The sequence below is a fragment of the Ignavibacteriota bacterium genome, assembly GCA_016708125.1.
Taxonomy (GTDB): Bacteria; Bacteroidota; Ignavibacteria; order Ignavibacteriales; family Melioribacteraceae.
Genome location: JADJGF010000001.1, coordinates 1,272,059 through 1,329,729 on the forward strand (window position 1 = coordinate 1,272,059; position 57,671 = coordinate 1,329,729).

Consider the following 57,671-nt stretch of genomic DNA (forward strand, 5'->3'; position numbering starts at 1 on the left):
AATCAATATTCAAATTGTTCAATATAGATATAGGTTTGCTGGTTTTCATAATTTAATTTTCACTTGGAAGCTATTTATGAATAAAAATTTATTAACATTTTATTTACTTTTTTTCTTCCTAATTTCTTCATCTAATTTTTCTCAAGAAAATACCTTCTTATTATCAACTGGAAAAACAGAAACTTATTATCCGACTTACATCGGTAACGGACATTTCAGCATATCCTCTTCTCAGCTTGGCACAAAACCAACAGAATCTTATATGATAAATTTATATGACGAAGGTGAAAATGATATCCCGAGAATTGCCGCTCTTCCGGAGTGGAATGAAATTAATTATTTTGATGGAAAAAATTGGTTAAATGATTCTGATATAAACTCCGAAAATATTTCTAACTATAATCAAACTTTAGATATGCAAAACGGATTACTGCATACCAGTTATAGTTGGAATTCATCATCAAATAAAATTACAGAATTTGATATTGTTGCATTTGTCTCAAGAAGTAATAAAAATCTTGCCGTTATAAAATTTGAATTTATTGCAAATTTTTCAGAAGAGATAAAAATAATATTCCCGATAAAACAAAGACAAAAACCACAAAGAGAAGATCTTGCAACAATCGATAAATACGAAAAACTAAAACCAACTCCGGATGGTGAATGGCCAAATTTTTGGTATCCGGGTTTTGTTAAAGTAACAGAAATTGACGGCATAAAAAATAATTACGGTGCAAAACTTTGGGCTTTGGTTCAAAGTGAAGGCAGAAATACAAAAGTGGGGATTGCTTCAGAAATATTTTCTAAGAATTTTGAAGATGTTAATTATCAAACAGAAATTTTAAAAACTTCAACCTCAGTTTCAACAGAATTTAAATTTAAAACTGAAGTCGGAAAAAAATATACTTTTTACAAACTTGTCTCGCTTGTTCCGGAATTTGAAACAGATAATAATTTGATTCATGAAGCTATTAATATTCTTGATAATTCAAGAGAATTTGGATACGAAAAATTATTTGTAAATCACAAATCAGAATGGAATAATTTATGGCAAACAGATATTGTAATTGAAGGCGACAACGATCTTCAGAAAATTATCCACTCAATGATATTCTATTTGCTTTGCAGCGCAGAGGCAAATACAAATTTCGGAATACCGGCAATGGGTTTATCTACTTCGGGTTATTTCGGACATATTTTTTGGGATTCTGATATTTATATGTTTCCCCCAATTTTGTTAATGCATCCCGAAATTGCAAAGTCACTTGTTGCTTTTAGATATCGCACACTTCAAAACGCAATTGAAAATGCAAAAATCAATAATTACAAAGGAGCAATGTATCCTTGGGAATCCGATGAAATCGGAAAAGAAACAACTCCTTTTTTTGCTTATCAAAATGCAGTTAAAGAAAATCATATAGTTGGAGATGTTGCTTTTGCACAATGGCAGTATTTTTGTGCAACAAAAGATACAAGTTACATCAGTAATTTCGGTGCTGAAATTATTAGACAAACTGCTGATTTTTGGTTATCCAGAGTTACTTTCAATGCTGATAAAGATCGATATGAAATTCATAATATTATATCTGTGAGCGAATCTGAAAAAGATGTTAATAATGAAACTTACACGAATTCAATTGCAAAAATAAATCTAGATTTAGCCGTTAAGATTTCTGAACTTCTGAATTTGCAAATAAATCCGGAATGGAAAAAAGTAAGTGATAAAATGTTTATCCCTTTCGATTCAGAAAAAGAGTTTCACCCAATGTATGAAAATGCTAATGCCGGAGAAGGCACATCAAAATTGTGGTCAAGCGTTGTAAACCTATTGGATTATCCTTTGCGAATTCCAATGACGGAAAATACTAAGCGAAATGATTTAGTGCATGCAGTAAAAAGTTTAGAAGTTAATGGTGCCGGTGCAATGATGGGAATTAATTTTCTTTCAATTATTGCTGCTGAGCTGGGAAATGATTCACTGCTTAATTTAACAATTAATAAAACTTTAAAAGGATATTTAAAACCTCCATTCAATGTTCTTTCAGAAACACATCAAAATAAATCCGTAAACTTTTTGACCGGCGCCGGTTCATTTCTTCAACAAGTAATTTTTGGATATACCGGATTAAGAATTACAGATGAAGGAATTGTGGAAAAATATAAACCTATGCTTCCTGAAAAAGTTAAAAAACTTACACTGAAAAATTTTACAATTAATAATCAAAAATGTGATATCGTAATTGAAAAAAATAAATTAGAAAAAATTGTTCGTTAAAGTTTATAACAAAATTTTTTAGCAAATTTTTACAAAATAATTTTTATGAAACTAACTTTTAACATTGTTGAAACAATAAATCGACTTATTGCACAAGAAGATACGGATCATGATAATAAAATTACAATTGAGGATAAAGGTCCAAAATTATTTAATGCAATTTCAATTGATGGTAAAAGTGTTGAAATAAAAGGAGCTTATTTTCTTTCAAATTTTTTACAAGAACTTATTTTAGCAAAAGAATTAGGAAATGCAAATTCTGAAATAAATTTTGAAAATGTTTTTGAAGAACCGGTGAAAAGATTGAACAGAATGATAAAGGATTATTATTGGAACGGCTTAACGAGAAAAATTGATGCAGATGGTTTGAAAGAAATTTTAGTTGATTCAAAATCAAAAACGAAAAAGTTTAATTTATATATACCCCATAACGATAAAACAGCATTTGAATATTTTACAAAAGTCGCTGCCGAAATCAAGAATTTTGAAATTACCGTTTTACAACTCCCCCTCCATGTAACTCCCGAATATGTTTATTCAATAAATAGTAATTCGGGAGTTCTTGGTTTAGCATTAAAAAAAAATTATGAAAATAAATTAGTAGGAGTTCCTTTTGTTGTTCCGGGCGGAAGATTTAACGAAATGTATGGATGGGATAGTTACTTCGAATCGTTGGGATTAGTGATTGATGGAAGAATTGATTTAGCAAAATCAATGGCAGAAAATTTTGTTTATGAAATTGAACATTATGGAAAAATATTAAACGCAAACAGAACATATTATCTCACAAGATCGCAGCCGCCGTTTCTAACGTCGTTAACTTTGCTTGTTTATAATTCAATGCCAAAAACTTCTGAAAATAATTTGTGGCTTGAAAAATTGTTAAATGCATGTATTAAAGAATACCAAACCGTTTGGATGAATGAACCCAAAATTACATCAACAAAATTAAGTCGTTATTTTGGAGCCGGAATTGGATTAGTTCCCGAAGCAGAACTCAATCATTTTGACGCAATGCTGAAACCTTATGCAGAGCAAGCTAAAATGACAGTTAGAGAATATCATTCAAAATATTTAAATCGAGAAATAATTAATCCGGAAATTGAAGAATATATTAAACACGATCGAAGCATAAGAGAATCTGGTCATGATACTTCTTACAGACTTGATAAAATTTGTGCTAACTTAAATACTGTTGATTTAAATTCACTGCTTTACAAATATGAAATTGATATTGCAGAAATAATTAAAAATGAGTTTAGTAATTACTTTGTTTCTTATGATGGGAAAATTGAATTAAGTGGAACATGGTTTAAAAAAGCAGAGGAACGAAAAAACATTATAAATAATTTAATGTGGAATAATGAAAAAGGGTTTTTCTTTGATTACAATTTTGTGAAGAACGAACAAACAAATTTTGAAAGTGCGACAACGTTTTATCCGCTTTGGGCAAAATTAGCAACTCAAGATCAAGCTGATCAAATTGTAAAAAAAGCCTTACCGGTATTGGAGTTTGCCGGAGGAATTGCCGGAACATCTAAAAATTCTGTTGGAACTATAAATGATGAAAGACCACAAAAGCAATGGGATTATCCCAACGGTTGGGCTCCTCATCAAATATTAATTTGGGAAGGATTAATAAATTACGGTTATGATAAAGTTGCTGAACGTCTTGCATATAAATGGCTTTATATGATTTTAAAAAATGCAGTTGATTATAATGGAACTGTTCCCGAAAAATATGATGTTGTTTCACGAACTCATAAAGTTTTTGCTGAATACGGAAATGTGGGAACCGATTTTGATTATATTACAAAAGAAGGTTTTGGCTGGATGAATGCTTCATTTAAAGTTGGACAAAAATATTTGAGTGAAAATTTAATTAATAAATTAAATAATCTGATTCCACCTGAAGAATTATTCTAAATTTCAGAAATAACTTTTTTAAATAAAAATTCCGCAAACATTATTCAAACGGTTGTCTAATTATTGTCTTCCACTTTTCCGGAGTTGCTTTTCGGATATCACTTAAATAAATTTCACGATGTTTGCCGGAAAGTTTATAACCGTTTTCTTCAATAAATTTATGCAATTTTATAATTGTTGTACCTTCTTCAGAAAATGGTCCAACATGTAAAACTTGAGCTGATTTCCCCTCACAAAATTTTGCAAATTTAATTTTATTAATTGCCGACAAATCCTTTTTCTTTTTCACTTCTTCAATTCCTTTTTGAACAATTTTTGAAGAAACAAATTCCGGCTGCATAATCATAGCTTTCCATTTCCATTCATCTTTTCTATCAATGCTGAAATTTTTCATATCATCGACCCACCACAATCCTTCGAGCGGCATTACTCCATAATCAATTTGTTGATTTTTTTTAATCATAAATTTTATTGTGTACGATAAACTAAAAAGTGCTTCAACTGCATTTTTATAATCTTCGGAAGTATTAGGATTTCCTTTTCCATCAATTGTTAAAAATAGCATTTCGGGAACATCAATAATTTCCTCTGTTAGTTTTGCGTTGTATAAATTCTTTAAAGTTTTTTTGAAATCTATTTTATCCATCTTATTTGTTCCTATTTTCACTTTTGGTTTTTACTTTTCTAGCATAATCTGTATTTCGGTTAAATAATTATTTGGGTTACCGTTAAAAATCATTCCCGGACCTTTCAAATAAACTTCGCGACTTGGCAGCATAGATTTATAGTTGTTTTCATTAATGTACATAAAAATTTTTTTGTAAGAATCAGATAAACTTTCGTAATTACCTTTATGAACAAGACTAACACACTTACCTCCTTTTAGCTCGCGGACGGAAATCTTTTCTGCTTCCTTGCCTTTTCTAATAGGCACGCAGGCTTCAAAATCAGCATCATTTTCTTTGTATTCGTTTTCATGATAAAGTGTTAAAGGTTTTCCATTTATTTTGCTTCCAAAATGTTTCCCTAAAATTTTGAACCCTTCACCAACATCGGAATATTTTCCTTTCATTCTGTAACCGGCAATCAGAATTGTATCAAGTTCTTTTTCTTCAACTTCAAAAATATTTTCTGTTTTCATTTTTTCCTCTTTCTCATTTTGAATTATATTTGCAATCGATTGAGATATTTCTTTATATCTTTTTACTTTGTTCTGAATTTCGGAAAGTTTGATTTTTAATTGCTCAATTAAATCAGTTTCCGAATTACAACTTTCTAAAATTTCTTTAATCTCTTGAATTGAAAAATCATATTCACGCAAAATCTTAATTGATTTCGCCCTTTCGTAATCGGCTTCCGAGTAATATCTGTAATTTGTAAACTCTTCAATTTCTGATGGAACAAGAATTTCCTTTTCATGATAAAACCGCAAAGATTTAATAGAAAGCTGAGTTATTTTTGAAAACTCACCAATTGAAAATTTCATATTTACCTTAAGTTGATCAACTTACATTTCAAATATAAACACTACACTTGGTGGAGAGTCAAGGAAATATTTAAATTGGAGCAGAGTAAATTTTACACTTGTATTTGTAACGAGGGCGTATTTTTATTATTTTTACCTTCGTTAAGAAAACGAAAGTAAAGTACGCCCTCATAAAGAAGGAGATAAGAATGCAATTTAATGTGGAAAAACCATTTAATAATCTACCTTTACTACCCCCAAATGTTGATATTGAAAACTCTGCTATTTTAAAAAAAACAATTTCTGCAAGTCGTGCGCTTTCTGAATTAAAAGGAGCCATAACTAATTTGCCCAATCCTATGTTGTTTATAGATACAATTAATTTGCAAGAAGCTCAAGCAAGTTCGGAAATCGAGAATATTATAACAACCCAAGATGAACTTTTTAAATATTCAATAACTGAAAAAAAAATAGAAAATCCAATTATAAAAGAAGTGCTACATTACAAAGAAGCATTGTGGTATGGTGTTGAAAAAATTAAATCAAGACCATTTATATCGACAAATCTTTTGATAGAATTGGTTCAAATAATTAAAAAAAATACTGCTGGAATTAGAAACATTCCCGGCACAAAACTAAAAAATCCATTAACAAATAAAATAATTTATACCCCTCCAGAAGGTGAAAAGATTATTGGGGAAAAATTAAAAAACTTAGAAAATTTTATTAACGCTTCAGATGAAATTGATCCATTAGTAAAATTGGCAATCATCCATTACCAGTTTGAAGCAATTCATCCTTTCTTTGATGGAAATGGTAGAGTTGGAAGAATAATTCTTCTACTTTATTTAAAATTAACAAGTTTATTAGATTTGCCATCATTATATCTAAGTAGATACATTATTGAAAATAAATCAAAATATTACAAATTGCTAAGAATAGTTACCGAAACAAATAACTGGCAAGAATGGATAATCTTTATGTTAGATATGATAGAAAAAACATCAATATTCGATAGAAAAAAAATATCAGATATTGAAAAGTTAATGGGCAGTTTAGGAGAATCAATTCAAAATAAACTTCCTAAAATATATTCAAAAGATTTAGTTGAAATATTATTCAAGCTTCCTTATTTGAAAAGGGAAAGTTTGGTTAAAGCAAATTTAGGAAATATTAAAACAGCCGGAAATTACTTAAAACAATTAGAAGAAAAAGGATTTTTAAAAAGTGAACAAGTCGGAAAGGAAAAATTGTATCTAAATATTAGTTTAATGGAATTACTTAAAAACAAAGTTTGATTATGAAAGAAAAATCCCCGCATATAATTTCTATTTTTCAAGCATTACTTGTTACTTTTCTTTGGTCAACTTCTTTCATTTTAATTAAATGGGGTTTAGCAGAAATTCCGCCAATTACTTATGCGGGTTTACGTTATTCATTGGCTTTCATGTGTTTTCTACCATTCATTTTATTTAAGAAAAAATATTCTGATGAAATTAAAAATCTTAATTCTTCACAATGGAAAAAATTGATTTTGCTCGGATTAGTTTTCTACACTTTTACGCAAGGCACACAATTTTTAGGATTGTCTTTGCTTCCATCTGTGACCGTAAGTTTAATGCTGAATTTTACACCAATAATTGTTGCTGTATTGGGAATTTTTTGGCTGAATGAAAATCCTACAAAACTACAATGGATTGGCGCAATTTTATTTATTGTAGGAATTTTGACTTACTTTTTCCCAATAAATTTTTTACAAAATGAAATACTCGGAATTGGAGTAATGTTTATCGGGGTTTTAGCAAATTCCGGTTCGGCAATTCTTGGGAGAAATATTAATAGAAATAAAGATATTAGTCCGGTTGTAATTACATTTATTAGCATGGGAATTGGAGCAATTATAATGTTGATTATCGGTTTATTAAAAGATGGAATTCCAACAATAAGTTCGAATAATCTTTACTATTTAATTTGGTTGGCTGTTGTAAATACTGCATTTGCTTTTACATTGTGGAATTTAACTTTACAACATTTATCGGCAATGGAATCAAGTATAATAAACGGAACTATGTTAATTCAAATTGGAATTTTAGCATGGATTTTTCTTGGTGAGACAATAACATTTCAAGAAGGAATTGGAATGTTGATTTCCGCAATTGGTGCTTTGTTTGTTCAATTAAAGAAAATAAATATGAATGGAATTCTTAAAAGACAATCCTAATTATTCCAAATCTTTTCAATTTCTTCAAGAGGTTTATTTTTAGTTTCCGGAACATATTTCCACGTAACCCAAATTGCCGGAAAACTTGTTAAAGCAAAAATCCAAAATGTTCCGTGAGCTTTTACTGTTTCCAATAAAAATGGTGTGAACTGACCAACAATCCAATTAGCAACCCACAAAGATAATGTAGCTATTGCCATTGCTCTTCCGCGAATTCTGGTGGGATAAATTTCTGCTAAAATTACCCAAACAACTGGTCCAAACGAAAATGCAAAACATGCAATGAAAAGTAAAATAAAAATCAACAGTAATAAACTAGAGGATATATTCATTGCAAATAAAATTCCTACAATGATTAAAGAAATAACAGCTCCGGAAACTCCCCAAATTAATAAGGGTTTTCTGCCAAATTTATCTATTGTATAAATTGCCACAATTGTGAAAATTACATTTACAATTCCAATTGTAACTTGCGACCAAAAAGCATCGTTTGCGCCTAAACCCGCTTCACCAAGAATTTTAATTCCATAATACATAATTGCATTTATTCCGCTGAACTGAGAAAACATTGCTAGAGAAATTCCTATTAAAAGTGGTTTCAACATTTTTTTATGAAATAAATCGTTAAATGAAACCGAAGTAATTTCAAAACTTTTTACAATTTCGGAAATTTCCGTTTCAACATTTATTTCGCCAATTATTTTAGAAAGAATATTGTGAGCTTTTTTAACATCGTTTTTCATCAATAAATATCGGGGTGATTCCGGAACAATGAATAAAAGTGCTAAAAATATAAATGCCGGTAAAATTTCAACTCCAAACATTCCACGCCAAATTTCTTTATTTAAAATCCAGTTTAAAAAAGTTCCTTCCTCTAAAAATGAAGTTGAGGAATTTTCTAAAATAAAATAATTGGAAACATACGCAGCAAGAATTCCAATTGTAATTGCAAGCTGATATAATGTAATAAGTTTTCCGCGCATAGTTGGAATTGAAATTTCCGAAATGTACATTGGCGAAATTATTGATGCAACGCCAATTCCTATTCCGCCGACTAATCTGAAAATAATTAATTCCATATAATTTCCGCTAACTGCACAGCCGATTGCAGAAACCGAAAATAAAATTGCAGATAGAGTTAAAACTAATTTTCTACCGAATTTATCGCTTAAATATCCAGCAATTATAACACCAAAAATACATCCAAGTAAAGCAACGCTAACAAACCAGCCTTCGGATAAAGCATCAAGCAAGAATTGATTTTTAACAAAACCAATGGTTCCCGAAATTACTGCAGTATCAAATCCAAATAAAAAGCCTCCCAATGCTGCAATGAATGCCAAAACAGAAAGATAAAATTTATTTTCATTTTCATGATAAATTTCTTTGCTCATAATTTTCCTTATTTCAAAAATGCTTTCACAACTTTAGCTTCATTTTCACTTTCGTTAAATAATTTATAAGATTTTGCCGCCGCCGGAATTACAAAAGTTTCCGCATAATTAAATCTTGTTTTCATTCCGTTTTCTGTTTCTAAAATTATTGATTCGCCTTCAACAAGCATACAAACATTGCAGCGATAATTTGTTTCAACATTTATATTTGAGAAAAACTCCAATCTTTCAACATCGTAAATATGTTCTTTGTGTGTTTGAAGATGAACAATTTTCCAATCAATTCCTTCCGAAATTATTTTAGGTTTTGCAATTAATTCATCTTTTACAATTTTACCTTTTCTTTCAAAATATAAATTGTTGAATGCGTGATCAATATTTATCGGTCGTGGTTTTCCGTTTAAATCCAAGCGAACCCAATCATACATTTTAAAAGTGAAAATATATGGAGTGTTGGAAATCTCTAATACCAGATTGTCTTTCCCCGATCCATGAATTGTTCCATTCGGAATTAAAAGCAAATCATGTTTTTTCACTTCATGAGTTTGAACATATTTTTCAATATTAATTGGGTTAGAATCTTTAAAGCTTTTTTCAAGTTCTGTTCTAAATTCTGTGGAATTAATATTTTCTTGAAAACCCAAATAAACTTTCGCATTATTTTTCATATCAAGAATATAATATGATTCATCTTGTGTAATAATTTCGCCAAAATTATTTTTAATATATTCTATGCGGGGATGACACTGAACGGATAAATTCCCACCATCAAAAGTATCAAGAAAATCAAATCGAATTGGAAATTCTTCATTGTAAATTTCCGAATGCTTACCCAAAATATTTTTTGATTCTTGAAACATGAGAAAATCAAAAGAAAACTCTAACAATTTTTTATCGCTTTCAATTATAATTCCATTTTCCGGAACAATTAACTCAAACGACCATGCATAATTCGGTACATCTTTAGCAAGCCCATGAATATTATCTTTTATCCAACTTCCGCCCCAAACTCCGGGTTCAAACCAAGGTCTAACTCTAAAATAATTTTTACTCATTTCGTTTAGTGCGTTTCTGAAATCTTCTCCGCCCAAGGTTAGAAGCTGGTTTGGTCTTTGTGCATCAATTATAAAATCAATTTTGGAAAGAATATTTTTTTTGTGTTCGTTCAAAACAATCCAATCAATAAAATAAAATCTTTTATACATTTGCTGAGAATCGAACGGAGAATTTACGCCTAAGTTTGTAATACTTTGTGCTCTCATTCTAAATTGAAGTTCATTTTTAGGAAGATCGAGATATAATAAAATTCCTTCCCAATTTGCCAACTTTGATCCACAGCCATAAATTATATTTACATCAAAATTATTTGAAGGAACAATTTTGCTGATTTTTTCTTTGTCAAAAAAATCCATCAATTTTAAATTTGTGCGTTTTCCAAAAATTGAATCTGATTTTCCCAAATCATTTTTAATCATTACATTAATTTCATTTTCATCTTTCATCGCACTTTTTACATCAAAAAATCCAACTGAAATATTTCTTTTTGTAAATTCAGATAAAAGTTTTGCGGTTAAAATTTCCCAGAAAACACCAATGTAGCCATCAATTGTAATTAATTTAAGTTTAGAAATTTCATCAACTAATTCAGAAATTCCGTTTACTATTTTTCCATCATCAATTTTAAAAGAGGGATAAATATCATACTTTCCTTTTGGCGTTTCTATTTTTTCAACGGGAATTAAATACTGTTGAGTTTTTCTCCAGTTTGTGTTTTGCAATTTTCCATCAATATGATTTTCATCATCTGGAATTTCTATTTGTAATGTCTTATTATTTTGCATAAAAATTTAGGATTGGAAAATGAATTTGGGAAAGTTATGAAATTTATTTGGGTGAAAAAAAAGATTTATAAAATTAAATTTCTACAGCGTTCGTATTTTCCTAATTGTCTTTTCTTTCAACTGTTCTAAAGTTTCTTCACTTAACATTTTGTAAGCGTCGTCTCTAATTTTTCCCCATTTATCATGCACGGGGCACGGATGTTCGCTGCTGCAATTTGGAAAACCCAAAACGCAGCTTTTAAAAACAGAATCTCCATCAATTGCGTGAACAATTTCAATCAATTTTATTTGACTTGGTCTTCGGGCTAAATAAAATCCCCCGTTCTTTCCTTTTTTTGAACCGATAATTCCGCTTTCTGTTAAAGTTTGCAGCATTTTAGAAACAAATTCTTTCGGTACTTTTAATTCATCGGAAATATCTTTTGCATTAAAAATTAACTGATCTTTTTTTATCGAGAGAAATAAAACTGCTTGAAGTGCAAGTTCACATTTTTTTGAGAAGATTACGGTCATAATTCAGTCACAAATTTCTTTTTATATAATTAAGTTTACAATAAATTAAAAATAACATTTTTATTTTTAATTCTTTATTTAAACTTATAGTATTTGAGAAAAACTTTTTGTTAATACGAATGAGATAAAAATTTATGAACAAATCTAAAAAACTTACAAGAAAAATTGGACTTCCGCCCGGTGAAATAATTTACATCGGAAATGTTGATCCCCAAAAAACAAAAATAAAATTATATAAATATGATAAAATTGACTTTTCCGAAAATGATTTAACTAAACTTGAAAATATAGATTCGATTAAAGATCAAACAAAAATAAATTGGTTAAATATTACCGGATTTGAAAAAATTGAGCACATAAGAGATTTAAGCAAAATTATAAATGTAAATGAAATGCTTCTTGAAGACGCACTTCACACTGATCACATTCCAAAGTTTGAAGTAGGAAATGATTATCTGGCATTTATTATTAAAAGTTTTGATGAGAAAAGTAACGATGCAAGTCATAATTGTATAATTCTAAAAGACGGACTTATAATTTCTCTGATGGAAAATCCGAATAATATTCTTCAAACAAAAATTGAAAGAATTAAAAATGGAACTGCTCGTGCGCGAAATAAAAAAGCAGATTACCTTTTCTATACTTTGCTTGATTCTTGTATTGATTCTTACTACAGATATTTTGAAAATATTAGAGAAGAACTTTTCGATTTGGAAAATTTAATTATTCACAAACGTTCCGAAAATCATATTGATAAAATTTACGAATTGAATTCAAAATTTAAAACTATACGAAGAAATCTTTTCCTTTAAAAACAGCAATTCTTGATTTAATTGAAAGTGAAAATATTTTGCTGGAAAAAAATAATTATCATTTTTTTAATGATTGTAAAGATCATGTTAATGAACTTATTGAATACTACAATTCGTTTTCGGATAATATTCAGAGTTTGATAAATCTTAATGAAAACAACATTGTAAACAGCACAAACAAAGTGATAAAAATTCTCACAATTATTGCTACAATATTTATTCCTCTTACATTTATTGCGGGAATTTACGGAATGAATTTTAAGAATATGCCGGAACTTGAATGGAAGTACGGATATTATTATTCGCTTGGTTTAATGTTTTTGGTTGGATTTGGAATTTATGTTTTTATTAAAAAGAAAAATTGGTTGTGATATTTTTAGAGAATCTTAAAAAACAAAAAAGGCATGTAAAAACATGCCTTTAATTTTTTAAATCAAAATAAAACTAGAATGATTTATTGTCTTTAACTTTATTGTAAATCCACTTTACAACCACAGAGGCAAAAACACCAGGTTGTCCGCCATTTTCCTGAGTAATTTGAAATTTGGAATAATTACCATCTTGATCATAAAGAAATACATAGTTCCTTTCAGCAACACTTATACTTTTTACCCAAGTATTATCTTTTGTTGGTGAATCAACACCATCATTTAAATTTGTTGAAGTTCCTATTTTAAAATAGGTTTCTCTTGTCATACTATTTCTACCTTTTGAGCTAACAACAATAAAACCATCTGAATTATAATATACATCGTTATAAATAGAACTATCATTAGATGCACTTATACTGAATGCTTTTCCTAATTTTAAACTTAATCCACTTGGGTGTGTTGCACTAGGATCTAAAGATTCCCAGAATTCAACAGGTCCAAAAACAGAATAAGTTGGTTTTAGTGTAACATTTAAAGTTGCGGTTTGACTAGTCACTACTTGAGCGTTAATTGTTGTATCTGCATAACTACTTAATTTTAGAGTAACGGAATAAGTTCCAACTGCTTTTTCTGCAAATGTATATGGAGTTAAAAATCCTGAATCGGTTCCATCTAAAAATATTTTTGCGCCGGATGGAGTTGAATTAACTATTAAATTTCCCTTTTCTTCTTCAATCGGATCTGTAGTACTGTCATCACAAGAAATGAACGAAATACTAAAAATTACAAATAGTGCTAATAATAAAATCTTTTTCATTTATTCTCCTTATAATTATTTTTTAACTAAATTAAAACTGACTGAATTTTTATCAACTAAAGTTGTAAAAGTTCCCGAATATGTTTTTCCATCTTCAGAAAGTTTACCGGCATATTTTCCTTTAAATCTGCTGTGTATTTGATCAGCCATTGTTAAAGCTTTTGTTTCCGGATTTAAAGTTCCTTTTACTTCTTGATTTATAGGATTGCGATAATTTATTGTAATTTTTCCGGAAAAATTATTTCCTTCCTGCGAAGTAATTGAAAGAATTGTTAATCTGCTATCCAATTTTCCCTGCCAAACACCCAATAAAGGTTTTTCCGTAACAACATTTTCTACTTTTTCTGCAGCTTTTTCAACTGTTGTTGCAAGCGTATCAACAACCTTTTCTGTTGTCTCTTCAACTTTTTCAACGGCTTCTTTTGTTACTTCACCTGCTTTATCTGCAGTTTCTTCAACTGTTTTTTGTGCGTCATCCATTGTTTCTTTTGCTTTATCACAACTTACAAGCAACATGGCTGCAATAACAATTAAAGATAAAAACAAAATCTTATTACCTTTATTTGTTAATCTTCCTTTTAACATTTAGTTTCCTCCTGTTAGTTTATTTGTTTTTTATTTGATCCAAAAATAAGCTTAAAATTAGAAAAATCATAAATAATTTAAGTAATTCTTAGTTAGATGTTGAGGTCTTTTAGATAAATATTTATTACTGATTATTCTTCATTTTCTTTAAGATTAGGTGGGTTCCAGCCAACAATTGAACCTTCTTTTATTGTTGAAAAATATGGAGAAAGAGTTGTGCCCGGTAAAGTTCTAACATTGTCTTCAATTTTAATTGGTCCCATTCCGGTACCGGCTCCAAGTTTACAATTATTTCCAATTTCTATAATTCCGTATCTGAATTTCCCGGAGCCTTCATAAGCGTGAACGGTTAATCTGGTAAACGCTCCCATTAACGTATTTTCGCCGATAAAAATTAATTCCGGTCTAAAATGATCTAACCAAACTAACTGCATAATTTCCGAACCTTTGCCGACGTGAATTCCCATCCATCTGTATAATTTATTTTTCAGCGTTGTTCCTTTCATAAAAAAAGAAATTGCAACTTGAAATACCAATAAAGTTCTTCTTCCAAAAGGCAGATTTAAAACTCTCCAATTAATAGATTTTTTTTCTTCCGGTGATCCAAGTCCGGAAAAAGTATAATGTCTTCTTATCGGAGTTAAAAATTTTTCTAAGTTTACTTTTCCTTCTTCGGTTTTGGGATTTAAAGAATTTACACTTACACCTTTTCCGCCGGAAGTTTTAGAAATATAAATTTCTATTCCCTTTTTATTTCCCAATTTTATCGAGCGTTCAATAATTTCTAAAGTAACTAATTTTATTACTTCTTCGGGAGTTTTATCTTTATACTTTTTCAAATCATTTCTCTAAAAAGTCTAATATCCAATTGCCAAGCCGCCGCGGCGCGGATCAGCGGCTCCGTAAATTTTTTCATTTTCAATTAAGATAGATTGAGCTGAACCAAGAACTCTAAAAGTATTATTTCTATCGCCAAATTTGTAACCCATATTTTCTAAATTCAATTTTACATCTTTGCTTATTGCAAATTCTTCAAGATAAATTATATCCGGCATCCATTGATGATGAATTCGTGGCGCATTTACCGCTTCTTGAATATTCATTCCAAAATCAATTACGTTTAAAATTACTTGAAGAACAACTGTAATTATTGTTGAGCCTCCGGGCGAACCGGTGATTATAAAAGGTTTGTTATTTTTTAAAACAATTGTTGGACTCATCGCACTCAGCATTCTTTTTTCCGGCTCAATAGAATTTGCCTTTCCGCCTAAAAGTCCGAACTGGTTTGGTTCTCCGGATTTAGAACTGAAATCATCCATTTCATTATTTAGTAAAAATCCCGCACCCTCTACAATAATTTTTGAGCCAAATCCGGAGTTAATTGTTGTAGTAACACTCACCGCATTTCCATCTTTATCATAAACAGAATAATGTGTTGTTTCTGTACTTTCATTAATTTCTGTTGGAATTTGCGTAGTAATATTTTCTGATGGAACCGCAAATGTTTTCAATTTTTCAAAAATACTTTTAGCATATTCTTTGGAAGTTAATTTCTCTTTCGGAACCGGATAAAAATCTTCATCACCAAGATGATAAGTTCTATCCGCATAAACATACTTCATAGTTTCAACAAGTTTATTTATGTAAGAACTGCTGTTCCATTCATCTTTTTGGAACGAAAAATTTTCCAAAATATTTAGAAGTTCAACAATGGCAATTCCGCCGGAGCTTGGCGGCCCCATTGAAATTATTTTATGATCTCTGTAACTTCCTTCAATTGGAATTCTTTCAATCGGTTTATAATTTTTAAGATCTTCGTGAGTAATATATCCATTCATTTTTCTAACTTGATCAATAAATAGATCCGCAACTTCTCCGGAATAAAATCCATCAACACCATTTTGCTTAATTTTTTCTAAAGTATTTGCTAAATCTATTTGGGTGAAAAGTTCACCTTCCAAATATGGTTCACCGTTTTTAGAAAATATTTTATACGATGACGGATATTTTTTAAATTCATCCAAATGATATTTAAAAGAATTCGCATCGGATTCATCTAACGTAAATCCGTTTTTTGCTAAATCAATTGCGGGTTGAATTACTTCTTCCAAACTTAAAGTTCCATAATTTTCTAAAGCATAAATTAACCCAGCAACACTTCCGGGAATGCCGACAGAAGTTATTCCTTCTTGACTTAATTCCGGCTTGAAATTACCAGCTATATCCAAATACATATTTTTATGTGCTGATTTTGGAGCTTTTTCTCTAAAATCTATCGAAGTGTTTTTTCCATCTTTTAAATGTAAAACCATAAAACCGCCGCCCCCAATATTTCCTGCATAAGGATAAGTAACCGCAAGTGCAAATCCAACCGCTACAGAAGCATCAATTGCGTTTCCGCCTTTTTTCAAAATTTCTAAGCCAACTTCGGATGCATACGAACTTGCCGAAACAACCATTCCATTTTTTGCTTTTACTGGGCGAGCAATTTGGGAATGTAATTCAATTTGGAAAAGCGTAATTATTATTAGAATATAATTTATCGATTTGGTAATCAATTTATTTTTCACTGTTTTTTATTTAATGTTTTTGAATATGTTAGATATATTAACATAAGAAAATAATTTTTATTTTGCAGAATTGTTAAAGGAGAAAAAATGGCATTTAATTTAAGAAACAGAAACTTTTTAAAACTTTTGGATTTTACAAAGGAAGAGTTAAACTTTTTATTAGAACTTTCAAAAAATTTAAAGGCAGCAAAGTATGGCGGATATGAAGAACAAAAATTAAAAGGGAAAAACATCGCTTTAATTTTTGAGAAATCATCTACAAGAACAAGATGCGCATTTGAAGTTGCCGCATTTGATCAAGGTGCAAATGTAACTTATTTGGGTCCAAGCGGCTCGCAGATTGGTCACAAAGAATCTATGAAAGATACCGCAAGAGTTTTGGGAAGAATGTATGATGGAATTGAATATCGAGGATTTGGACAAAGCATTGTTGAAGAATTGGGAAAATATGCTGGTGTTCCGGTTTGGAATGGATTAACTGATGAATTTCACCCGACTCAAGTTCTTGCAGATTTTTTAACGATGTTAGAACATTCAAACAAACCGCTTTCGGAAATTTCTTATTGTTATTTGGGCGATGCAAGAAATAATATGGGGAATTCGCTTTTGGTCGGCGGAGCAATTATGGGAATGGATGTAAGACTTTGTGCACCAAAAGAAAATTTACCCGATAAAAAACTTGTCGATCAATGCAAAGAAATTGCAAAAAAATCCGGAGCTAAAATTACTTTAACAAGTGATGTTAAAGTTGGAGTTAAGGGAGTTGATTTTCTTTATACAGATGTTTGGGTTTCAATGGGTGAACCGAAAGAAGTTTGGGAAGAAAGAATTAAACTTCTCAAACCATATCAAATAAATATGAAAACATTAAAAGCAACCGGAAATCCAAATGTAAAATTTATGCATTGTCTTCCGGCATTTCATAATAGAGAAACAAAAATGGGCGAAGAAATTTTTCAAAAATTTGGATTAGACGGAATGGAAGTTACAGAGGATGTTTTTGAATCGGAACACTCAATTGTTTTTGATGAAGCAGAAAACAGACTTCACACAATTAAAGCAATTATGGTAGCAACTTTAGGATCATAAATACATACCATCATCTTATTTGAATTACCCTTACAAATAAAAATATCTGTAAGGGTTTTTTGTATAAATATTCCAAGAAAATGTTTTACCCGATAAAATTTTTATTGTACTAAAAAAATAATTTTGTATTTTGTAATTCATTCTTCTCTAGTAAAACACCTTTCCTCCGATTTATAATTAATGAATTTAAAACCATTTTAGGAGAACTGCATGTCTCAAAAAAACTTAAAAGAGTATTGGCAGAAAAATATTAGAATTGTATTGATTCTATTAAGTGTATGGTTTTTAGTTTCTTATGTATTAAGCATTTTCATTGTTGATGTTTTAAACAGTTTCAGTATCGGCGGAGCTAAACTTGGCTTCTGGTTTGCCCAGCAAGGATCTATTTATGTATTTATTGTTTTAATTTTTTATTACGTGCAGTATATGAATAAGCTTGATAAAAAATATGATGTGCATGAATAATTAACAATTTTTACTTATCAAAATTTTCAACTGGAGAAAATTTATGAGTGTTCAAATATGGACTTTTATTATTGTTGGATTATCTTTTGCAATTTATATTGGAATTGCATTTTGGTCGAGAGCCGGCTCTACAAAAGATTTTTACGTTGCTGGAAGAGGTGTTCATCCAATTGTGAACGGAATGGCAACGGCGGCAGATTGGATGTCGGCCGCTTCATTTATTTCAATGGCTGGTTTAATTTCATTTATGGGTTATGATGGTTCGGTTTATCTTATGGGCTGGACCGGAGGATACGTTCTTCTCGCATTATTGCTTGCACCATATTTAAGAAAATTTGGAAAGTTTACAGTCCCGGATTTTATTGGTGATAGATATTATTCAAATATTGCAAGAACAGTTGCAATTATTGCAGCAATTGTGGTTTCCTTTACTTATGTGGCCGGACAAATGCGCGGAGTTGGTGTTGTATTTGCAAGATTTTTGGAAGTTCCAATAAACACCGGTGTTTACATTGGAATGGCAATAGTTTTCATTTATGCCGTAATTGGAGGAATGAAGGGAATTACATATACGCAAGTTGCACAATATTGTGTATTAATTTTTGCTTACATGGTTCCGGCAATTTTTATTTCTTTAACCTTAACCGGAAATGTAATACCGCAATTTGGTTTACTCGGAACAGAAAGTTCATCCGGTACTTTTCTTCTGCAAAAATTAGATATGCTCCAACGGGATTTGGGTTTTCATGAATATACAACCGGTACAAAACCAATGATAGATGTTTTTGCAATAACATTTGCACTTATGGTTGGTACTGCCGGATTGCCGCATGTAATTGTTAGATTTTTTACTGTGCCGAAAGTATCAGATGCAAGAAAATCAGCCGGCTGGGCACTTTTATTTATTGCAATTCTTTATACAACAGCTCCGGCAATTGCTGCATTTGCCAGAACAAATTTAATAAATACCGTAAGTGAAAAAAATTATACCGAAATGCCGCAATGGTTTAAAAGCTGGGAAGGAACCGGATTAATAAAATTTGAAGATAAAAACAGTGACGGTAAAATTCAATACGTTGCAAATAAAGATGCAAATGAATTAAATATCGATGCGGATATTATGGTACTTGCAAATCCCGAAATTGCAAATCTTCCGCCATGGGTAATTGCACTTGTTGCAGCCGGAGGTTTAGCCGCAGCTTTATCCACAGCCGCCGGATTGCTTTTGGTAATTTCAACATCAATTTCACATGATCTGATTAAAAAACAATTAAAGCCAAGTATAACTGAAAAACAAGAATTAATGTGGGCAAGAATTGGAGCCGTATTTGCAGTTATTGTTGCCGGATATTTTGGTATAAATCCTCCCGGATTTGTTGCCGCAACAGTTGCATTGGCATTTGGTTTTGCTGCCGCATCATTTTTCCCAGCAATAATTTTGGGAATTTTCGATAAAAGAATGAATAAAGAAGGAGCAATTACGGGAATGGTTGTAGGATTAATTTTAATGTTCTTTTACATGTCGGTTTATAAATTAGGATGGTTTGTTGAAGCAATTCCTCCGGCAAGCGAATGGTGGTTTGATATTTCTCCCGAAGGTTTTGGAACCGTTGCAATGTTTGTAAATTTAATTATTTCCCTTGTGGTTTCCAGATTAACATCTCCTCCGCCAATTGAAGTTCAGCAAATTGTTGAAGATATTAGAATTCCGCGCGGTGCTGGTTCTGCACAGAGTCATTAATTTTTGTATAAAGAGATGTATTCGTTTGCTAACGGATACATCTCCATAATTATATCAAAATAAAGTTCTCTTATTTTTTAATAAACTTTCTAAGTCAGTAACACCTCTTTTCTTCAATTTAGAAATTAATTTCATAAATAAAATTGCGGTTATTATTGCGTCACCGGCGGCATTGTGTCTATCGCTTTTTGTAATTTTAAATTCTTCGGAAAGTGTATCTAAAGAAACGGAACTATCAATTTTGTAATCTTCACCTTTTATTCTTTTATAAAGATTAATTGTGTCAATAGATTTATTTAAAAGTTTATTTCCACCGTTTCGTTTTATTGTTTCGTTAATAATTGAAATATCAAAATAAATGCTGTGTCCAACAATTATATCGTTTTTAATAAATTTTAAAAATTTAATAATTCCATCTTGCTCAGATATTTTTTCTGAATTACTTTTCTTTAATATTCCGTGAACCAAAGCTGCATCGGGATTAAACTCATCTTGCTCTAAATAAATTTCAAAAGTGTTTGAAACATCAATTTGATTATTTTTTATTTTCACTCCGCCGATTGATAAAATTTTATCTTTCTTAAAATCCAATCCGGTTGATTCAACATCAATAATTACAAAGTCAGCTTGAGAAATTGGGATTTTATATTTCTGTTTTTCTTCGAAAAGTGAAATATAGTTTTTCCAGAATTCCGGATATTCTTTTGAAGTTTTATTTTTAAAGAAATTAAAAATCATCTGAACATTTTTAAATTAAATCTAATAGTTAAAATTTGCTGAAGTTCTTTAATTGGTCTAAAACAATTGCGCAGCATTAGTCTCTGCATTTTATTTAATTCATCCGGACTAAAATATCTTCCCGAGTTATTGTGTTTCAAACCTTGCATGGTTCTAAAACGAATAATTATTTCATAAGCATCAGCAAGCTGTTCAAATAATTCTTTATTCTCAGGTTCAATTTCTGCTAATTTATTAAATCTTTTTATTGTGCTGTTAATTCCTTCTAATCGTGCAGATAAAGTTAAAACTCTTGCACCGTCAACAAGCGGCATCATTGCACGGGCTTTTATATCAAACTCATTCTTATGTTCTCCGTTATTTTCTACCATAAAATCTCTAAAGAAACTTAATGGAGGGGGGTTTTCCAGAGCATTTTTTGCTAAGAATGATAAAAAACTTTCTTGGTTATTTAATGTTTGATAAATATTATCTGCCATTTTTTCGGAAAGTTCAAAGTTTCCGTAAATCGGTTGAAAATCAAAAAATATTGTGGAGTACATTACTTCTTTATTTCCGGGAGTGTAAATCCAATTTTCAAATTGATTGTTCCACTCACCTAAAGACAAACACCATTTGGGGTTGCTTGCCATTACGTTTGCCGGACAATAATCAAATCCGCAATCTTTTAAAATATCATTTACACCTTTTGCCAATTGAAGAAAATAATTTTTGTTTTTTTCGTATTCACTTTTTTCAGCATCTTCAAACACCAAAGCATTATCTTGATCGGAACGCAAAAGCTGTTCTTCTCTTCCTTGACTTCCCAATGCGAGCCAACACCATTTTACATTTGGTAAATCATTACCAGTTTTTGATAATTCAGAAATTGTTAATTCAATAGCTTTAATATTTATTGCGTTATTAATTTCGGTAATAATTCTTGTTATATATGTTATGGATATTTCTTGCTGAAGATATTTTTTTAACAGTTGTTCCGTGCTAATTCTAATTAGATTTAATTGATTTGAATTTTGCGCTCGCTTAATTTCTCTAATAAATACCGAAGGATTATTTCCATGCAAAACCAAAATATCATGTTCGGAAATCATTCCAATCATTCTTGAATTTATTGTTCCATCTTCCGTAATACAAATATGATGAATATTATTTTTGATCATCAAAATTTGTAAATCAGCAACTGTTGCATTTGAATCTGAAGTTATAACGGGACTGCTCATTATATTTTCAATTTTACAATCTGAACAAAAATCTCCGGCAACAACTTTATTTCTTAAATCGCGATCTGTTATAATTCCAATTGGTTTTTGGTTTTCATCAACAATTACAATTGAGCCGACTTTATTTTCCTTCATTATTAATGCGGCATTTTTAATTGATGTTTCAATACTGCAAGTTATTGGTTTACTGCTAATTGGAATTGTTTGAATTTCAGAAAAATTGAAATTATCATTTATCGAAATTTGTGAATCCAAAAATACTTTTTGTTTGCTGTATTTTGAATATGGATTTCTAATTCCACCCGTAAATGATGAAGTGAAATAATTTTCAACATTTTTGTTCACTTTCATAATTTCTAAAAATAATTCGGCGGGAATTTTATAAATTAAGGCTTCTTCGGAAACTATTGCGGTTAAAGTATAAGGCTGATCGGCGGAAATTAACGGTCTTATTCCAAAAATATCTCCTTCATCGCAAACATCAATTAAAATTTTTTCATCTTTAAATTCATTAAAAAGTTTAACGGCTCCTTCTCTTACAACGTAAAAATAGCTCGGCGGTTTTTCACCTTGTTGAAAAATTACATCATTGTTTTCGGAATATATGATAATTATTTTCTGAGAAATTTTTAATAATTCTTCTTTAGAAATAAAACTAAATGGCGGATGTTCTTTAAGAAAGTCATAAATTCTGTGGGGAATTGTATTGCTCATTTTTCTATTTAATTATAGTTTGAACAAGTGAATTTATTTTGATCGAAAACAATATATAATTTTTGCAAGAAATTAATAATCTAAATTGCAAAATTAAATTTTATAGAGTAAATTAAATTTTCATATCCGTCACTTTCTGTTTAATTAAAACTATCAATTCATATTGAAAAAAATAGGAGATTACTTATGGGGAAAAAGACTGAAAAAACCATTAAAGATCCTAATGTGTTTTACCCAAGTGATTCAATAGTTTCAAACGCAAACGTAAAAGAATATGATAAACTTTATAAGAAATCTATAAAAGACAGAGAAGGATTTTGGGCTGAACAAGCCGAGAATTTAGAATGGTACAAAAAATGGGATAAAGTTCTTGATGAAAGTGAAAAACCTTTTTACAAATGGTTTGTCGGCGGCAAAACTAATATTGTTCAAAATGCAATTGATAGGCATTTAAAAACTTGGCGAAAGAATAAAATTGCAATTGTCTGGGAAGGTGAACCTGGTGATTTGCGTGTTTTTTCATATCATGCACTAAATAGGGAAGTTACAAAATTTGCAAACATTTTAAAAAGTATGGGCGCAAAAAAGGGTGATATTATAACTATTTATATGCCGCAAATTCCAGAACTTGTTTTTGCAATGTTAGCTTGTGCAAAAATTGGAGCAGCTCACAGCGTTGTATATGGCGGATTTAGCGTTGAAGCTTTGGCGGAAAGAATTGCCGATGCACAAAGCAGAATTTTAGTTACTGCAGATGGCGGCTGGAGAAGAGGAAAAGTTAATGATTTAAAGGGAATTGTAAATGAAGCAATCGGCAGATCTCCAACCATTGAAGCTTGTATAACGATTAAGCGAACGGGACACGAAGTTTATATGGAAAGTGATCGTGATTTTTGGTTTCACGATTTAGCATCTCTGCCAATCTCAAATAATAAATGTGAAACTGAAGTTATGGATGCGGAAGATATGTTGTTCATTCTTTATACATCCGGAACAACGGGCAAACCAAAAGGATTGGTTCACACTCACGGCGGTTATTCTGTTTATACAGCAACTACGCATAAAATGGTTTTTGATATTAAAGATGAAGACAGATGGTGGTGTGCGGCCGATCCGGGATGGATTACTGGTCACAGTTATATTGTTTACGGTCCGCTTATTAACGGCACAACAATTATGATGTATGAAGGAGCTCCAAATCATCCGTATCCAAACAGATGGTGGCAGATGATTGAAAAATATGGAATTACAATTCTTTACACTTCACCAACTGCCATTAGAGGATTGATGAGATTTGGAAATCAATGGTCAAAACGTCATGATCTTAGTTCATTACGTTTACTTGGTTCCGTTGGTGAACCAATAAATCCCGAGGCTTGGAAATGGTATCACAATAATATTGGAAATGATAAATGTCCTATTATGGATACTTGGTGGCAGACAGAAACCGGCGGATTTATGATAACTCCATTGCCAATTACTCCATTAAAACCGGGCTCTGCAACAAAACCATTTTTCGGAAATGAAATTGCAGTTGTTGATGAAAATGGAAAGTCTGTAAAAACCGGAGAAGAAGGAAAACTTGTAATTAAAAATCCTTGGCCCGGAATGGCAAGAACCGTTATGGGTGATCCGGAAAGATTTATAAATACATATTGGAAAGATTACGAAAAACAAGGCTGGTATAAAGCCGGAGATTCCGCAAGAATTGATGAAGACGGATATGTTTGGATAATCGGAAGAATTGACGATGTAATAAAAGTAAGCGGATATCGTTTGGGAACGGCAGAAATTGAAAGCGCACTTGTAAGCCATCCAAAAGTTGCTGAAGCCGCCGCAATTGCTTTGCCGCATGAACTAAAAGGAAATGCTATTCATGCTTATGTAATTTTGAAAGCAAATTTAAAAGGTGATGCCGAACTTGAAAAAAGTTTGAAGGATCACGTTGGGCATGAAATGGGACCAATTGCAAAACCGGATTCAGTTACATTTGTTGATTCACTTCCTAAAACACGAAGCGGAAAAATAATGCGTAGAGTTTTAAAAGCACGTGCTCAAGGCTTGCCGGAAGGTGATTTAACAACAATTGAAGAGTAAATTTATATTTATTGAAAATATTTTAATCTCTCCCGAAAATTTAATCGGGAGAAATAATAATGCGGTTCAATTTCAAATATGAAAAAAGTTATCCATATAATATTTATTTTTTATTTTTTTGCCGGATGCCACACTTTCGAAAATTCCATTTCTGAAAAAATAGTTGATCCACAATTTGATTATAAAATTTACAATCCTCAGCCAAATGATAAAATTATTTCTCGATCTGAATACTTAGATAAATTATACGGATTTTGGCTTGGTCAATCAATTGCAAATTGGACCGGATTAACAACCGAAATGGATAAAATTGGAAATATCGGTGAAATAAAAACCGGTGCGTTTTATACAAGAGAGGATTGGGAAAAACCGGATTTACCAAATATTTGGAATGATTATATGGACACAAATTCATCAAAATTAATTGATTTTGTTTTTGAGGATGAAAATGGAATTTGGGGTTCGGATGATGATACTGATATTGAATATATGTATCAATATTTGCTGCACAAAAATGAAACTGGAATTCTAACCGGAGAACAAATCAGAGATGGCTGGTTGAATCATATAAAATCCGAAGAAGAAAATTTTTTGTGGGTCTCAAATCAAAAAGCATTTGATTTAATGAGAGCTGGTTTTATTCCGCCGCAGACTGGAGATCCAATTAATAATTCAGATTTTGAAATGATTGATGCTCAGCTTACAACAGAAATTATTGGATTGTTTGCGCCATCAAATCCGGAAATTGCGTTGAACATTGCTCATCTTCCAATTCAAACTACAGCAAGAAAAAATTCTGAATGGATTTCTGAATTTTATGTAATTATGCACTCGCTTGCAATTTTATATGACAAAAATAAATCACCAAAAGAAAATATTTTGTGGATGGCTGATCTTGCAAGAAAACGCCTTCCAAATAATTCTTATTCCGCAAAAATGTATGATTATGTTAAAAGCAGATATTCGGAAAACATTCCTTGGGAAAAAGTTAGAGATGAAATTTATCAGCGTTATCAAGTTGATCAATTGGATGAATATGATATCACATCGAAAAATCTTACATGTAACGGATGTTTTGCGGCGGGAATAAATTTTGCATCGAGTATAATTAGCTTGCTTTACGGCGAAGGCAATTATAAGGAGACAATAAAAATTGGAACTCTTGCCGGCTGGGATTCGGATAATCCAACATCAACTTGGGGCGGACTTTTAGGATTTATTCTCGGCAAAGATGAAATTGAGAAAACATTTAATCGCAAATTTTCTGAAAAATATAATATTCATAGAACCAGACAAAATTTTCCAAACAACGGAATTGATACTTTTTCTAATATGGCAAAAGTTGGAGTTTTTATTGTTGATAGAGTTGTTCAAGAACAAATGAACGGCGGAATAGATTTAGAAAATAATGTTTGGTACATTCCCCAAAAAGAAATTAAAATAATTCCCGCTGAATGATTTGATTTAAAGTACTTAAAAATTGACCTAAAATTATTTTAAACTTTCCAAAAGAAGATTTTGTCCAAAGATTAAATTATTGGGAATATTATAATGTGTAAAATCATTATAAAAATTTTTGTTCTATTTATTTTTGTTCTAACTTTTACAAATTGCAATGAAACGGAAAATCCAACCGAGACAAGTGATTCCGATATAACAAATAATTCCGATAGCGGAAACACAATTGTAGAAATAACCAGCGAAAACAAAGAACCACACGAAGATCCAAACGATTATATTTGGGAAGATACAAGTGTTACAAAAATTCAACTAAACGGAAATTCAATAAGTAGTGAAACAACAGCCGGAATTTCAATAAACGGAAGTATTTTAACAATTTCCGCATTGGGAAATTACGAATTAAGTGGAACGTTAAATAACGGTCAAATTAAAATTGATATTGATGAAACTGATTTAACATCGGTTGAAAATTTGGGGAAATCTTCTTCATCAACAAGTGATGAAATTTTGAGATTAATTCTTAACAATGTTGAAATTACAAATTCTTCAAGTGCACCAATTTATATTGCAAATTCACCAAAAACATTAATTGTTTTATCAGATAATTCCACAAATACTTTAGTCGATGGCACAACCTACATTTTTGAAAATGCAGAAATCGAAGAACCAAATTCAACAATTTTTTGTAACGATGATTTAACAATTTGCGGAAACGGAAATTTAATTATTGATGCAAATTATAATGATGCAATTACAAGCGAGGACGGCTTAATTTTAAAAAGTGGAAATATTAATCTAACTTCGGTCGATGATGGAATTAGAGGAAAAGATTATTTAATTGTTAAAGATGGTAATATAGAAATATCTTCAACCGGAGATGGATTTAAGTCTGATAATACCGAAGACGTAACTTGCGGATATGTTTCAATAGAAAATGGAACTATCGATATAACATCTTTCGGCGATGCAATTTCTGCAATAACCGATGTATTAATTTCAAACGGAACAATCAATATTAAAACTACGGGAACAAATACAACAGCAACATCTTCCAAAGCAATTAAAGGTTTGGTAAGTGTTGTTATTGATGATGGAAATTTTATAATTAATTCTAACGATGATGCAATTCACTCAAATAGCTCGGTAACGATAAATAACGGAACTTTTACAATTTCGGCAAAGGATGACGGACTTCACTCTGATAACACGGTTGCGATAAACGGCGGAACAATAAATATTACAAGTTCGGTTGAAGGCATCGAAGGAAAATACATTTATATAAATGATGGAAATATTTATGTTGCTTCAACCGATGACAGTTTTAATTCATCAGCCGGTTCACGAACTGAAAATGATGATAACAGCTGCACATATATTCATGGCGGATTTATTGTTTTAGTTCCAACCAACGGAGATGGATTAGACAGCAACGGCGATTTGGAAATGACAGCCGGAACTGTAATTATTCATGGTCCATCGAGTCAGCCGGAAGTGATGATAGATTACAACGGAACTTTTAATATTTCGGGAGGATTTTTAACATCCTCCGGAAGTTCATCAAATATGACTCAAGCGCCAAGTTCAAGTTCATCACAATATTGCGTTAAGATAATGTTTAATTCATCAATTTCTGCTTCTACAATTGTTCACATTCAAGACAGCGATGGAAATAATGTTTTAACTTTTCAACCACAGCATAAATATCAATCGGTTGTGTTTTCTTCATCAGATTTACAAAAAAGTAAAACATATTCTATTTACAAAGGCGGAAGTTCAACCGGAACAAATAAAAATGGCTTAATTGAAGGCGGAACGTATTCCGGAGGAACTGTTTATAAAAATTTCACAATTTCGAATACTGTTACAAACGTTAATTAAATTTTCATTGAAAAATATAATTTGTGCTGATTTACAAAATCAGTATGAGTTATATTACTTTTCAAATCCTACACTTTTTTTGTAGTTTAATCCTCAAGAAAATAAATTACAATTTTTATGAAAGAAAATTATTTTGAAGGAAAAGAGTTTAAGAATATTAATTTTTCTAAAAGTAAATTTGAAATTGCAGAATATGAAAACTGTTCTTTTATTGGCTGCAATTTTTCGAAAGTTAACTTAAGTAATTCGTCTTTTACTGATTGTAAATTTAAAAATTGTGATTTCAGTATGGTGAAAAATGCCAATGTGGCATTCAGAAAAACAGATTTTACGGAATGCAAACTTTTAGGCTTTCACTTTGAAAATTGCAATGAATTTTTGCTTTCTTTCTCATTTACAAATTGCCAATTAAACTTTTCTTCATTCCACAAAATGAAATTGCACAATACAAAATTCATAAATTGTAAACTGCAAGAAGTCGATTTTACAGAAGCTGATTTTACAAATTCCAATTTTGAAAATTGTGATTTTACGGATGCAATTTTTAATCGCTCAACTTTAGATAAATGCGATTTTTCAACTTCGTATAATTTTATTATTGATCCCGAAAACAATAAACTGGCAAAAGCTAAATTTTCATCTGCAAATGTTTTGGGATTGCTAGCAAAGTATAATATTGAAATTGAATGAGATTTTAAATCATCATGATTATTCTGTGATTCAGTATTCTTAATTTGCAATCATTCTTTTATAATTAAAATTTTGATTAATTTTAACTCACCCGAATAACTTTAAAGAATTATGACTTTTGAAAACTTTAAACTCAGACTTTCTCAAGCAAAAACTGAAGAAACAGTTAAATCAATTTATGCCGAATATTTTAAAATAAAATATGACACATCTGATAAACATGATTTATACACATCAAAAGTTTTGTTTGAATTTAAGCTTGATAAAAACTTTATTAATCTTAAAGCACTTGCATCAATATTAGCTCAAACTCTTTATTATGTTAGAAGACTAAAATATGAAGAAATAGAAAAGAAAATTCCGTATTATATTTGCCTTGCCGATAAAAACGAAGCGGTAATTTCAGAAACAAATAAATGGATAAATTATTATTCAAATGATTCTTACGATTGGGAAAGACCGCCAAGCAAACCCGATCCAAAATTGGTTGATCATATTGTTAAAGAACCCGAAACTCAAAAACTTCACATTTACAAAGTTTCAAACAAAAACGAACACACTGTTTTTTATAAACTTTTAAAGACTTGCTTAAATCCTCAATTTCTGTTGGAGTTTGCTGATAAAAAAATTATTAACGAAGAAAATTTTGAGGCTGTTTTTGAACATTGGCGTGAAATTATAGGCAAATATATTATAAACGGGTACAAAGAATCTTATTACTTTCTCGCAAATATTCAAAGAGAAAAAATAATAATTGATAAAGAAAGTAGTCGTGTTGTTTTTACTTTTGAAGATAAAAATTCCAAAACTCAAAAAATATTAATGAATGATTATGAGTATTTCTGGAATTTATATAATTACGTTGAAGAAGCAGAAACAATAAACGGAATCCATGCAAAATTAGATAGATTAACTGATGAAAGCCAAAGAAGATTCGAGGGTGAGTTTTACACTCCTTTACGTTTTGCTAAAAAAGCTATAAGATATTTTGAAGATGTCTTAGGTAAAAATTGGTACAAAACCGGAAAATATAGAATTTGGGATATGGCTGCCGGAACCGGAAATTTAGAATATCATTTGCCGGCTGATGCTTATCAATATCTTTATCTTTCTACTTTGCATGCAAGCGAAGCTGATCACTTAAAAAAAGTTTTCCCCGGAGCAGCTTGTTTTCAGTATGATTATCTGAATGACGATATTGAATACTTATTTAACAAAGATGCTCTTCCTTTTAAACCTAATTGGAAATTACCGGAAAAACTTAGAGATGAATTAAATGATAAATCAATTACTTGGATCGTTTATATAAATCCCCCGTTTGCAACTGCTCAAGTCGGTGGCGCAAATGCCAAAAGAGATGAAAAAACAGAAGTAAGCAAAACAAAAATTGAAACAATAATGACCAAAGAAAATATTGGTCATGCAAAAAGAGAATTGTTTGCTCAATTCATGTTTAGAATTGCAAAGGAAATGCCGTCTAAAACTTTTTTTGGAATGTTTTCAACATTAAAATACTTAAATGCTCCGGATAGTGTTGAATTTCGAAATGAACATTTTAATTTTGAATTTGTGAAGGGATTTGTTTTTAAATCAACAAACTTTCATGGCGTTACTGGAACATTTCCAATCGGATTTTTACTTTGGAATCTAGAGAAAAAAAACAATATAAATAAAATTCAACTGGAAATTTGTAACGATGAATCAAAATCAATTGGTTATAAATATATCAGCTTAATAACAAAAAATGATGTAATTAATAAATGGTTTTCTCGTCCGGAAAATTCAAAAGATTTTATTTTACCTCCGTTAAGCAATGGAATTACTGTTAAAGAAGATAACACAGACACAAGACATAGAGCAAGACCGGATTTTTTAGCATCTATTTGCAGTAAAGGAAATGATTTTCAAAATGCAAATTATGTTGTAATTCTTTCTTCGCCAAGTGTAAGCGCCGGAGCATTTACTGTTACAAAAGAAATTTTTGAAAAAGCTTTAATCCTTTTTGCTGTAAGAAAAATTCCTAAACCAACATGGTTAAATGATAGAAATCAGTTTTAAAACCAAGCAAAATTTTAGAAGATGAATTTATAAATGATTGTGTTGTTTGGAGTTTATTTTCAAATTCAAATGAAACTACTTCTCTAAGCAATGTTCAATATCTTGGAAAAACATATAAAATAAAAAATGATTTTTTTCCATATTTAATTGAAACAGTAAAAAATTGGGAAATTAAAGATTCGGATTTCAAACTTCAATTAACACACGATCTTGATAGATTTGCAGCAGTTTGGTTAAAAGATAAAAAGCTTTCTGAAGAAGCAAAGTCGGTGTTATCAAAAGGTAAGGAAGTTTATAAAATTTTTTATGCAAACTTAAATTTAATGGCAACACAAAAATATAAAATCACAAATTGGGATTCCGGCTGGTATCAAATAAGAAGATGTTTAATAGAACACAATATCGGCAATGATAAAATTGACGAATTAAAAAAACTTAATTCAGATTTAGCTGTTAAAATTTTACCCCAAATTGAAGAATATGGATTTTTAGATAGAGATGAGGTTTATGAAGAAATATGAAGTTTTGTGTTTTATTTTTTCTCTTAATGTTGATGATAAAAATTAAGACACCCCAACTTATTATATTGCATTTGTGACCAACATTTATTTCATTATGTTTAATCCTCATCAACAAATTAAATAACTTTATGAAGGTTAAATATTATGAATAGATCAAGTTTTATAATTACAGCTTTTTCAGCGTTTCCATTATTTGCATTTTCAAAATTAAAATCGATTGGTGAAGAAAGAACAAAAAAGGGATTCAAAGTCAATAAAGGTGAAGCCCGTTTTGGTGAACATTACAAAATGAAAGGTGTTACACTTAACAATTTGGATATCAAAATTTCGGGTAAGGATTCTGGGGGTGAGCAGGCTGTTTTTGAGCAAACAGGATTAACTCCAAATGGCGGACCGCCTCTCCACATTCATCTATTTCAAGATGAATGGTTTTATGTAATAGAAGGCGATTACAAATTTCAAGTTGGTGATGATTTCTATAATTTGAAATCCGGAGATACAATATTTTTACCAAAAAATGTTCAACATGCTTTTTTACAGCTTACAGAGAAAGGCAAAATGATTGTATCATATTCTCCGGCGGGCAAAATGGAAGCCTTTTTTAAAGCTACAAATAATTGGACATCTCCTCCAACAAAAGAAGAAATTAATAAAGTTTTTGAAGATAATGAAATGAAAGTGGTTGGTCCGCCGTTAAAATTAAATTAGCTTAATAAAATATTGTTTCTAAAATGAATAAAAGTTATAAAGTTCCCGTACAAACAAGAATTGGTCATGTTCATCTAAAAGTTTCGAATATAGAAAAATCATTAAAATTCTATAAAGAACTTTTGGGTTTTGATTTAGTAACAATGTACGGAAACCAAGCTGCATTTATATCTGCGGGCGGTTATCATCATCACATTGGATTAAACACTTGGGAAAGTGAAAATTCACCTCCGGCACAAAAATCTGGAGTTGGACTATACCACGTTGCTATTCTTTATCCAACCAGAAAAGATTTGGCAGAAATTTTTTACAGATTGATGAATGCAAAATATCCAATTTCCGGTGCGTCCGATCACGGAGTTTCTGAAGCAATTTATTTAGAAGATCCGGATGGAAACGGAATTGAATTATATTGGGATAAACCAAAAGAACTTTGGCCTAAAAAATCCGATGGTTCGATTGAGATGTTTACAAAACATCTTGATTTGGAAAATTTACTTTCTGAATTGGATAATTAAAAATAATAACCAAAATTGAAACACATAACAAAAACTGTTTGGATATTATCTTTAGTAAGTTTATTTACGGATGCCGCCAGCGAAATGTTATATCCGATAATGCCCATCTACTTAAAGTCAATCGGGTTTTCTATTTTACTAATTGGAATTCTTGAAGGATTTGTTGAAGCCGCCGCCGGTTTAAGTAAAGGCTATTTTGGAAAATTATCGGATAATTACGGAAAGCGTGTTCCGTTCGTCCAGCTTGGTTATTCATTGAGTGCAATTTCAAAACCGCTGCTGGCAATTTATATTTTACCGCTTTGGATTTTCTTTGCGAGAACAATTGATAGATTGGGAAAAGGAATTAGAACCGGCGCAAGAGATGCAATTCTTTCAAGCGAAACAACAATTTATACCAAGGGAAAAGTTTTTGGTTTTCATAGATCAATGGATACGTTTGGCGCTGTTCTGGGTCCGCTTGCGGCTTTGTTATACTTACATTTTTATCCTGAAGATTATAAAACTTTATTTTTAATAGCGTTCATTCCCGGAATATTAGCTGTAATTACTTCGCTGCTTTTAAAAGAAAAACAATTTCAATCTCAAAAAAAATTATCAAATGTTAATTTCTTTTCGTTTTTAAAATATTGGAAACAAAGTAATTTAGAATATAGAAAATTGGTAATCGGACTTTTACTATTCGCAATATTTAATAGTTCGGATGTTTTCCTTTTACTTAAAGCCAAGCAGTCTGGTTTGGATGATTCAACCGTAATTGCAATTTATATTTTCTATAATTTAATATTTGCACTGTTCTCATTTCCAATTGGAATAATTGCGGATAAAATCGGTTTGAAGAAAATGTTTATAATCGGGTTATCTTTTTTTAGTGCAGTTTATTTGGGAATTTCCGTAAACGAAAATATTTACTTTTTCTTTGGAATATTTTTTCTTTATGGGATATACGCCGCAGCTACAGAGGGAATTTCCAAAGCATGGATAAGCAATATTGCCGATAAAAAAGATACGGCAACTGCAATTGGAATGTATTCAGCATTTCAAAGTATTTGCGCAATGATTGCAAGCTCAACGGCTGGATTATTATGGTTTAAGTTTGGAGCTGCAGTTACTTTTATGTTAACCGGAATTTCAACAATATTAATAATTTTCTACTTTATAATTTTTGTACAATCACATAAATCTTTATGAAGAATAATATTTCTCGAAATGAAATTATAAGCAAAATATCAAAAGTTATAAATAGTATTAAATTACCTCATCCAACACGTGTTGCAATTGATGGTCCAGGAAATGCCGGAAAAACAACATTCGCAAATGAATTGGAAAATGAATTAATTAAATTAGAAAGAAATGTAATCCGTTCAACAATTGATGGATTTCATCATCCGCCGGAATTTAGGAGACGACAAGGACAATTTTCTCCCAAAGGATATTTGGAAGATTCTCACGATTATGAATCAATAAAAAAATATTTGCTTACTCCGCTTGGTCCAAACGGTAATTTAGAATACATAGAATCAATTTATAACTTTAAAATCAATCAGCCGACAAATTCAGAAATTAGAAAAGCTGAAAAAAATTCACTATTAATTTTTGATGGAATTTTTCTTTTTAAAGAACAGCTAATTTCAAATTGGGATTACAAAATTTATATTGATGCTTCTTTTGAGAAAACACATCAGAGAGCAATTGAAAGAGACAGTGAATTATTTGGCGGGATTGAAAATGTAAACAAGTTATATAAATTGAGGTACATTCCGGGGCATGAAATGTACCTCTCTATGTATAATCCAATTGGAGTTTCAGACATTGCAATTAACAATGATGAATTTCAAACGCCAACTGTAATAAAGATTTCAAATAACAACTTAAATCAAAATTTACTTAGTTACTTTCCGCAATTAAAAATCTGAAGCAAGAACAACGCTGTTTAATTTATCTGAAATTTGTTCATACACTTTTTGATCATCGTAAATTGATTTAATCTGAATGTCTTTGAACAATTCTGTATTTTCAAAATAAATTTTTGCTAACTGAGCTTTATAACTGATTATTGCATTTCTAGAATTTATTGCTAAATCATTTAGAGCACTTACAAAAATATTATCGTTTTCCTCTGGAAATCTGTTTTTAAATTGTATACTAACAAATATTGCAGATTCTACAACACCTTCATTATCGTTAGTTAATGATTTATAACAATTTGCTACAACAGTTTTAACTTTCTCGCTTTTTGTCGGTTGTGCATTTAGATTGATTGAAAAAAGTAAAATAAGACTTAGTACTATTGCATTTTTTATTGTTTTCATTTTGAAGCTCCTTTCGATTTTTTTTACAAAGAATAGCTCAAATGCCATACCAAAAATAAAAATCGATCGTAACTTGTTTGGTTATAATAGATTATGAAAATTATTACACTGTTATATACTTTTAAATGGATGCCACGTTTGTGCAGTAACTTTTAAAAAAGTGTTGTAACTTATTTAAGTTAAATGAATTAAACCAAAAGGTAGAATTGTTGCTTTTTTAGTTTTGTGGCAATGAGTTTTCACTCGAATATATCTTCATCTTTTTCTTTTAAACGCTGAATTCTATTGTTCAATGCGCGTCTTGTAATTCCCAAAAGTTGTGCGGCAATTGTCTGATTGTTATCCGATCTTTTTAAAGCTTCATTTATCATTAATAATTCTGCCGATTTAAACGTCGGAAACTGCGATGTGAAAATTATTGATCCCGAAAAATTTTCATTCTTATCATAAACATTTTTATCGGCAATATTTTCTTCGGTCCCGATTGTTTTTTTTCTAATACTTTCTAAAGATAAAATTCCGGAAGTGTGTCTGCTTACCGCATCAAAAATAATTCCTTCCAATTCTCTTACGTTTCCCGGGAAAGCATAATTTGTTAAACTTGTGTAAAGTTCCTTCGGCGAAGCCGGTCTTTTTTTATTTAATGTTTCTGAAGCAATTGTTAAAAAGTGACTAATTAAAATTGCAATATCTTCTTTTCTATCTCTTAACGGCGGAATATGAACATGATGTGCTTTTAATCTGTAGTACAAATCTTTTCTAAACGAATCCTCATCTTTCATTTTATCCAAATCTTTATGAGTTGCTACAATTATTCGTGCATCGGAAAGTTTTGCAACATCAGAACCAAGCGGATAATATTTGCCGTCTTGAAGCAAGCGCAAAAGTTTTACCTGCGATTCAATACTTAAATCACCGATTTCATCTAAAAATAAACTTCCGCTTTCTGCTTGTTCAATTAATCCGCGTCTATCTTTTTCTGCGCCGGTGAAAGCGCCTTTTCTGTGACCGAATAAAGTATCTGAAAATAAATTATCATCAACTCCGGCAACGTTTAATGAAACTAATTCTCCTTCTCTTCCGCTTATCTGGTGAATTGCTTTTGCAATTAATTCTTTTCCAACTCCGGTTTCGCCGGTAACCAGTACTGGTAAATTCGTTTTAGAAATTGCTTCAATATATTTAAATATTGAAATCATTTTTGAGCTGTTTGTAATTATATGAGAAAATGCTTCAGGAAATTCCAATTTATCTTTGAATAAAGATTCTTTTAATCGCAAGTTTTCATTTCTAACGTTTGAAAAATATAAACCTCTTTTTATTGAAGTGATTAATCTTTCATCATCAATCGGTTTAACCAAATAATCGAAAGCGCCTAATTTCATGCACTCAACTGCGTTTTCAACATCATTAATTGCAGTAATGATAATTACGGGCATTTCGGGAAAATTTTCTAAAATTTTTGGAAGCAATTCTTTGCCGGAAATATTCGGCATATTTATATCAAGCGCAATTAAAGAATATTCTTTTGATTTAAGCAATTCCAAAACTTTTGTACTGTCGCTGCAAGTTTCAACATTATTAAATCTGTTTGAATTTAAAACTAATTCCGCCGATGAAAGAAAATGAATTTCGTCATCAACAAGTAAAATTGGCTTAAACGGATTTAATTGAATTGTCATAATTTTTCTCCATCTGAACTTAAATATATTGGCAGATAAATTTTTGCTTTCGTTCCTTTTCCCTTTGCGCTTTCTATTAAAAAATCACCGTTATGATTTTTTACAATATTATACGATATTGATAAACCCAAGCCGGTTCCGCCTTTTTCGCGCTTTGTAGTATAGAAAGGATCAAAAATATGCTTCAAATCTTTTTCATCAATTCCTTCGCCTTCATCTTCAACTTCTATAATTACTTTGTTTAATTCTTCATAAATTTTTATTGAAATTTTTTGATCAAAATTAGTTAAAGATTGACATGCATTATTTATTAAATTTATTACAACTTGCTCAAGTCTGTTTGAACTTCCCCAAACCAAAGGAAATCCTTTTGAATAATTTACGTTAAATTTATTTGTTGATTTGCTTATAAAATTATTTGTGATGGAAATTGCAACTTCAACTACTTCATTTATGCTTATTTTTTTAAATTCTTTAGAAGGATATTTGGAATAGTTTGTTAGATTATCGATAATTTTTTTTATTCTTTCCGAGCCGCTTAAAATTGATTCATACGATTTATCAATTTTTTCCACAAAATTTTTGTATGACATTCCACCTAAAGCGAAATCGCCATTTTCAATGTAGTATTGGTTAAGAATGGGTTTTACGTCTTCCCAAATCTTTTTTAACAAATTAATATTCAGCATAATAAAATTATTCGGATTATTAATTTCGTGAGCAATTCCGGAGACTAAAATTCCCAAAGAAGCCATTTTATCCGCATGAATTAATTGCTCGCCTTTAATTTTATTTTGTTCTTCGGCTTCCTTTAATTTTGTTATATCATTTACGATTCCATCGTAAGAAACAACATTATCGTTTTCATCCTTTTGTAAAACAATGCTATTTTTTACCCAGCGAATTGTTCCATCGCGATGAATAATTCTATGTTCAAGAGGAAAAACATTTTCCCCTTTTAATGCACTTTGCGATTGTTTAAGAACATTTTCTTTATCATCATCGTGAACCATATTATACCAAAGTTCCGGATCTTTTAAATAATCAGATGATTTATAACCCGTTACGGCATAACAACCCGGACCATGAAATGTTTCAACCGCTTCGCCATCTTCAATCTGCACGTTATAAATATAATCTGTTAAATATTTTAATAAACGCTTGCTTCTTTCTTCTTTATATTCTTGTTTAATATTGCTGCTCATAAGAATCTTTCAAATTATTTTCTGCAAATTTAAAGAAAGAATAATCCTAAAGAAAATTTGCATTGATTTGAAATTTTAATTTTTCACTTTTGAGATAATAATATTAATTTTAATTAACGAAAATTTTAAGAGGAATTATCATGCACGAAAAAAGTATCGAATTATTAAACAAAGCCGTTGCCGATGAATTATACGCAATTCATCAATATATGTATTTTCATTTTCATTGTGATGACCAAGGATATGATCTTTTAGCCGGATTATTTATTAAAACTGCAATTGAAGAAATGGGTCACGTTGAAAAATGTGCGGAGAGAATTTTATTTCTAAAAGGTGATGTGGAAATGAAAGCCGCAAGCGAAGTTAAAAAAATTCACGATGTAAAAGAAATGTTAAAGCTCGCCACAAAAATGGAATTTGACAGTGCAAAAGATTATAATGTTTGGGCAAATGAATGTTCGCAAAACGCTGATTCTGCAACAAAGCAAATTTTTGAATCATTAGTTACAGATGAAGAAAGACATTATGATCAATATGATACCGAAACTGAAAACTTAGAAAAGTTTGGACAAAATTATTTGGCTTTGCAATCAATTGAACGAAGCAAGGGAAGACAAACCAGACCGCAAGCAGAGTAAAATTTATTAAATATTCATAGCTGTTTTAATTTTAAAGTTAAAACAGCTTTTATAAAATCCTATCAAAAAATTATCTTTTCTTACTACTTTAATTTTCCAATTTTATTTAAATAAAACATTGAATGATGACGATAATAAATCACATCATTTAAATTTTATTAGAAATGAAAAAGGTCGCAAAAGAAATTACAAAGGATTTTGCTGTACTAACTGAAAAATATTATACTCTTGAAAAGCAAAATAAAAAAATAAGAAAATCTTTAAAAGAGTTTGAAGATATTTTTCATAATTATAATGATTCAATTTTTATAATTAACGAATTTGGAAAAATTCTAAAAACTAATCAAACCGCACAAACTCTATATAATTATACTTCTAAAGAAATTTTAAGTAAATCCATTTTTGAAATTTGTTCTGAATTAGAAAGAATTAAAATAACAGAGTTATTAAATCAACCTTTAATTGAAACTTTAAATTCATGGGAATCAGAACATAAAACAAAAAATGGAAATGTTTTAAAAGTCAAAGTGCATGTAAAGAAAATAAAATTTGAAAACCAAAACTGTATTATGATTATTGTTCACGATGTTTCTGAATCTGATAATTATAATAATGTATTGGAAAATCAGAAAGACTTATTCATGGCTTTGATGAATAACATAACTGATAGAATTTATTTCAAAGATGTTAATTCAAAATTTATTCTAATTAATAAGGAAATGATTTCAAATCTTCAGTTAACAAATGCTGATGATGCTATTGGAAAATGTGATCATGATTTTTTTGATAAAAAACATGCTGATCAAGCTTTATCGGACGAAAAAAAAGTAATTCGAACAAAACGCGCTATAATTTCCAAATTTGAAAAGGAAAGGGTACAGAACACAAATAAAGATTATCAATGGGTGAATACCACAAAAGTTCCAATAATAAATAAAAATGGAAAAGTTACCGGAATAGTGGGGATTTCAAGAAATGTTACTGCTATAAAAAATGCAGAAAATAAAGTTTTAAAATATGCAAAAGAATTACAATACATTAACGCTGCAAAAGATAAATTCTTTTCAATACTTGCTCACGATCTTAAAAATCCATTTTTCTCATTATTAGGTTATGTTGAATTAATTCAAAAAAATTATAATGAACTTTCTGATTCAGAAAAAGTTGAACTTCTAAATAATATATCTAGTATTTCTAAAAATTCATATCAGCTTTTAGAAAATCTATTACAATGGGCAAGTACGCAAAGCGGAAGAATTGAATACAGACCAAAGGAAATTGATCTGAAAAATTATGTAGAATATATTGTTGAGTTTTTTACGCCAATTGCTCAAAAGAAAAATATTGTAATCGTGAATAATATTACCAATTCTTGTAAAGCTTATGCTGATTCTGATATGATTAGAACTGTTTTGAGAAATTTAATAACTAACGCAATTAAATTTACTCCACAAGACGGAAAAGTTTCTATTGATTCACTTGATAAAAATAATTTTTTCAAAATAACGGTTTCTGATTCTGGATGTGGTTTAGATAAAGAGCATTTAAATAACCTTTTTCGTATAGATATGAACCACAAATCTACTGGAACATGTAACGAAGAAGGAACCGGACTTGGTTTAATTATCTGTAAAGAATTTATTGAAAGAAATGGTGGTCGTATAAGTGTTAAAAGTAAATTGGGTAAAGGCAGCATGTTTTCTTTTACAGTGCCAAAACAAATTTAAATTACCTTTCTTAAATTTTTGTATTATCTTTTCATCAAGTAATCACAATATATTTTTACAAGAATTAAGGATACATTAATTTTAATGAGCTCATTTTCGTGTCCACATTTAAATACTGAAACTTCCTTTTGTATATTGTTAAAAGTTGATTGTGTGCCCGGAAGAAAAGGTTGTGTGTTAACACGTAAATTTCAATTTGCAGTTCCCGCCGAAGAAAGAATTAAACAAAAAGAATCCCAAAGTAATTTTAAGCCAAGAAGTATTCAAAGAAAATTTTCTAAATAAAAATGATAAAAAACATTTACGTTCAAGCATTTTTCATTTGGTTAATATTTGCAATCATAACAATATTTTTTGGCGCTTTCAGAGAAATTTTCTTTATTCCTTTTACCGGTTTAAACGGAAACTTAGCGCGGGCATTGCTTTTACCGCTTGCATTTTTTTATCTAATCGGAATTACATATTTATTTCTAAAGAAAACAAAAGCATCGTATAAAAAATCTGATATGATTAAAATCGGAATATTTTGGTTTACGGCAACAATTTTATTTGAGTTTGGTTTTGGTCATTTTGTAATGGGACATTCAATTTCAAAACTTCTTGCAGACTATAATTTATTTGAAGGAAAAACTTGGGCTTTCTTCTTGATATGTATTTTATTGGCTCCAACCATTGTGTATAAATATTTTCTCAAAAAATAATTTCACTCAATTTTATTTTCGGAAAAAGTTCGACGATAATTTTTGGGAGTAAGATTTGTAATTTCTTTAAACTTTCTGTTAAAGTTGGAAATGTTATTAAATCCAACCTCATAACAAATTTGTGAAATAGAAAAATCTTGATTATTCAAAAGTTTGCACGCTTCGCCAATTCTAACTTCATTAACAAATTCAATAAATGATTTTCGTGTTCGCTCTTTAAAAAATCTGCAAAATGCCGTAACGGAAAGATTTGCAATTTTTGAAATTTCTTCTAAGGTTAAATTTCTATTATAATTGTTAATTACAAAATCGAAAACATCATTAATTCTTTTTCCGTTTTTTTCGGTGTTTCGCAACTCATAAGTTGTTTTACTCAATAATTTAGAATTTTTAGTTTTTGCTAATTGATCTAATATTTTTAGAAATAACAGAAATTTTTCAAATCCTTCTACATCTGAAATATTTAAAAATTCCTTTTTGATTTGATCATTTATTTTTGGTTTGATAAAAATAATTTTTCTTGAATTGAGCAATAACTCATATGCAGATTGAGTTTCCGGCAAATGAAAAAATTTTTCACCAAAAGAAATTTCGGAAAAGTAAATTGAGATTGAATGAGAAATCAGAGAACTTTTTTTCTCATAATAAATTTTATCAGATTTGAAAATATGCGGAATGTTTGATCCAATAATATAAATTTCATCTTTATTAAATTTCCCAATACTGTTTCCAATAATTCTTGTTCCGCTTCCTTCAAGAATATATGATATTTGAATTTCCGGATGATAGTGAAAATTGTCGTAATAATATTTCTGTTTATCAACTTGAACACGGATTGACTGATTATTTGTTTTAGGAATTTTAAAAGATAAAGCTTTCATTATTTATATTATTCTATCATCATTTGTACAAATATATTTATAAACTGATAAAATAGTATCAAACTTTGCAAAAAATGACTAAAATATTTTGTTTATTAAATGCTAATTTTTATAGAGAAAAAAATAAAGGTGAAAAATGCAAGTCAACTGGAAAGGCGTTTATCCGGCAATAACTACAAAGTTTACTGCAGATGATAAATTAGATTTAGAATTGTTTTCCAAAAATGTTGAGTTTCAAATTGAAGCTGGAATTGATGGAATAATATTAGCCGGAAGTTTGGGTGAAGCCTCAACGTTAACAAACGAAGAAAAATTTATTTTAGTTGATGAAACAAAAAAAGTTGCCGGTGGAAAAATTCCCGTAATTCTAAACATTGCAGAACAATCAACAAAAGAAGCTATTCGTATTGCAAAAGAAGCTGAACAAAAAGGTGTAGATGGATTTATGCTTTTGCCGCCAATGCGTTATGCCGCAGATAGTTTGGAAACTGTTGAATATTTTAAAGCTATTGCAAAATCAACAACTTTGTCAATAATGATTTATAACAATCCCGTTGATTATAAAATTCCAGTAACTTTAGAAATGTTTGAACAACTTGCTGAATTAGAAAACATTAATGCGGTAAAAGAATCAACTCGAGATGTGACTAACGTAACACGGATGATAAATAAATTTGGAAATAGATTTAAAATATTGTGCGGTGTTGATACAATTGCTTTAGAATGTTTAGCTCTTGGAGCAGATGGGTGGGTTGGGGGTTTAGTTTGTGCATTTCCAAAAGAAACAGTTGCAATTTATAGATTAACCAAATCCGGAAGAGTTGATGAAGCTGTGAAAATTGTAAGATGGTTTTTACCTTTACTTGAGTTGGATATAAATCCCAAACTTGTACAAAATATTAAATTAGCAGAAACCTATACCGGAATTGGTTCTGAATTTGTTAGAGCTCCAAGATTACCGCTTTATGGAACCGAACGAGAAAAAGTAAAAAATATTATTGAAACAGCTTTAGAAAATCGACCGGTTTTACCGGAATATTTAAGTATAAAAATTGAGAATAATTAATGATAACCGGAAAAAATTATATTGGTAACGCTTTATCAAATAAAGGTGAAAAAACATTTCAAGCATATAATCCAAATAATTTTGAAATGATGGAGGGAGTTTTTTACTGTGCAACTGAAGATGAATTAAATTCTGTAGTTGAATTAGCAAAATCTGCATTTCATAAATACAAAAATTTTTCTGGGATAAAAAAAGCAGAATTTTTAGAATGTATTGCTGAAGAAATTTTAAATCTTGGTGATGAATTAATTCAACGATCAGTTTTAGAAACAGCTTTGCCGGAAGCAAGAATTATTGGTGAACGCGGAAGAACAGTTAATCAACTAAAAATGTTTGCACAATTTCTGAAAGAAGGTTCTTGGGTTGAAGCTTCGATTGATACAGCAATTCCGGAACGTCTGCCAATTCCTAAATCTGATATACGAAAAATGCGTGAAGCTGTTGGTCCGGTTGTGGTTTTTGGTGCCAGTAATTTTCCGCTCGCCTTTTCAACAGCCGGAGGAGATACAGCTTCAGCTTTGGCTGCCGGTTGTCCGGTAATAGTAAAGTCTCATCCGTCTCATCCGGGAACGAGCGAGCTTGTTGCTTCCGCAATTATTAAAGCTGCAGAAAAAACAAAAATGCCTAACGGTATATTTTCATTACTAAATGATTCCGGTTTTGAAATTGGGACGAAATTAGTTAATCATAAAGAAATTAAAGCTGTTGCATTCACTGGTTCTTTTAACGGAGGAAAATCTTTATATGATATTGCAAATAAAAGAGAAGAACCTATTCCGGTTTTTGCGGAAATGGGAAGCACAAATCCGGTTTTTGTTTTACCAAATAAATTAATTATAGATTTTGAAAATGTTGCAACAAATCTCGCATCCTCAATAACTTTGGGCGCGGGACAGTTTTGTACAAATCCCGGTTTAATTATTACTGTTGAAAATCCAAAGCTAAATTTATTTGTTGAATCTTTAGCAAAGAAAATAAACAAAAGTTCCGCAAGTAAAATGTTGAACAAAGGAATTGCGCAAAATTATAATTTGCGAAGAAATAAAATGTTGGAAGAAAAAGGTATAAAGATTGAAGCATATTCTTCACATGATAGTAATTTTGGTAATCCCACTTTGGTTTCTACGAGCGCCAATAATTTTATAAATAATCCAAATTTACACGAAGAAGTTTTTGGTCCCTTTTCTTTAATTGTAATTTGCAAAAATATTGATGAAATGAAAGTGGTTGCAAAAAAGTTAAAAGGACAATTAACTGCAACTTTTATTGCAGAAAAAAATGAACTTTTAGAAAACAATCATTTGATAGACATTATCCGAGATAAAGTAGGAAGAATTATTTTTAACGGTGTTCCAACCGGAGTCGAAGTTTGTTCATCAATACAGCACGGAGGACCTTTTCCGGCAAGTACAGATTCAAGATTTACGTCGGTGGGAACGGATGCAGTTAAAAGATTTACGCGACCAATTTGTTATCAAGATTTTCCGAATGAACTATTACCAGATGAATTGAAAAATGAAAATCCGTTAAATATTTGGCGATTAGTAAATAACAATTTTACACAAAATAAAATTTAACTATGGCGAAGAAAACATTTTTTTGCATTGATGGACACACTTGCGGAAATCCCGTGCGCATTGTTGCCGGCGGAGGTCCATTATTAAACGGCGAAACTATTTTTGAAAAACGACTTCACTTTATGAAAGAATTTGATTGGATTAGAAAAGGTTTAATGTTTGAGCCGCGCGGGCATGATATGATGTCTGGAAGTATTTTGTATCCGCCGAGCAATCCGGAAAATGATATCAGCGTTTTGTTTATTGAAACAAGCGGATGTTTGCCAATGTGCGGTCACGGAACAATTGGAATGATAACAATCGCAATTGAACATGGTTTAATAAATCCTAAGGTTAAAGGAAAAGTACGATTAGAGACTCCGGCCGGTTTGGTTCTTGTTGATTATAATCAAGACGGAGAAAAAGTAAAATCCGTAAAACTTACAAATGTAGCATCATTTTTAGCGGGAGAAAATCTTTCAATCACAAGCTCAGCATTGGGAGAATTAACATTTGATGTTTCTTACGGCGGAAATTTTTATGCAATTATTGATCCTCAAAAAAACTTTGGCGGATTAGAAAATTATTCGGCTGATCAATTAATTAGTTTTAGCAGAGAAATTAGAAATGAAATAAATAAAAAATATTCATTTATACATCCAGAAAATGAACTTATTTCCGGAGTCAGCCATATTCAATGGACCGGAAAAACTATATCCCCGGAAGCAACTGCGCGCAACGCCGTATTTTATGGCGATAAAGCAATCGACCGATCTCCTTGCGGGACGGGCACTTCGGCAAGAATGGCACAGTGGTTTTCAAAAGGTAAATTAAAAGTTGGTGATCAATTTATTCATGAAAGTATAATCGGTTCTCAATTTATTGGAAAAGTTGAAGCTGAAACAAAAGTTGGAAATTACAAAGCAATTATTCCAAGTATTGAAGGCTGGGCAAAAATTACCGGATACAATACAATTATTATTGATGACGATGATCCGTACGCTCATGGATTTCAAGTAATTTAGGAATTTTATTTATGAAAAAAGTTGTAATTATCGGCGGCGGCGTTTCGGGACTTTTCTCTGCATATTATCTAAATAAATTAAATTACGATGTTACAATAATTGATGAGTATAATTTTGATTACGGATGTTCGCATGGCAATGCCGGCTTAGTTGTTCCAAGCCATATTATTCCATTGGCTTCGCCAAGTATAATTCCAAAAGCAATAAAATGGATGTTCAATTCAAAATCTCCTCTTTCATTTTATCCAAGATTAAATAAAGATTTTATTTCTTGGTGTTTTAATTTTTTAAAACATGCAAATAATAAACATGTAAACAATTCAATAATTCCGTTAAGAGATATTTCTTTTTTAAGCAGTAGTTTATACAAAGAAGTTTCCGAAGAATCAAGCAATTCATTTGGATTAACAAACAAAGGTTTATTGATGCTTTATAAAAATGAAAAAACCGCCGAAGAGGAAATTGAGCTTGCTAAACTTTCCAATAAGTATGAAATTGAAACAAAAATTCTATCAAAAAGTGAAATTCAAAATTTAGATCCAAATTGTAAATATGATGTAATTGGTGGAGTTCATTATTTGAGCGATTCTCATTTCACTCCAAATAACTTAATTTCTTCATTAGTAGAAAATTTAAAATCTAAAAATATAAATCTTGTTTCTAATGAGGTTATTCGAAAAATTAAATTCTCGAGTAAGCATATCAGAGGTGTTTCCAGCAATAAAAATACTTACGAAGCCGATTCATTCCTATTTGCTTCCGGTGTTTGGACTTCCGAATTATTAAAGAACATGAAAATTAATATACCTTTAATGCCGGGAAAGGGTTACAGTTTTAATATTGATCAGAAAAATAATTTCCCAACCTACCCATCAATATTGGTTGATGAAAGAGTTGCCGTAACTCCTATGAACGGATTTTTAAGAATTGGTGGAAATATGGAGATTGATACTATAAATCATAAAGTTAGAACAAGTAGAGTAGAAAGTATGATTGAGTCATTTAAAAAATATTATCCGGAATTAAATATTGAAATGCCCATTGAAGAAAATATTTGGCACGGATTACGTCCTTGTTCACCCGATGGGCTTCCCTACATAGGAAATAGTAAATTATATAGTAATTTATTTATTGCAACCGGACATGCAATGTTGGGCATGAGTTTAGGACCAGCAACGGGAAAATTAATTTCCGAAATAATTTCAGATCAAAAAACTTCTGTTAATGTGGAAGCTTATAATCCGGAAAGATATAATTAAAGATTCTCTTTGCTTTCATTACTGCCATCGTATGGAAGATGGCTGCAAGCTAATGGTCAAGAGTATAATTAATTTAAGATGTTTTTTCCAACTCCATTATATTGCAGTCACCGAGCAATCGGTGACAGTAAAAAATTCAATTTTATTTAATTATAATTCCCATCATTTCTGTATTTACAAAAATTATTGAATGATCTTGCAGAATGTAATTTCTTGCACTTGAGTATTTATAATTTTCTTGTTTTACTGCGAACCCAGCTTTAACCGGATTGTTATGAATATAATTTAGTTTTATCCAAAACATTTTTTGATCTCTAATAACTTGATCATCAAACCGATGCTGCCAAAATTTTCTTTTTCTATCTTTGTACTCAAAATCGGATGCGTGTTTTTCGAATTTATTAATTAAATCAAATCGATTTTTATTTTCTAAAATTTCCATAATATCCCATGCACTGTATTTTTTAATATCCCGCATTATATCAGAAATTGTTCCCTTTGATTTATCAATTTGAACAATCCAATGAAAATGAGTTGGCATAATAACATAAGAAAGAATTTCAAAATTATATTTTGTTTGATAATGTTTGATATTAGAAATTAGAATATCGCAGCACTCATCATAAATAAAAACACTGGAATGATTTATTACTGAAGTTGTAACAAAGAAAAAAGATTCGTCAATTAATTTTTCTCGACCTCTTAAAGACATTTTTCCTCATTTTATTGAATGATATTTGTTTGCTTTCATCGATCACTAAATAAAAGTGTTACTTTGTAAAGCCAAAGAAAGTTATTGCCATCGTTTGGACGATGGCAGCAATTCATAAAAGTAAGCACCATCAAAAAACAACGGCAACAAATAATTACGTCTTTGGCATTTATTTTTCAAATATACTTCTTCCCTTCAACCGTTTGGACGTTGTCAGAAAGTTTATAAATATATTTTAATTAAAGATATTCTTCTAAACTTTTATTAACTACATGTATATTATTGCATAGTGTAATTTTTCTAACCCTTTTTTCAATTTCATCTGGTTTGGGATCTATTATTGCTATTTTTTTGGAAGAAAAATCAATTGTGTTAAATAATGTATAGACAGAAGTATCCGCCTCTGGAAAACTGTAACCAATAAAAATGACTTCTTCAGATTTGGAAATTACTGAATGTGCTTTTCGCCATATAGATAATAGTTGAAAACTATTAAATTTTTTAACAAGTGATGGCAATTTGAGAGCCTTAAGATTAATTCCACCCTCATATTCAAAATTTCTCTTTATTTCATTTTTAAAATAATCAGGAAATATAGGGCTTCCATCATCAAGCATATTTTCTATTTTGTAACGATTCTCTAGTTCGGATTCGCGCCAATTTAGGGAGCCATGCATTTTTAATACTAAATGACTTGAACTCTTTTTATTTTCAGCTTTTACTTGGGGGAACTCATCAAACTCGAGCCCATACCCATCTTTGGGCTTCCATAGCTCTTTTTTATAAAGAAATTGTTCCACAATTAAATCATAATTGAAGGTAATAAAATGAGTGTCTTTATTTACCATTTTTTCATAAAAACTATCTAATAAATTTTGATTAATTCTTGGATCTATCAATGTTAAATAAAGATAAGTTGATATTTCATATCGTAATTGTTTTAATTGGGAAGTAGAATAATCCCACAATAAAGGTTTACCATCTAAATTTGATGTCATCACTCCATCTGAGGTTCTTGCCTTCAATTCATACTGAATTCCCAAATCAATCATTGACAAAACAGCTTCAAAGTTTTCTTCATAGTTAGATTCAATAATAGCTGATTTATCATTGGCTCGAGACAGTGGCTGTTTAGCAAATCTATCTTCTAATCTAGTAAGAAATTCAAATATAGATTCTCCCCATTTAATTCTATTTCTATGTTGTTTTATCGTCTCAATGTTTAAAGTTTTTCTAAATGAATTAAACATTTCACAAGTAATGGGTAAACAACCTATAGCCTTAGAAAAACCGGCACCTAAAACAATTGCTTTCCTCATTTTATTATCCTAGTAATATTAGGAGAAATAATTAATAACATTTACTTTAAATTACAAAAATAAATTTAGGCAAATATTCATTCAAACTATTTTTCAACTTTGTGATTGAGTAACTTAATATTTATTTTAATATTAAAATTTTTATAAAATGAAAACTCAAGCCCACTTTGAAAATATTCAATCAATAATCATTGATGAACTTTCAACATCTCAAAAATCTATAAAAATTGCAATTGCCTGGTTTACTGACGATGATATTTTTGAATTATTATGTTCAAAAGCTAATGAAGGGATTGCAATTGAATTACTTGTAATGAATGACCGTATAAATAAAAATTCAAATATTGATTATGATAAACTTAACCAACTTGGTAGCAAAGTATGGCTTATTGAAAATGCAAATTCTCGAAGATCTATCATGCATAATAAATTTTGTATTATTGATCATAGCACAATAATTAGTGGTAGTTACAATTGGACTAAACAAGCACAAAAAAATAATGAAAGCATAACAATAATAAAGGAGAATACCGAGCTTGCAATAGATTTTGAACAAGAATTTGAACATTTAAAAAATACATTAATAAGTAATTATGAAGAAGAAATAACTCCTAATATTGAATTAATAGGATTACGTTTAGAAACACTTAAGAATACTATTCTACTCGAGGACTTAGACGATATCAATTATCAATTAGAAAAGTTAAAAAAACAAACATCTTCCTTTTTACATAATGACTTAATGAATAATTTAAATAATATAATTGAAGAAATTGAAAACCAACACTTTAGTCTATCAATAGAATTAATAGATAATTTCACAAGGAAATTAAAATCACTAATTATCTTTATTGATCCAGAAACTCAAGCTATAAAATTAGAAATTAAAGCTTTGGAATTACAGATTAGTTCACTTGAAGATGAATACGCTTACATGGAAAAAATAATTTATTTATTTCAAGTCGAACATGATAAATTATTAGGAAATATAATTTTACAAATACTGGAACTCAGAAAAAATAGATTAAAAAAAGAGAAAGAAATAATTCCAGAAATGGAAGATGAATATAAAAATTCAGAACAAGAATACAAAAATTATCAAGAAAGTTATGAAATAAGTATAAAAGATGTAGTTATTGATCTTTCAGTGGAAGATAAAATTAAAATTGATAAATTGTTTAGGAAAGCATCAAAAATATGTCATCCAGATATTGTTTCTGAATCTCAAAAAGATGAAGCAACAAAGATTTTTATTGAATTAAAAAAAGCATTTGAGAAAAACGACATAAAGACTGTTGAAAAGATCTACCAAAATCTTCAGAAAGGAATTTTTGTTGCTGTTGGTGAAAATGTGACCGAAAAAAATAAATTACTTTCAATATTATTGGTTTTGAGATCAAAAAGAAATAGTTTGGAGAATAGTTTGAATGAACTTAGAAATGATGAAACTTATTTAAAGGTCAATCAGATATATGAATGGTCAGATTATTTTGAAATAAAGAAACAAGAATTAATTCAAATCTTAGATGAAGAAATTAATTTAATTAATAATGAATAAGAATAAACAACTTATAAAAAAGCGAAATGGTTACTTAACAAATATTAGTAATAAAATATCAATTACTGATAAAATCATTTATGAGTCGGAAACGATTAAAAATATTAAATCATTAAATGAACAATTAACAGATCTGATCAACAAAAAGGAATGGAGACTCTTACTTAAAAAATCAATTGAAATTATACAAAAATACCCAGATGTTGCTTTAGGTTATGTAGGACATAGTGAAAGTCTTTATTACCTTAATTTGCCAATTATTGAGGAATATGGTCCAGCAATTATTAGTGAGTTGGATATTGCCTTAAAAATAATTGATCAAAAGGGTACATATAATTATTATAAAAATCTAAAATATGGAGATCCTTTATCAAGTTTAAAAATTTATATTTTATACTATAAAGCAGAAGTTTATTTTTTAATAAAAAACAAAGAAATGTTTATTGAGCAAGTGAAAAAAATGATGAAATTTGATAGCAACTCTAGGTTATCAAAAATTCTACATATTACAATTTTAACACAAACTAAAGATTTTAGTAATGAAGACAAATTAAATTATTTTAATTGGTTAATTGAAAACAAGCTCGAAACTCTGAAAACATATTATTCTAGAGGTCATTTATTTGAAGAATTAGGAAATATATGGGCTGCAATAAGTGATTTCAATAAAGCAATTGAAGTTGATCCACATTATAAATATTCATACTTATCCTTGGCTTTAGTGCTTGCTGATATTAAACAATATCAAGATGCAATAAAAATGATTTCCAAGGTTATTGATTTAGATGCTAGTAATCCAGACTATTTTATAGCCAGAAGCATCTGGGAAGAAGAAATTGGTGATTTAGAAGGGACCAAATTAGATAAAGAAATTGCAGAAAAGTTGAAAGATAAATAATTCAGACGAACTAAAATTCAAGAGGAACAAGCCCAAGATTATTTAAAAAAGCATTAACAAATTTCAGATTTTCATATATAAGTTTGCTGTCATCGACCACTCGATGACAGTATTTGTTGTTTGATTGTAAAAGTAAGTGTTATCTTCTCTGCCACCGTTTGGACGGAGGCAGCAAGCCAATAATTAGTTTAAGATATTCTTGTTCCCAACTCAATTACCGTAATTTCCGGGGGCATTCCAATTCTTCCGGGAAAACCTATAAATCCTACTCCGGTATTTACATATAAATGTTGATTATTCTCTGTATAAAGTCCGCCCCATCTTTTATAACGAATATTCACCGGGCTCCATCTCCAACCCGGAATTTCAATTCCAAATTGCGCTCCGTGTGTATGACCCGAAATCGTTAAATCAATATTTGTAAAACCTAAAACTTGCTCATCCCAATGAGTCGGATCGTGAGACATCAAAATTTTAAATGATTTTTGTTCAACATTCTCCATCGCTTTTTTCAAATTACCGTATTGAGGAAACGGCGGAAGTCCCCAATTCTCAACTCCGATAAGCTCAATTTCTTCTTCACCAATTTTAATTTTTCTATTTTCGTTCAGCAGCAAATCGAATCCAATATTTTTTTGAGTCTGTATTAATTTTTCTAAATTTGCCTGCTTTGCTTCTTCGGATTTCCACGGAACATATTCTCCGTAATCATGATTTCCTAAAATGGAATATTTGCCAAACTTTGATTTTAAACTTTTCAAAATTGATAAAAACTCATCCATTTCTTCAGCAACATTATTTACAAAATCTCCGGTAAATAATATTAAATCCGGATTAAGAGAATTAATTTTATAAACTACTTCTTCTACAAACTCCGGATTGTTTAATAAACTTCCGATGTGAAAATCTGAGATTTGAATAATTTTTAATCCTTTAAATTTTTTAGGAAGATTGGTAAAATTAAGTTTAACATTTCTAACGATTAAGTTAAATCTTCCCCAGCCGATTCCGTATATAATTGATAAAAAAGGGATGCCGGCTGTTATAATTCCAACACGAGTTAAAAATTGACTTCTGGAAATTTTTACGGAATTATTAGATTCAATATTTTGTTTTTTCTTTCTTGAAAAAATGTGAATTGCGCCGTGAATTAAATCATCAACAAAATTAAAAATGATGAAAATTAATTTGGGAATATAAAATAAAATGAAGGTTCCGGAAATAAAATGAAAGTAGATTAAAAACCTTGCCGGATTTACTTCTTCGCGGAGAATGGGAAAAAATCCCATTCCGGAAATTATTATTACCGGAACTATCCAAAATAAAATTTTAATAATTCGTGATGTTGTTTTGTTCAAATCAATTATTAATTTTTTTACACCTCTGTAAGCATAAAAATCTATTAACAATAGAATTACGCCGAATATTGCAAAAATTAAAAACGGATTACTTCTCATAGTTTTTATTTTCTCTTATTTTTTTCTTTTAAAACTGATTTTATCATTTTGCCGAATTCCTTATCGCGTTTTCTATTTTCAACATACGATCTTTCATAATAATCGGATTCTTTTTTTAACTTCATAAAATTATTATACCGCTTTTCAGAAATTTGACCATTCTTTAAAGCTTCTAAAATTGCACAACCCTTTTCAATTGTGTGTGTACAATCTGCAAATTTACATTTTTCAATTAGACTGCTTATTTCATCAAAAGTTTTTTCTATTCCCTGCGATAAAGAAATGTTTCCTAATTCCCGCATTCCCGGCGTATCAATAATCATTGCTCCATTTTTAAGTAGCACCAATTGTCTTGCCGTAGTTGTGTGTTTTCCCCTGTTATCGCCTTTTCTAACTTCTCTTGTTTCAAACATTTCTTCGCCTAAAATATTATTAAGCAAAGTTGTTTTTCCAACGCCGGATGAACCAATTAAACAGTATGTTTTTTCCGGTAATAAAATATTTACAATTTCTTTAAAACTATTTTCAAAATTACTGAAATGATAAATTGGAATTTTTTCATAATTATTTTTTAGAATCCCCAACTTATTATTTATTTCTTCTTCTTTCAATAAATCGGATTTGCTCAAAAGTATTATTGGTTCTATATTAAACTCGTTTACCATTGCGAGATATCGGTCCAGCCGGTTTGTATTAAAATCGTTATCTAAAGATTGCATAATAAAAGCAAAATCAATATTTGCCGCAATTAGTTGATAGTCAACTTTCTTTCCCGGATTTTTTCTGCTTAATAAAGTTTTTCTAATTAATATTTTATGAATTAAGACCGTTGAATCTTCATCAAACGATTGATAAAAAACAAAATCGCCCGTGGTTGGAAAATCAATTGCAGAATTTGCAGAGAACATTAAATTGCCGGTAATTTTTGCAAATAAATCTTTTTCTCCATTGTTGATAATATAACTTTCGCGCTGAACAGAAATAACCCTCGCAATTTGAAAATTATTTTTCTCACCGCTAAATAAATTAAATTGTTCCTTGGATAAGCCAAGTTTATGAATACTCATTTTATTTTTCTCCAAAATTATAGTTTGCTTTAAGGATAGCTAATTTTAACTATCAAATTATTTTCTGAGGAAATTTTAAAAGGTTAAAACCTTATAAAATTATTTTTAGGCAATCATACTTTGGCTTGTTTACTTGGCTATTTAATGATACAAAAAATATGTTATTATAATTTTTAATTCAAGAATTATTGTGGATGCAAAAATTTGTACATTGAATTGATTCGAAATTGCCGATTAAAGAATTCTGGAATGAAAATTTTGATTATTCAAAAAACTGAATATTTTGATTTTATTTAAATCGAATTAAATTTAATTTATTTCTCAAAAATATTTAAGTAACATGCTTTCAAGTTATATTACATTTTTTATTACCGGATTTCTTTTTATTGTTTTATCAATTCCGCTAATATTTAAAAAAATTAAAATTAATAATTGGTATGGAATTCGATTGCCCCAAACAATGCTGAATGAAAAAGTTTGGTATGAAGTAAATTCTAAAGTCGGAAAATATATTTTTATTTTGGGATTAATTATTTGCTTGTTATCTGTATTACTTTATTTTTATCCATTTATTGATGAGGTTTACACAATTTTTATTTTACTTTCAGCCTTAATTATGGGTTCGGTAATTTTGATTATTTTATCGATAAAATATTCAAATAAGTATAATGATTGAAAATTAATTTTATATAAAACTAAAATACTTTTATGAATAAAAATTTTAATTGGGGAATTATTGGTCCCGGAAGAATTGCAAATAATTTTGCAAAAGCAATCAAAGTAATTGATAACGCAGATGTTTATGCGGTTGCAAGTAGAAATGACGAAAGAGCTAAAAACTTTGCAGATAATTATGGAATAAAAAATATTTACAAATCTTATGAAGAATTAGTAAACGATCCTAAAATTGATGCAGTTTATATTGCAACTCCACACCCGTTTCATTTTGATCAAGCCCAGCTTGCATTAAATGCTGGCAAACCAGTTTTGTGCGAAAAACCATTGACTGTAAATTTTAATAAAGCAAAGCAGCTATTTGATTTAGCTAAAGAGAAAAATGTATTTATAATGGAAGCATTGTGGACTCGTTTTCTTCCTATTTATAAAGTTGTAAGAAATTGGCTTGATGAAAATTTAATTGGTGAAATAAAATTATTAACTTCAACTTTTGGTTATGCCTTTGAAAGAAATTTGGATGATAGATTTTTCAATCACCAATTAGCTGGAGGAGCTTTAATAGATTTGGGAATTTACTCAATAGCAGTTTCACAATGGGTTTTAAGAAAAAATCCAATCTCGTTTTCTGCAAGCGGGTATTTGGGTGAAACCAATGTTGATGAAATGACTGCGGTTAATTTAAATTATGGCAATGGTGTAATTTCACAATTTAGCTGTAATTTAATTTCACAAAATGAAAATTCATTTATTATTTACGGAACAAAAGGACATATTAAAATTCATTGTATGTTTTGGGCTGCAACAAAAGCCACATTATTTATTAATGAAAGTGAAACTATTGAGGAAAGACCTTTTCGCGCAACCGGTTTTGAATATCAAATTGAAGAAGCTATGAATTGTATTAAAACTGGTAAATTACAAAGTGATGAAATATCTTACGAAAGAACTTTGGCAAATATGAAACTTATGGATGATATTCGGAAATCAATCGGATTGAAATATTCTTTTGAATAAAATTTATTTTATCAACAATTTGTGAGATAAAAATGAAACAGTTAAAACCGGAAAGAGTAATTGAATTTGTTGAAACAATAATTTACGGAATAATTATTTTGTTTTTAATTACCGGTTCTGTGCTTTTAATTTATGATGAAATAAATACAATTTCACATTACTTTAACTCTCCTAATTCCGTTGAAGTAATAATAGAAATTATTGCAAAAACCCTTTTACTTATAATGATAATTGAAATTATGTACACAGTCAGAATTTCAATTAAAAACCATACTCTTTGCGCAGAACCATTTTTGATTGTCGGATTAATCGCATCCATACGAAGAATATTAATTATAAGCGTTGAGACTTCTTACGAACATGAATTCTTTCAAAATTTTATGATTGAAATCGGCGTTTTAGTAATGCTGGTCTTTATATTTGTAATCTCAATTGTTTTACTTAACAAAAAAGTGGAAGTTTCTAAAACTTTATTACGCGATTAAATATTATTTTTATAATTGTTAAAAGGTCAATTCTTTTTCTCTCATCATATTTAACAATTTCTTAAAATTAAATTCTCTAACTTCACACACAAAAAAATGGGTTAAATATACTTGCGGTATTTCATAATAATTATATTGTCATTTTTACTATTTCAAATAAATTATGCACAAAGCAATAATTCAACTTTAAGTGGATTTATTTACGATGCAAATTCCGGCGAAACATTAATTGGTGCAAATGTTTTTATAAAAGAATTAAGCGCCGGCACTGCTTCTAACGAATATGGATTTTATTCCCTCTCCGTTCCATCTTCAAATTATAATGTGGAGTTTAGTTTTGTTGGATATGAAAAACAATCGCTTAAAATTGATTTAACAAACTCCGTTAAACTTAACATCAATCTTTCCGATAAGACTTTAAATTTGGAAGAAGTTGTTGTTACCGATGTAAAAGCTGATCAGAATGTCAAATCAACTGAAATGGGCACATCTGAAATTGTTCCAAAAGAAATTGAAAAAGTGCCTATAATATTCGGCGAAAAAGACATTTTAAAAACTATTCAATTACTTCCCGGAATTTCTTCTGCGGGTGAAGGTAACAGCGGTTTTGTTGTTCGCGGAGGTTCTGTAGATCAAAATTTAATTATTCTTGATGAAGCGCCGGTTTATAATGCATCGCATTTAATGGGATTTTTTTCCGTCTTTAATTCCGATGCAATTAAAAGTGCTAAAATTATTAAGGGAATAAGCGGACCGGAATACGGCGGAAGATTAAGCTCCGTGCTTGATATTTCAATGAAAGACGGAAGCAACAAACAATATTCGGCGTACGGCGGAATTGGATTAATTTCTTCCCGCTTAACTTTTGAGGGACCAATTTCTGCAAACGAAGGCTCCTTTATTTTTGCGGGAAGAAGAACTTATGCCGATTTGTTTTTCCCTCTTTTCGGCGAAGACAGATTAAAAAATTCCATATTATATTTTTATGATTTCAATGGAAAACTTAATTATAGATTGGGTGAATCAGATAGAATATTTTTTTCCGGATATAACGGCAGAGATATTTTTAGTTTTAATGATGAATTTGGATTTGATTGGGGAAACACAACCGCAACTTTAAGATGGAATCATATTTTTAGTGAAAAACTTTTCTCGAATTCAACATTAATTTACAGCGATTATAATTATGATATAAATATTGAAGATACGGAACAATCAACCACGATAAGCTCCGGAATACGAGATATTAATTTTGAGCAAGATTTACAATATTACTTCAATACTGATCATACTTTTAAATTTGGTTTAAATGCCGTTTATCATACATTTCTTCCCGGAGAAATTTCTGTAACCGGAAATACAAATTTTAATTCGAAAAAAATTGATAATCATTATGCAATTGAAGCTAATTCCTATTTGTCACACGAGTGGAAAATTAATGAATTGCTGAAAGTAAATTATGGATTTAGATTTTCTTCTTTCAATCTTATTGGAAGTGGAGAAATTTATTCTTTTGATAACGATGGAAATTTAACCGATACAAAAAATTATACAAGCGGTGAATTAATAAAATCATATAATTTTCTTGAGCCAAGATTTTCCGCAAATTATTTATTAGATGAAACAAGTTCGGTAAAATTTGGTTATGCAAAAAACACTCAGAACATTCACCTATTATCTACAGCCTCAACTTCAACCCCTTTAGATATCTGGCAGCCAAGCACTTCTTTAATTAAACCGGAA

The 57,671-nt window shown here is 30.0% G+C and carries 51 protein-coding genes (1 of these 51 cut by a window edge); 32 read left to right on the forward strand and 19 right to left on the reverse strand.

All coding sequences use genetic code 11. From position 1 onward, the window contains the following. Window positions 1–76: 76 nt before the first annotated feature. A complete protein-coding gene (locus IPH62_05775; GenBank protein MBK7104773.1) occupies window positions 77–2,275 on the forward strand; it encodes a glycoside hydrolase family 65 protein in 2,199 nt (732 codons plus the stop codon). Window positions 2,276–2,320: 45 nt separating this feature from the next. Further along, the gene (locus IPH62_05780; GenBank protein ID MBK7104774.1) at window positions 2,321–4,201 is read left to right on the forward strand and encodes a trehalase; all 1,881 of its coding nucleotides are present in this window, start codon (window positions 2,321–2,323) and stop codon (window positions 4,199–4,201) included. A 40-nt stretch (window positions 4,202–4,241) separates the two neighbouring features. Here the strand turns inward: IPH62_05780 and IPH62_05785 are convergent, their stop codons facing one another. Together IPH62_05785 and IPH62_05790 are read right to left on the reverse strand one after the other, a co-directional pair. Continuing rightward, complete coding sequence (locus IPH62_05785) at window positions 4,242–4,847, reverse strand: GyrI-like domain-containing protein (GenBank protein ID MBK7104775.1); 606 nt, start codon at window positions 4,845–4,847, stop codon at window positions 4,242–4,244. Window positions 4,848–4,877: 30 nt separating this feature from the next. Beyond that, window positions 4,878–5,687 carry a GyrI-like domain-containing protein gene (locus IPH62_05790; protein MBK7104776.1) on the reverse strand — a complete coding sequence of 270 codons (810 nt, stop codon included), beginning with the start codon at window positions 5,685–5,687 and terminating at the stop codon, window positions 4,878–4,880. 188 nt (window positions 5,688–5,875) lie between these two features. On the opposite strand from IPH62_05790, the gene IPH62_05795 reads away from it, so the two are divergent. Both IPH62_05795 and IPH62_05800 read left to right on the forward strand, forming a co-directional pair. Then, window positions 5,876–6,964, forward strand: coding sequence for a Fic family protein (locus IPH62_05795; protein ID MBK7104777.1), 1,089 nt, complete (start codon window positions 5,876–5,878; stop codon window positions 6,962–6,964). A gap of 2 nt (window positions 6,965–6,966) precedes the next feature. Next, window positions 6,967–7,887: a DMT family transporter gene (locus IPH62_05800; GenBank protein ID MBK7104778.1), complete on the forward strand. Its 921-nt coding sequence runs from the start codon at window positions 6,967–6,969 to the stop codon at window positions 7,885–7,887. On the opposite strand, the gene IPH62_05805 is transcribed toward IPH62_05800, so the two are convergent. The 3 genes from IPH62_05805 to IPH62_05815 form a co-directional block, all read right to left on the reverse strand. After that, on the reverse strand, window positions 7,884–9,281 hold the full coding sequence (locus tag IPH62_05805) for a sugar porter family MFS transporter (protein MBK7104779.1): 1,398 nt from the start codon (window positions 9,279–9,281) through the stop codon (window positions 7,884–7,886). The genes IPH62_05800 and IPH62_05805 overlap by 4 nt on opposite strands. 8 nt (window positions 9,282–9,289) lie before the next feature. Then, the gene (locus tag IPH62_05810; protein ID MBK7104780.1) at window positions 9,290–11,059 is read right to left on the reverse strand and encodes a class I mannose-6-phosphate isomerase; all 1,770 of its coding nucleotides are present in this window, start codon (window positions 11,057–11,059) and stop codon (window positions 9,290–9,292) included. A gap of 144 nt (window positions 11,060–11,203) precedes the next feature. Next, window positions 11,204–11,635, reverse strand: a complete 432-nt coding sequence (locus IPH62_05815; protein MBK7104781.1) for an Rrf2 family transcriptional regulator — start codon at window positions 11,633–11,635, stop codon at window positions 11,204–11,206. A 134-nt stretch (window positions 11,636–11,769) separates the two neighbouring features. On the opposite strand from IPH62_05815, the gene IPH62_05820 reads away from it, so the two are divergent. Both IPH62_05820 and IPH62_05825 read left to right on the forward strand, forming a co-directional pair. Next, a complete protein-coding gene (locus IPH62_05820) occupies window positions 11,770–12,447 on the forward strand; it encodes a hypothetical protein (GenBank protein MBK7104782.1) in 678 nt (225 codons plus the stop codon). A gap of 8 nt (window positions 12,448–12,455) precedes the next feature. Then, window positions 12,456–12,818 carry a hypothetical protein gene (locus tag IPH62_05825; GenBank protein MBK7104783.1) on the forward strand — a complete coding sequence of 121 codons (363 nt, stop codon included), beginning with the start codon at window positions 12,456–12,458 and terminating at the stop codon, window positions 12,816–12,818. Window positions 12,819–12,891: 73 nt separating this feature from the next. Here IPH62_05825 and IPH62_05830 read toward each other — a convergent pair whose 3' ends face one another. The 4 genes from IPH62_05830 to ggt all read right to left on the reverse strand — a co-directional run bounded on the left by IPH62_05830 (window position 12,892) and on the right by ggt (window position 16,679). Continuing rightward, complete coding sequence (locus IPH62_05830) at window positions 12,892–13,635, reverse strand: PEGA domain-containing protein (GenBank protein ID MBK7104784.1); 744 nt, start codon at window positions 13,633–13,635, stop codon at window positions 12,892–12,894. 15 nt (window positions 13,636–13,650) lie between these two features. Next, the gene (locus tag IPH62_05835) at window positions 13,651–14,220 is read right to left on the reverse strand and encodes a hypothetical protein (GenBank protein ID MBK7104785.1); all 570 of its coding nucleotides are present in this window, start codon (window positions 14,218–14,220) and stop codon (window positions 13,651–13,653) included. Between the two features lie 131 nt (window positions 14,221–14,351). Continuing rightward, a complete protein-coding gene (locus IPH62_05840) occupies window positions 14,352–15,059 on the reverse strand; it encodes a hypothetical protein (protein ID MBK7104786.1) in 708 nt (235 codons plus the stop codon). A gap of 18 nt (window positions 15,060–15,077) precedes the next feature. After that, complete coding sequence (ggt, locus tag IPH62_05845) at window positions 15,078–16,679, reverse strand: gamma-glutamyltransferase (protein ID MBK7104787.1); 1,602 nt, start codon at window positions 16,677–16,679, stop codon at window positions 15,078–15,080. Window positions 16,680–16,877: 198 nt separating this feature from the next. Between ggt and IPH62_05850 the strand changes: the two genes are divergently transcribed. The 3 genes from IPH62_05850 to IPH62_05860 all read left to right on the forward strand — a co-directional run bounded on the left by IPH62_05850 (window position 16,878) and on the right by IPH62_05860 (window position 20,085). Continuing rightward, window positions 16,878–17,879, forward strand: a complete 1,002-nt coding sequence (locus tag IPH62_05850) for an ornithine carbamoyltransferase (protein MBK7104788.1) — start codon at window positions 16,878–16,880, stop codon at window positions 17,877–17,879. 210 nt (window positions 17,880–18,089) lie between these two features. Next, window positions 18,090–18,344: a DUF4212 domain-containing protein gene (locus IPH62_05855; GenBank protein ID MBK7104789.1), complete on the forward strand. Its 255-nt coding sequence runs from the start codon at window positions 18,090–18,092 to the stop codon at window positions 18,342–18,344. A 43-nt stretch (window positions 18,345–18,387) separates the two neighbouring features. Beyond that, entirely contained in the window at window positions 18,388–20,085 is a 1,698-nt protein-coding gene (locus IPH62_05860) for a cation acetate symporter (GenBank protein MBK7104790.1), read from the forward strand. Window positions 20,086–20,139: 54 nt separating this feature from the next. Here the strand turns inward: IPH62_05860 and IPH62_05865 are convergent, their stop codons facing one another. Next, the gene (locus IPH62_05865; GenBank protein MBK7104791.1) at window positions 20,140–20,823 is read right to left on the reverse strand and encodes a 3'-5' exonuclease; all 684 of its coding nucleotides are present in this window, start codon (window positions 20,821–20,823) and stop codon (window positions 20,140–20,142) included. Next, entirely contained in the window at window positions 20,820–22,757 is a 1,938-nt protein-coding gene (locus IPH62_05870; GenBank protein MBK7104792.1) for a CBS domain-containing protein, read from the reverse strand. Before IPH62_05870 ends, IPH62_05865 begins: the two co-directional genes overlap by 4 nt. 186 nt (window positions 22,758–22,943) lie before the next feature. Here IPH62_05870 and acs point away from each other — a divergent pair, with 186 nt between their 5' ends. From acs to IPH62_05920, 10 genes are all read left to right on the forward strand, one after another. After that, the gene (gene acs / locus IPH62_05875) at window positions 22,944–24,854 is read left to right on the forward strand and encodes an acetate--CoA ligase (protein ID MBK7104793.1); all 1,911 of its coding nucleotides are present in this window, start codon (window positions 22,944–22,946) and stop codon (window positions 24,852–24,854) included. A 78-nt stretch (window positions 24,855–24,932) separates the two neighbouring features. Then, window positions 24,933–26,312, forward strand: a complete 1,380-nt coding sequence (locus IPH62_05880) for an ADP-ribosylglycohydrolase family protein (GenBank protein MBK7104794.1) — start codon at window positions 24,933–24,935, stop codon at window positions 26,310–26,312. A 93-nt stretch (window positions 26,313–26,405) separates the two neighbouring features. Continuing rightward, on the forward strand, window positions 26,406–28,193 hold the full coding sequence (locus IPH62_05885; protein ID MBK7104795.1) for a carbohydrate-binding domain-containing protein: 1,788 nt from the start codon (window positions 26,406–26,408) through the stop codon (window positions 28,191–28,193). Window positions 28,194–28,310: 117 nt separating this feature from the next. After that, window positions 28,311–28,883: a pentapeptide repeat-containing protein gene (locus IPH62_05890; GenBank protein MBK7104796.1), complete on the forward strand. Its 573-nt coding sequence runs from the start codon at window positions 28,311–28,313 to the stop codon at window positions 28,881–28,883. A gap of 111 nt (window positions 28,884–28,994) precedes the next feature. Further along, the gene (locus IPH62_05895; protein MBK7104797.1) at window positions 28,995–30,941 is read left to right on the forward strand and encodes a hypothetical protein; all 1,947 of its coding nucleotides are present in this window, start codon (window positions 28,995–28,997) and stop codon (window positions 30,939–30,941) included. 323 nt (window positions 30,942–31,264) lie between these two features. After that, the gene (locus IPH62_05900; GenBank protein MBK7104798.1) at window positions 31,265–31,462 is read left to right on the forward strand and encodes a hypothetical protein; all 198 of its coding nucleotides are present in this window, start codon (window positions 31,265–31,267) and stop codon (window positions 31,460–31,462) included. A 144-nt stretch (window positions 31,463–31,606) separates the two neighbouring features. After that, on the forward strand, window positions 31,607–32,170 hold the full coding sequence (locus IPH62_05905) for a cupin domain-containing protein (protein MBK7104799.1): 564 nt from the start codon (window positions 31,607–31,609) through the stop codon (window positions 32,168–32,170). 23 nt (window positions 32,171–32,193) lie between these two features. Beyond that, a complete protein-coding gene (locus IPH62_05910; protein MBK7104800.1) occupies window positions 32,194–32,688 on the forward strand; it encodes a VOC family protein in 495 nt (164 codons plus the stop codon). Window positions 32,689–32,703: 15 nt separating this feature from the next. Beyond that, a complete protein-coding gene (locus IPH62_05915) occupies window positions 32,704–33,879 on the forward strand; it encodes an MFS transporter (GenBank protein MBK7104801.1) in 1,176 nt (391 codons plus the stop codon). Further along, window positions 33,876–34,604, forward strand: a complete 729-nt coding sequence (locus IPH62_05920) for a hypothetical protein (GenBank protein ID MBK7104802.1) — start codon at window positions 33,876–33,878, stop codon at window positions 34,602–34,604. The genes IPH62_05915 and IPH62_05920 overlap by 4 nt, the downstream gene beginning before the upstream one ends. On the opposite strand, the gene IPH62_05925 is transcribed toward IPH62_05920, so the two are convergent. The 3 genes from IPH62_05925 to IPH62_05935 all read right to left on the reverse strand — a co-directional run bounded on the left by IPH62_05925 (window position 34,593) and on the right by IPH62_05935 (window position 37,887). After that, entirely contained in the window at window positions 34,593–35,000 is a 408-nt protein-coding gene (locus tag IPH62_05925) for a hypothetical protein (GenBank protein ID MBK7104803.1), read from the reverse strand. The two genes, IPH62_05920 and IPH62_05925, sit on opposite strands and share 12 nt — an antisense overlap. 239 nt (window positions 35,001–35,239) lie before the next feature. Continuing rightward, window positions 35,240–36,682 (reverse strand): sigma-54-dependent Fis family transcriptional regulator, encoded by a 1,443-nt coding sequence (locus IPH62_05930; protein MBK7104804.1) that lies wholly within the window; start codon window positions 36,680–36,682, stop codon window positions 35,240–35,242. Next, window positions 36,679–37,887, reverse strand: coding sequence for a PAS domain-containing protein (locus tag IPH62_05935; protein MBK7104805.1), 1,209 nt, complete (start codon window positions 37,885–37,887; stop codon window positions 36,679–36,681). The genes IPH62_05930 and IPH62_05935 overlap by 4 nt, the downstream gene beginning before the upstream one ends. A 140-nt stretch (window positions 37,888–38,027) precedes the next feature. Between IPH62_05935 and IPH62_05940 the strand changes: the two genes are divergently transcribed. The 3 genes from IPH62_05940 (at window position 38,028) to IPH62_05950 (ending at window position 40,953) form a co-directional block, all read left to right on the forward strand. After that, window positions 38,028–38,525 carry a bacterioferritin gene (locus IPH62_05940; GenBank protein ID MBK7104806.1) on the forward strand — a complete coding sequence of 166 codons (498 nt, stop codon included), beginning with the start codon at window positions 38,028–38,030 and terminating at the stop codon, window positions 38,523–38,525. Window positions 38,526–38,689: 164 nt separating this feature from the next. Further along, complete coding sequence (locus IPH62_05945; protein MBK7104807.1) at window positions 38,690–40,252, forward strand: PAS domain-containing sensor histidine kinase; 1,563 nt, start codon at window positions 38,690–38,692, stop codon at window positions 40,250–40,252. Between the two features lie 287 nt (window positions 40,253–40,539). Next, on the forward strand, window positions 40,540–40,953 hold the full coding sequence (locus tag IPH62_05950) for a hypothetical protein (protein ID MBK7104808.1): 414 nt from the start codon (window positions 40,540–40,542) through the stop codon (window positions 40,951–40,953). 2 nt (window positions 40,954–40,955) lie between these two features. Here IPH62_05950 and IPH62_05955 read toward each other — a convergent pair whose 3' ends face one another. Further along, on the reverse strand, window positions 40,956–41,834 hold the full coding sequence (locus IPH62_05955; protein ID MBK7104809.1) for a helix-turn-helix domain-containing protein: 879 nt from the start codon (window positions 41,832–41,834) through the stop codon (window positions 40,956–40,958). Between the two features lie 136 nt (window positions 41,835–41,970). Between IPH62_05955 and IPH62_05960 the strand changes: the two genes are divergently transcribed. The 4 genes from IPH62_05960 to IPH62_05975 are packed head-to-tail and all read left to right on the forward strand — an operon-like array spanning window position 41,971 to window position 46,740. After that, window positions 41,971–42,900: a dihydrodipicolinate synthase family protein gene (locus tag IPH62_05960; GenBank protein ID MBK7104810.1), complete on the forward strand. Its 930-nt coding sequence runs from the start codon at window positions 41,971–41,973 to the stop codon at window positions 42,898–42,900. After that, complete coding sequence (locus IPH62_05965) at window positions 42,900–44,477, forward strand: aldehyde dehydrogenase (NADP(+)) (GenBank protein MBK7104811.1); 1,578 nt, start codon at window positions 42,900–42,902, stop codon at window positions 44,475–44,477. The genes IPH62_05960 and IPH62_05965 overlap by 1 nt, the downstream gene beginning before the upstream one ends. A 2-nt stretch (window positions 44,478–44,479) precedes the next feature. Continuing rightward, window positions 44,480–45,481, forward strand: a complete 1,002-nt coding sequence (locus IPH62_05970) for a 4-hydroxyproline epimerase (protein MBK7104812.1) — start codon at window positions 44,480–44,482, stop codon at window positions 45,479–45,481. 11 nt (window positions 45,482–45,492) lie between these two features. Further along, window positions 45,493–46,740 carry an FAD-dependent oxidoreductase gene (locus tag IPH62_05975; GenBank protein ID MBK7104813.1) on the forward strand — a complete coding sequence of 416 codons (1,248 nt, stop codon included), beginning with the start codon at window positions 45,493–45,495 and terminating at the stop codon, window positions 46,738–46,740. A gap of 142 nt (window positions 46,741–46,882) precedes the next feature. Here the strand turns inward: IPH62_05975 and IPH62_05980 are convergent, their stop codons facing one another. After that, on the reverse strand, window positions 46,883–47,452 hold the full coding sequence (locus IPH62_05980) for a transposase (GenBank protein ID MBK7104814.1): 570 nt from the start codon (window positions 47,450–47,452) through the stop codon (window positions 46,883–46,885). A gap of 239 nt (window positions 47,453–47,691) precedes the next feature. Then, a complete protein-coding gene (locus IPH62_05985) occupies window positions 47,692–48,771 on the reverse strand; it encodes an SIR2 family protein (protein ID MBK7104815.1) in 1,080 nt (359 codons plus the stop codon). Between the two features lie 148 nt (window positions 48,772–48,919). Between IPH62_05985 and IPH62_05990 the strand changes: the two genes are divergently transcribed. Both IPH62_05990 and IPH62_05995 read left to right on the forward strand, forming a co-directional pair. After that, entirely contained in the window at window positions 48,920–50,329 is a 1,410-nt protein-coding gene (locus tag IPH62_05990) for a DUF1669 domain-containing protein (protein ID MBK7104816.1), read from the forward strand. Then, window positions 50,322–51,227, forward strand: coding sequence for a hypothetical protein (locus IPH62_05995; protein MBK7104817.1), 906 nt, complete (start codon window positions 50,322–50,324; stop codon window positions 51,225–51,227). Before IPH62_05990 ends, IPH62_05995 begins: the two co-directional genes overlap by 8 nt. 188 nt (window positions 51,228–51,415) lie before the next feature. On the opposite strand, the gene IPH62_06000 is transcribed toward IPH62_05995, so the two are convergent. Both IPH62_06000 and rsgA read right to left on the reverse strand, forming a co-directional pair. Beyond that, window positions 51,416–52,684, reverse strand: a complete 1,269-nt coding sequence (locus IPH62_06000) for a metallophosphoesterase (protein MBK7104818.1) — start codon at window positions 52,682–52,684, stop codon at window positions 51,416–51,418. 5 nt (window positions 52,685–52,689) lie between these two features. Further along, window positions 52,690–53,751, reverse strand: a complete 1,062-nt coding sequence (gene rsgA, locus IPH62_06005; protein ID MBK7104819.1) for a ribosome small subunit-dependent GTPase A — start codon at window positions 53,749–53,751, stop codon at window positions 52,690–52,692. A 340-nt stretch (window positions 53,752–54,091) separates the two neighbouring features. Between rsgA and IPH62_06010 the strand changes: the two genes are divergently transcribed. The 4 genes from IPH62_06010 to IPH62_06025 all read left to right on the forward strand — a co-directional run. Beyond that, window positions 54,092–54,427 carry an SdpI family protein gene (locus IPH62_06010; protein MBK7104820.1) on the forward strand — a complete coding sequence of 112 codons (336 nt, stop codon included), beginning with the start codon at window positions 54,092–54,094 and terminating at the stop codon, window positions 54,425–54,427. A gap of 32 nt (window positions 54,428–54,459) precedes the next feature. Continuing rightward, window positions 54,460–55,443 carry a Gfo/Idh/MocA family oxidoreductase gene (locus tag IPH62_06015; GenBank protein MBK7104821.1) on the forward strand — a complete coding sequence of 328 codons (984 nt, stop codon included), beginning with the start codon at window positions 54,460–54,462 and terminating at the stop codon, window positions 55,441–55,443. Between the two features lie 32 nt (window positions 55,444–55,475). Next, the gene (locus IPH62_06020; GenBank protein ID MBK7104822.1) at window positions 55,476–55,928 is read left to right on the forward strand and encodes a hypothetical protein; all 453 of its coding nucleotides are present in this window, start codon (window positions 55,476–55,478) and stop codon (window positions 55,926–55,928) included. A gap of 111 nt (window positions 55,929–56,039) precedes the next feature. Continuing rightward, window positions 56,040–57,671: the 5' portion of a TonB-dependent receptor gene (locus IPH62_06025; GenBank protein ID MBK7104823.1), read on the forward strand. 690 nt of this gene lie beyond the right edge of the window; the window shows 1,632 of its 2,322 coding nt (coding positions 1–1,632); its start codon is at window positions 56,040–56,042; its stop codon lies off the right edge, out of view.

What these genes read in the sequence shown, in the direction of transcription:
- IPH62_05775 (MBK7104773.1), top strand. Translation starts at nt 77, where the DNA reads ATGAATAAAAATTTATTAACATTTTATTTACTTTTTTTCTTCCTAATT.
- IPH62_05780 (MBK7104774.1), top strand. Translation starts at nt 2,321, where the DNA reads ATGAAACTAACTTTTAACATTGTTGAAACAATAAATCGACTTATTGCA.
- IPH62_05785 (MBK7104775.1), bottom strand. Translation starts at nt 4,847, where the DNA reads ATGGATAAAATAGATTTCAAAAAAACTTTAAAGAATTTATACAACGCA.
- IPH62_05790 (MBK7104776.1), bottom strand. Translation starts at nt 5,687, where the DNA reads ATGAAATTTTCAATTGGTGAGTTTTCAAAAATAACTCAGCTTTCTATT.
- IPH62_05795 (MBK7104777.1), top strand. Translation starts at nt 5,876, where the DNA reads ATGCAATTTAATGTGGAAAAACCATTTAATAATCTACCTTTACTACCC.
- IPH62_05800 (MBK7104778.1), top strand. Translation starts at nt 6,967, where the DNA reads ATGAAAGAAAAATCCCCGCATATAATTTCTATTTTTCAAGCATTACTT.
- IPH62_05805 (MBK7104779.1), bottom strand. Translation starts at nt 9,281, where the DNA reads ATGAGCAAAGAAATTTATCATGAAAATGAAAATAAATTTTATCTTTCT.
- IPH62_05815 (MBK7104781.1), bottom strand. Translation starts at nt 11,635, where the DNA reads ATGACCGTAATCTTCTCAAAAAAATGTGAACTTGCACTTCAAGCAGTT.
- IPH62_05820 (MBK7104782.1), top strand. Translation starts at nt 11,770, where the DNA reads ATGAACAAATCTAAAAAACTTACAAGAAAAATTGGACTTCCGCCCGGT.
- IPH62_05830 (MBK7104784.1), bottom strand. Translation starts at nt 13,635, where the DNA reads ATGAAAAAGATTTTATTATTAGCACTATTTGTAATTTTTAGTATTTCG.
- IPH62_05835 (MBK7104785.1), bottom strand. Translation starts at nt 14,220, where the DNA reads ATGTTAAAAGGAAGATTAACAAATAAAGGTAATAAGATTTTGTTTTTA.
- ggt (MBK7104787.1), bottom strand. Translation starts at nt 16,679, where the DNA reads ATGGTTGTTTCGGCAAGTTCGTATGCATCCGAAGTTGGCTTAGAAATT.
- IPH62_05850 (MBK7104788.1), top strand. Translation starts at nt 16,878, where the DNA reads ATGGCATTTAATTTAAGAAACAGAAACTTTTTAAAACTTTTGGATTTT.
- IPH62_05855 (MBK7104789.1), top strand. Translation starts at nt 18,090, where the DNA reads ATGTCTCAAAAAAACTTAAAAGAGTATTGGCAGAAAAATATTAGAATT.
- IPH62_05860 (MBK7104790.1), top strand. Translation starts at nt 18,388, where the DNA reads ATGAGTGTTCAAATATGGACTTTTATTATTGTTGGATTATCTTTTGCA.
- IPH62_05865 (MBK7104791.1), bottom strand. Translation starts at nt 20,823, where the DNA reads ATGATTTTTAATTTCTTTAAAAATAAAACTTCAAAAGAATATCCGGAA.
- IPH62_05870 (MBK7104792.1), bottom strand. Translation starts at nt 22,757, where the DNA reads ATGAGCAATACAATTCCCCACAGAATTTATGACTTTCTTAAAGAACAT.
- acs (MBK7104793.1), top strand. Translation starts at nt 22,944, where the DNA reads ATGGGGAAAAAGACTGAAAAAACCATTAAAGATCCTAATGTGTTTTAC.
- IPH62_05880 (MBK7104794.1), top strand. Translation starts at nt 24,933, where the DNA reads ATGAAAAAAGTTATCCATATAATATTTATTTTTTATTTTTTTGCCGGA.
- IPH62_05885 (MBK7104795.1), top strand. Translation starts at nt 26,406, where the DNA reads ATGTGTAAAATCATTATAAAAATTTTTGTTCTATTTATTTTTGTTCTA.
- IPH62_05890 (MBK7104796.1), top strand. Translation starts at nt 28,311, where the DNA reads ATGAAAGAAAATTATTTTGAAGGAAAAGAGTTTAAGAATATTAATTTT.
- IPH62_05895 (MBK7104797.1), top strand. Translation starts at nt 28,995, where the DNA reads ATGACTTTTGAAAACTTTAAACTCAGACTTTCTCAAGCAAAAACTGAA.
- IPH62_05900 (MBK7104798.1), top strand. Translation starts at nt 31,265, where the DNA reads ATGGCAACACAAAAATATAAAATCACAAATTGGGATTCCGGCTGGTAT.
- IPH62_05905 (MBK7104799.1), top strand. Translation starts at nt 31,607, where the DNA reads ATGAATAGATCAAGTTTTATAATTACAGCTTTTTCAGCGTTTCCATTA.
- IPH62_05910 (MBK7104800.1), top strand. Translation starts at nt 32,194, where the DNA reads ATGAATAAAAGTTATAAAGTTCCCGTACAAACAAGAATTGGTCATGTT.
- IPH62_05920 (MBK7104802.1), top strand. Translation starts at nt 33,876, where the DNA reads ATGAAGAATAATATTTCTCGAAATGAAATTATAAGCAAAATATCAAAA.
- IPH62_05925 (MBK7104803.1), bottom strand. Translation starts at nt 35,000, where the DNA reads ATGAAAACAATAAAAAATGCAATAGTACTAAGTCTTATTTTACTTTTT.
- IPH62_05930 (MBK7104804.1), bottom strand. Translation starts at nt 36,682, where the DNA reads ATGACAATTCAATTAAATCCGTTTAAGCCAATTTTACTTGTTGATGAC.
- IPH62_05935 (MBK7104805.1), bottom strand. Translation starts at nt 37,887, where the DNA reads ATGAGCAGCAATATTAAACAAGAATATAAAGAAGAAAGAAGCAAGCGT.
- IPH62_05940 (MBK7104806.1), top strand. Translation starts at nt 38,028, where the DNA reads ATGCACGAAAAAAGTATCGAATTATTAAACAAAGCCGTTGCCGATGAA.
- IPH62_05945 (MBK7104807.1), top strand. Translation starts at nt 38,690, where the DNA reads ATGAAAAAGGTCGCAAAAGAAATTACAAAGGATTTTGCTGTACTAACT.
- IPH62_05950 (MBK7104808.1), top strand. Translation starts at nt 40,540, where the DNA reads ATGATAAAAAACATTTACGTTCAAGCATTTTTCATTTGGTTAATATTT.
- IPH62_05955 (MBK7104809.1), bottom strand. Translation starts at nt 41,834, where the DNA reads ATGAAAGCTTTATCTTTTAAAATTCCTAAAACAAATAATCAGTCAATC.
- IPH62_05960 (MBK7104810.1), top strand. Translation starts at nt 41,971, where the DNA reads ATGCAAGTCAACTGGAAAGGCGTTTATCCGGCAATAACTACAAAGTTT.
- IPH62_05965 (MBK7104811.1), top strand. Translation starts at nt 42,900, where the DNA reads ATGATAACCGGAAAAAATTATATTGGTAACGCTTTATCAAATAAAGGT.
- IPH62_05970 (MBK7104812.1), top strand. Translation starts at nt 44,480, where the DNA reads ATGGCGAAGAAAACATTTTTTTGCATTGATGGACACACTTGCGGAAAT.
- IPH62_05975 (MBK7104813.1), top strand. Translation starts at nt 45,493, where the DNA reads ATGAAAAAAGTTGTAATTATCGGCGGCGGCGTTTCGGGACTTTTCTCT.
- IPH62_05980 (MBK7104814.1), bottom strand. Translation starts at nt 47,452, where the DNA reads ATGTCTTTAAGAGGTCGAGAAAAATTAATTGACGAATCTTTTTTCTTT.
- IPH62_05985 (MBK7104815.1), bottom strand. Translation starts at nt 48,771, where the DNA reads ATGAGGAAAGCAATTGTTTTAGGTGCCGGTTTTTCTAAGGCTATAGGT.
- IPH62_05990 (MBK7104816.1), top strand. Translation starts at nt 48,920, where the DNA reads ATGAAAACTCAAGCCCACTTTGAAAATATTCAATCAATAATCATTGAT.
- IPH62_05995 (MBK7104817.1), top strand. Translation starts at nt 50,322, where the DNA reads ATGAATAAGAATAAACAACTTATAAAAAAGCGAAATGGTTACTTAACA.
- IPH62_06000 (MBK7104818.1), bottom strand. Translation starts at nt 52,684, where the DNA reads ATGAGAAGTAATCCGTTTTTAATTTTTGCAATATTCGGCGTAATTCTA.
- rsgA (MBK7104819.1), bottom strand. Translation starts at nt 53,751, where the DNA reads ATGAGTATTCATAAACTTGGCTTATCCAAGGAACAATTTAATTTATTT.
- IPH62_06010 (MBK7104820.1), top strand. Translation starts at nt 54,092, where the DNA reads ATGCTTTCAAGTTATATTACATTTTTTATTACCGGATTTCTTTTTATT.
- IPH62_06015 (MBK7104821.1), top strand. Translation starts at nt 54,460, where the DNA reads ATGAATAAAAATTTTAATTGGGGAATTATTGGTCCCGGAAGAATTGCA.
- IPH62_06020 (MBK7104822.1), top strand. Translation starts at nt 55,476, where the DNA reads ATGAAACAGTTAAAACCGGAAAGAGTAATTGAATTTGTTGAAACAATA.